This is a genomic window from Bordetella genomosp. 5 (assembly GCF_002261315.1).
GTDB lineage: Bacteria > Pseudomonadota > Gammaproteobacteria > Burkholderiales > Burkholderiaceae_B > Bordetella.
The window spans coordinates 736,893-793,293 of the sequence record NZ_NEVP01000001.1; the positions used below are offsets into that span (position 1 = coordinate 736,893).

General features: G+C 67.9%; 50 protein-coding genes (1 of these 50 running past the window's edge). 35 read left to right on the forward strand and 15 right to left on the reverse strand.

Annotated elements, in window-relative coordinates:
- Positions 1 to 134: 134 nt before the first annotated feature.
- The 3 genes from cheD to CAL25_RS03420 form a co-directional block, all read right to left on the reverse strand.
- Positions 135 to 818, reverse strand: coding sequence for a chemoreceptor glutamine deamidase CheD (gene cheD, locus CAL25_RS03410; RefSeq protein ID WP_094798510.1), 684 nt, complete (start codon positions 816 to 818; stop codon positions 135 to 137).
- Positions 819 to 1,067: 249 nt separating this feature from the next.
- On the reverse strand, positions 1,068 to 1,976 hold the full coding sequence (locus CAL25_RS03415; protein ID WP_094798511.1) for a cell division protein FtsX: 909 nt from the start codon (positions 1,974 to 1,976) through the stop codon (positions 1,068 to 1,070).
- Positions 1,973 to 2,653, reverse strand: a complete 681-nt coding sequence (locus CAL25_RS03420) for a cell division ATP-binding protein FtsE (RefSeq protein ID WP_094798742.1) — start codon at positions 2,651 to 2,653, stop codon at positions 1,973 to 1,975. The genes CAL25_RS03415 and CAL25_RS03420 overlap by 4 nt, the downstream gene beginning before the upstream one ends.
- A 286-nt stretch (positions 2,654 to 2,939) precedes the next feature.
- On the opposite strand from CAL25_RS03420, the gene CAL25_RS03425 reads away from it, so the two are divergent.
- The 6 genes from CAL25_RS03425 (at position 2,940) to CAL25_RS03450 (ending at position 8,899) form a co-directional block, all read left to right on the forward strand.
- A complete protein-coding gene (locus tag CAL25_RS03425) occupies positions 2,940 to 3,956 on the forward strand; it encodes an amino acid ABC transporter substrate-binding protein (protein ID WP_094798512.1) in 1,017 nt (338 codons plus the stop codon).
- Between the two features lie 128 nt (positions 3,957 to 4,084).
- The gene (locus CAL25_RS03430) at positions 4,085 to 5,275 is read left to right on the forward strand and encodes an amino acid ABC transporter permease (protein ID WP_094798513.1); all 1,191 of its coding nucleotides are present in this window, start codon (positions 4,085 to 4,087) and stop codon (positions 5,273 to 5,275) included.
- Between the two features lies 1 nt (position 5,276).
- Complete coding sequence (locus CAL25_RS03435) at positions 5,277 to 6,380, forward strand: amino acid ABC transporter permease (protein WP_094798514.1); 1,104 nt, start codon at positions 5,277 to 5,279, stop codon at positions 6,378 to 6,380.
- 57 nt (positions 6,381 to 6,437) lie between these two features.
- On the forward strand, positions 6,438 to 7,178 hold the full coding sequence (locus tag CAL25_RS03440; protein ID WP_094798515.1) for an amino acid ABC transporter ATP-binding protein: 741 nt from the start codon (positions 6,438 to 6,440) through the stop codon (positions 7,176 to 7,178).
- A 214-nt stretch (positions 7,179 to 7,392) separates the two neighbouring features.
- Positions 7,393 to 8,409, forward strand: a complete 1,017-nt coding sequence (locus CAL25_RS03445; RefSeq protein ID WP_094798516.1) for a Bug family tripartite tricarboxylate transporter substrate binding protein — start codon at positions 7,393 to 7,395, stop codon at positions 8,407 to 8,409.
- Positions 8,410 to 8,473: 64 nt separating this feature from the next.
- Positions 8,474 to 8,899 carry a CopD family protein gene (locus CAL25_RS03450; protein WP_249278949.1) on the forward strand — a complete coding sequence of 142 codons (426 nt, stop codon included), beginning with the start codon at positions 8,474 to 8,476 and terminating at the stop codon, positions 8,897 to 8,899.
- An 89-nt stretch (positions 8,900 to 8,988) separates the two neighbouring features.
- Here the strand turns inward: CAL25_RS03450 and glpK are convergent, their stop codons facing one another.
- Both glpK and CAL25_RS03460 read right to left on the reverse strand, forming a co-directional pair.
- Complete coding sequence (gene glpK / locus CAL25_RS03455; RefSeq protein ID WP_094798518.1) at positions 8,989 to 10,512, reverse strand: glycerol kinase GlpK; 1,524 nt, start codon at positions 10,510 to 10,512, stop codon at positions 8,989 to 8,991.
- The gene (locus CAL25_RS03460; protein WP_094798519.1) at positions 10,502 to 11,959 is read right to left on the reverse strand and encodes a DHA2 family efflux MFS transporter permease subunit; all 1,458 of its coding nucleotides are present in this window, start codon (positions 11,957 to 11,959) and stop codon (positions 10,502 to 10,504) included. The genes glpK and CAL25_RS03460 overlap by 11 nt, the downstream gene beginning before the upstream one ends.
- A gap of 206 nt (positions 11,960 to 12,165) precedes the next feature.
- Here CAL25_RS03460 and CAL25_RS03465 point away from each other — a divergent pair, with 206 nt between their 5' ends.
- From CAL25_RS03465 to CAL25_RS03480, 4 genes are all read left to right on the forward strand, one after another.
- Entirely contained in the window at positions 12,166 to 12,354 is a 189-nt protein-coding gene (locus CAL25_RS03465; protein ID WP_094798520.1) for a DUF3460 family protein, read from the forward strand.
- A 31-nt stretch (positions 12,355 to 12,385) separates the two neighbouring features.
- Entirely contained in the window at positions 12,386 to 13,276 is an 891-nt protein-coding gene (locus CAL25_RS03470) for a segregation and condensation protein A (protein ID WP_094798521.1), read from the forward strand.
- Between the two features lie 103 nt (positions 13,277 to 13,379).
- Complete coding sequence (panC, locus tag CAL25_RS03475) at positions 13,380 to 14,222, forward strand: pantoate--beta-alanine ligase (RefSeq protein WP_094798522.1); 843 nt, start codon at positions 13,380 to 13,382, stop codon at positions 14,220 to 14,222.
- A 120-nt stretch (positions 14,223 to 14,342) separates the two neighbouring features.
- A complete protein-coding gene (locus CAL25_RS03480; protein ID WP_249278929.1) occupies positions 14,343 to 14,765 on the forward strand; it encodes a response regulator transcription factor in 423 nt (140 codons plus the stop codon).
- A gap of 59 nt (positions 14,766 to 14,824) precedes the next feature.
- Here CAL25_RS03480 and CAL25_RS03485 read toward each other — a convergent pair whose 3' ends face one another.
- Positions 14,825 to 15,577 (reverse strand): copper resistance protein NlpE N-terminal domain-containing protein, encoded by a 753-nt coding sequence (locus CAL25_RS03485; protein ID WP_141217881.1) that lies wholly within the window; start codon positions 15,575 to 15,577, stop codon positions 14,825 to 14,827.
- Positions 15,578 to 15,764: 187 nt separating this feature from the next.
- Here CAL25_RS03485 and CAL25_RS03490 point away from each other — a divergent pair, with 187 nt between their 5' ends.
- The 7 genes from CAL25_RS03490 to CAL25_RS03520 all read left to right on the forward strand — a co-directional run bounded on the left by CAL25_RS03490 (position 15,765) and on the right by CAL25_RS03520 (position 27,629).
- Entirely contained in the window at positions 15,765 to 16,568 is an 804-nt protein-coding gene (locus CAL25_RS03490; protein ID WP_094798523.1) for a prepilin peptidase, read from the forward strand.
- Between the two features lie 25 nt (positions 16,569 to 16,593).
- On the forward strand, positions 16,594 to 17,244 hold the full coding sequence (gene coaE / locus CAL25_RS03495; protein ID WP_094798524.1) for a dephospho-CoA kinase: 651 nt from the start codon (positions 16,594 to 16,596) through the stop codon (positions 17,242 to 17,244).
- A gap of 76 nt (positions 17,245 to 17,320) precedes the next feature.
- Complete coding sequence (gene zapD / locus CAL25_RS03500; protein ID WP_094798525.1) at positions 17,321 to 18,073, forward strand: cell division protein ZapD; 753 nt, start codon at positions 17,321 to 17,323, stop codon at positions 18,071 to 18,073.
- 462 nt (positions 18,074 to 18,535) lie between these two features.
- Entirely contained in the window at positions 18,536 to 19,822 is a 1,287-nt protein-coding gene (locus tag CAL25_RS03505; protein ID WP_094798526.1) for an MdtA/MuxA family multidrug efflux RND transporter periplasmic adaptor subunit, read from the forward strand.
- Between the two features lie 6 nt (positions 19,823 to 19,828).
- A complete protein-coding gene (locus CAL25_RS03510) occupies positions 19,829 to 22,936 on the forward strand; it encodes an MdtB/MuxB family multidrug efflux RND transporter permease subunit (RefSeq protein WP_094798527.1) in 3,108 nt (1,035 codons plus the stop codon).
- Complete coding sequence (locus tag CAL25_RS03515) at positions 22,933 to 26,091, forward strand: multidrug efflux RND transporter permease subunit (protein WP_094798528.1); 3,159 nt, start codon at positions 22,933 to 22,935, stop codon at positions 26,089 to 26,091. The genes CAL25_RS03510 and CAL25_RS03515 overlap by 4 nt, the downstream gene beginning before the upstream one ends.
- The gene (locus tag CAL25_RS03520) at positions 26,088 to 27,629 is read left to right on the forward strand and encodes an efflux transporter outer membrane subunit (RefSeq protein WP_094798529.1); all 1,542 of its coding nucleotides are present in this window, start codon (positions 26,088 to 26,090) and stop codon (positions 27,627 to 27,629) included. Before CAL25_RS03515 ends, CAL25_RS03520 begins: the two co-directional genes overlap by 4 nt.
- A gap of 115 nt (positions 27,630 to 27,744) precedes the next feature.
- Here the strand turns inward: CAL25_RS03520 and CAL25_RS03525 are convergent, their stop codons facing one another.
- The 6 genes from CAL25_RS03525 to CAL25_RS03550 form a co-directional block, all read right to left on the reverse strand.
- Entirely contained in the window at positions 27,745 to 28,707 is a 963-nt protein-coding gene (locus CAL25_RS03525) for a Nudix family hydrolase (RefSeq protein ID WP_094798530.1), read from the reverse strand.
- On the reverse strand, positions 28,700 to 29,566 hold the full coding sequence (locus tag CAL25_RS03530; protein WP_094798531.1) for an ATP-binding protein: 867 nt from the start codon (positions 29,564 to 29,566) through the stop codon (positions 28,700 to 28,702). Before CAL25_RS03530 ends, CAL25_RS03525 begins: the two co-directional genes overlap by 8 nt.
- A gap of 221 nt (positions 29,567 to 29,787) precedes the next feature.
- The gene (gene argJ, locus CAL25_RS03535) at positions 29,788 to 31,014 is read right to left on the reverse strand and encodes a bifunctional glutamate N-acetyltransferase/amino-acid acetyltransferase ArgJ (RefSeq protein ID WP_094798532.1); all 1,227 of its coding nucleotides are present in this window, start codon (positions 31,012 to 31,014) and stop codon (positions 29,788 to 29,790) included.
- Between the two features lie 106 nt (positions 31,015 to 31,120).
- A complete protein-coding gene (locus CAL25_RS03540) occupies positions 31,121 to 32,125 on the reverse strand; it encodes a hypothetical protein (protein WP_094798533.1) in 1,005 nt (334 codons plus the stop codon).
- A gap of 54 nt (positions 32,126 to 32,179) precedes the next feature.
- Positions 32,180 to 32,668 (reverse strand): MarR family winged helix-turn-helix transcriptional regulator, encoded by a 489-nt coding sequence (locus CAL25_RS03545; protein ID WP_094798534.1) that lies wholly within the window; start codon positions 32,666 to 32,668, stop codon positions 32,180 to 32,182.
- A complete protein-coding gene (locus CAL25_RS03550) occupies positions 32,665 to 33,591 on the reverse strand; it encodes an alpha/beta hydrolase (protein WP_094798535.1) in 927 nt (308 codons plus the stop codon). Before CAL25_RS03550 ends, CAL25_RS03545 begins: the two co-directional genes overlap by 4 nt.
- A gap of 267 nt (positions 33,592 to 33,858) precedes the next feature.
- Here CAL25_RS03550 and CAL25_RS03555 point away from each other — a divergent pair, with 267 nt between their 5' ends.
- The 12 genes from CAL25_RS03555 to CAL25_RS03610 all read left to right on the forward strand — a co-directional run bounded on the left by CAL25_RS03555 (position 33,859) and on the right by CAL25_RS03610 (position 46,648).
- Positions 33,859 to 35,022 (forward strand): ABC transporter substrate-binding protein, encoded by a 1,164-nt coding sequence (locus CAL25_RS03555; RefSeq protein ID WP_094798536.1) that lies wholly within the window; start codon positions 33,859 to 33,861, stop codon positions 35,020 to 35,022.
- Between the two features lie 119 nt (positions 35,023 to 35,141).
- Positions 35,142 to 36,062 carry a branched-chain amino acid ABC transporter permease gene (locus tag CAL25_RS03560; RefSeq protein ID WP_094798537.1) on the forward strand — a complete coding sequence of 307 codons (921 nt, stop codon included), beginning with the start codon at positions 35,142 to 35,144 and terminating at the stop codon, positions 36,060 to 36,062.
- A gap of 3 nt (positions 36,063 to 36,065) precedes the next feature.
- Entirely contained in the window at positions 36,066 to 37,040 is a 975-nt protein-coding gene (locus tag CAL25_RS03565; protein WP_094798538.1) for a branched-chain amino acid ABC transporter permease, read from the forward strand.
- Positions 37,040 to 37,819, forward strand: a complete 780-nt coding sequence (locus CAL25_RS03570) for an ABC transporter ATP-binding protein (RefSeq protein ID WP_094798539.1) — start codon at positions 37,040 to 37,042, stop codon at positions 37,817 to 37,819. The genes CAL25_RS03565 and CAL25_RS03570 overlap by 1 nt, the downstream gene beginning before the upstream one ends.
- The gene (locus tag CAL25_RS03575; protein ID WP_094798540.1) at positions 37,813 to 38,517 is read left to right on the forward strand and encodes an ABC transporter ATP-binding protein; all 705 of its coding nucleotides are present in this window, start codon (positions 37,813 to 37,815) and stop codon (positions 38,515 to 38,517) included. Before CAL25_RS03570 ends, CAL25_RS03575 begins: the two co-directional genes overlap by 7 nt.
- Positions 38,518 to 38,834: 317 nt before the next feature.
- Entirely contained in the window at positions 38,835 to 41,186 is a 2,352-nt protein-coding gene (locus tag CAL25_RS03580; RefSeq protein WP_094798541.1) for a bifunctional salicylyl-CoA 5-hydroxylase/oxidoreductase, read from the forward strand.
- Positions 41,183 to 41,968, forward strand: a complete 786-nt coding sequence (locus tag CAL25_RS03585) for an SDR family NAD(P)-dependent oxidoreductase (RefSeq protein ID WP_094798542.1) — start codon at positions 41,183 to 41,185, stop codon at positions 41,966 to 41,968. The genes CAL25_RS03580 and CAL25_RS03585 overlap by 4 nt, the downstream gene beginning before the upstream one ends.
- A gap of 46 nt (positions 41,969 to 42,014) precedes the next feature.
- Positions 42,015 to 42,869 (forward strand): enoyl-CoA hydratase family protein, encoded by an 855-nt coding sequence (locus tag CAL25_RS03590; RefSeq protein ID WP_094798543.1) that lies wholly within the window; start codon positions 42,015 to 42,017, stop codon positions 42,867 to 42,869.
- A 6-nt stretch (positions 42,870 to 42,875) separates the two neighbouring features.
- The gene (locus CAL25_RS03595; RefSeq protein ID WP_094798745.1) at positions 42,876 to 44,045 is read left to right on the forward strand and encodes an acyl-CoA dehydrogenase family protein; all 1,170 of its coding nucleotides are present in this window, start codon (positions 42,876 to 42,878) and stop codon (positions 44,043 to 44,045) included.
- 58 nt (positions 44,046 to 44,103) lie between these two features.
- Entirely contained in the window at positions 44,104 to 45,756 is a 1,653-nt protein-coding gene (locus tag CAL25_RS03600; RefSeq protein ID WP_094798544.1) for an AMP-binding protein, read from the forward strand.
- Complete coding sequence (locus CAL25_RS03605) at positions 45,756 to 46,196, forward strand: acyl-CoA thioesterase (RefSeq protein ID WP_094798545.1); 441 nt, start codon at positions 45,756 to 45,758, stop codon at positions 46,194 to 46,196. Before CAL25_RS03600 ends, CAL25_RS03605 begins: the two co-directional genes overlap by 1 nt.
- Positions 46,197 to 46,240: 44 nt before the next feature.
- The gene (locus tag CAL25_RS03610) at positions 46,241 to 46,648 is read left to right on the forward strand and encodes a RidA family protein (RefSeq protein ID WP_094798546.1); all 408 of its coding nucleotides are present in this window, start codon (positions 46,241 to 46,243) and stop codon (positions 46,646 to 46,648) included.
- A gap of 12 nt (positions 46,649 to 46,660) precedes the next feature.
- Here the strand turns inward: CAL25_RS03610 and CAL25_RS03615 are convergent, their stop codons facing one another.
- A complete protein-coding gene (locus CAL25_RS03615) occupies positions 46,661 to 47,653 on the reverse strand; it encodes a helix-turn-helix domain-containing protein (RefSeq protein WP_094798547.1) in 993 nt (330 codons plus the stop codon).
- Positions 47,654 to 47,846: 193 nt separating this feature from the next.
- On the opposite strand from CAL25_RS03615, the gene CAL25_RS03620 reads away from it, so the two are divergent.
- The 6 genes from CAL25_RS03620 (at position 47,847) to CAL25_RS03645 (ending at position 53,737) form a co-directional block, all read left to right on the forward strand.
- Positions 47,847 to 49,058, forward strand: coding sequence for an ABC transporter substrate-binding protein (locus CAL25_RS03620; protein WP_094798548.1), 1,212 nt, complete (start codon positions 47,847 to 47,849; stop codon positions 49,056 to 49,058).
- Between the two features lie 43 nt (positions 49,059 to 49,101).
- Complete coding sequence (locus CAL25_RS03625; RefSeq protein WP_094798549.1) at positions 49,102 to 50,349, forward strand: dienelactone hydrolase family protein; 1,248 nt, start codon at positions 49,102 to 49,104, stop codon at positions 50,347 to 50,349.
- 79 nt (positions 50,350 to 50,428) lie between these two features.
- Complete coding sequence (locus CAL25_RS03630; protein WP_094798550.1) at positions 50,429 to 51,775, forward strand: aromatic ring-hydroxylating dioxygenase subunit alpha; 1,347 nt, start codon at positions 50,429 to 50,431, stop codon at positions 51,773 to 51,775.
- Positions 51,766 to 52,299: an aromatic-ring-hydroxylating dioxygenase subunit beta gene (locus tag CAL25_RS03635; protein ID WP_094798551.1), complete on the forward strand. Its 534-nt coding sequence runs from the start codon at positions 51,766 to 51,768 to the stop codon at positions 52,297 to 52,299. Before CAL25_RS03630 ends, CAL25_RS03635 begins: the two co-directional genes overlap by 10 nt.
- Positions 52,296 to 52,922 carry a cysteine hydrolase family protein gene (locus CAL25_RS03640; protein WP_094798552.1) on the forward strand — a complete coding sequence of 209 codons (627 nt, stop codon included), beginning with the start codon at positions 52,296 to 52,298 and terminating at the stop codon, positions 52,920 to 52,922. Before CAL25_RS03635 ends, CAL25_RS03640 begins: the two co-directional genes overlap by 4 nt.
- The gene (locus CAL25_RS03645) at positions 52,919 to 53,737 is read left to right on the forward strand and encodes an SDR family oxidoreductase (protein ID WP_212590864.1); all 819 of its coding nucleotides are present in this window, start codon (positions 52,919 to 52,921) and stop codon (positions 53,735 to 53,737) included. The genes CAL25_RS03640 and CAL25_RS03645 overlap by 4 nt, the downstream gene beginning before the upstream one ends.
- Positions 53,738 to 53,846: 109 nt before the next feature.
- Here CAL25_RS03645 and CAL25_RS03650 read toward each other — a convergent pair whose 3' ends face one another.
- Both CAL25_RS03650 and hemL read right to left on the reverse strand, forming a co-directional pair.
- Positions 53,847 to 55,511 carry a DUF342 domain-containing protein gene (locus CAL25_RS03650; RefSeq protein ID WP_094798554.1) on the reverse strand — a complete coding sequence of 555 codons (1,665 nt, stop codon included), beginning with the start codon at positions 55,509 to 55,511 and terminating at the stop codon, positions 53,847 to 53,849.
- Between the two features lie 355 nt (positions 55,512 to 55,866).
- A protein-coding gene (gene hemL, locus CAL25_RS03655; protein WP_094798555.1) for a glutamate-1-semialdehyde 2,1-aminomutase crosses the window boundary here: on the reverse strand, positions 55,867 to 56,401 show its 3' end. The gene runs 749 nt beyond the window's last position; only the last 535 of its 1,284 coding nucleotides appear in the window; its start codon lies beyond the right edge, outside the window — the gene reads right to left on this strand; the stop codon is at positions 55,867 to 55,869.

Consider the following 56,401-nt stretch of genomic DNA (forward strand, 5'->3'; position numbering starts at 1 on the left):
CGGCCGGCGAGGTGCGGCCGGCGAGGTGCGGCCGGCATGGGCGTGGCCTGAGCAGGGCACGCCCGGTGCCGGTCCGGTCGTGACAGGCTCGGTCGTTGCAAAAAGGCCACCCGCGAGGGTGGCCTTTCTGTTGCTCAGGCGCTCTCGGTCGGGCGCCGGCGCACCGGGCGGTTGAACATCTCGACCTTCATCTTGCCGGGCTGCGTGAAACGCTCCACGCGCGGGGCCGAGCGGCTCTCGGCCTGGATTTCCTTGGCGGCCTCCTGCTCGCGGCGGGCGATGACTTCTTCCGCCTTTGCATGGTGGGGCGCCATCTTGCGCACCATTACGCGGCCGTCGCGCGGGAAGTAATGGATGCGGCGGGCGTGGATGTCGCCCAGATCCTGGGCACGTACCGGAATGCCTTCGGTCTTGAGATAGCTCAGCACGAATTGCGCATTGCGTTCGCCGATGTTCATCTGCTGCATCGCGCTCAGCACGGCGCCGCCGCCGAACACCTTGGCCTCGAGCCGTTCGCGCACCGCGCCGGCCTTGAGCAGCTCGTTGATCAGAACTTCCATCGCGAACGCGCCGTAGCGCATGGTGGCGGAAGCGGGCGACGAAGCATCACCTTCGGGCAGCATGAAGTGGTTCATGCCGCCGATGCCGTTGTGGGGGTCGCGTACACACGCGGCCACGCAAGAGCCCAACACCGTCGAGATCATGATGTCCTCGCCGGACGTGACGTAATACTCGTTCGGCAGCACTTTGACGGCTGGAGAACTGAACGCACTATCGAAATAGTGGCGCGTGGCGCGCGCGTCGGTTCGGGAGGACATACTTTCCTGGGGGCGCTCGCACACCTCACGGTGTGGAGTCAAAATTTCTTAAAAGATTTCAAATTGTGATTATTCAACGCAAGATTCGGTAATACAAGTGAATCTTGCGCGAGTGTTCACGGAATCGACGGCAACGCAGGCGGAATCAATCGCGATCTAATGTGTCCCCAGATATAATCGCGCCCCGGCATTGTGCCTTGTCGACACTCTACCCGGGGCGCTTGGCGGGCGTTCTGTGGATTAACGCACTTAAAAGCGCGTACTGCGGGTCACTGACCACCGGGCCGATAGGGCGCCGAGCGCGCCGGCGCCCAGAACGGCGGCCAGCAGAATGCCCGCGCTGGGCAGGTGCAGCGCGAATTCGGCGCCGTAGCTGCGCGCCAGACCGAGCACCGCGTGGTTGAGCGGCACCAGGGCGCCCGCCGCCGCGCCGACGGCGATCAGTGCCGCCAGGGCGCCCGTGAGCGCGCCCTGATACAGGAAGGGGCGGCGCACGAACGATTCGGTCGCGCCCACCAGGCGCGCCACCGCGATCTCCTCGCGCTGCGTGAGCGCCTGCATCCGCACCGTGTTGAACACGGTGGCCAGCACGACCACGGCCACGCACACCGCCAGGAATCCCAGGCCGATGCGGGCAAAGCGCAGGATGGCCTCGAGACGCTGCACCCAGGCACTGTCGAGCTGCACCTGATCCACGTTGTCCCATTGCCGCCATTGCGTGGCGAGACGGTCGGCCCGCGCGGCGAGGTCATCGCCCGGCGCCAGCGTGATCACGACCGCGTCAGGCAGCGGATTGCCGGGCAGCACGGCCAGCGCCTGTTCCCAGGCGGGGTTCTGGCGCAGATTGGCGAGCGCCTGATCGCGCGGAACCACGCGCACCGCGCCCGCCTCGTTGCCGAAGTCGGTGCGCACGCGGTTGGCCACGGTGTCGGCACTGCCCGCGGGGGCGTTCTGTTTCAGATAGATGGTGAGCTCTGGCGTGACCGAGATCTGCCGTGCCACGGGTTGCACCGACACCAGGATGGCGCTGCCCAGCAGGGGCAGTGCCAGCGCCAGGGCCATCACGAGCAGGTTGGCGAGCGACGAGAACGGCTGCTTGGCCAGACGGCGCAGCGTGATCGACAGGGCGTAGCGATGTTGACGCAGCCAGGACTTCATTCGGCCGCTCCGGTGGGGTTGTGCGAGTCGCTGAACTTGCCGTGGTCGATACGCAACATGCGATTGGCGAACCGGCTCATCAATTGTTGGTCGTGCGACGCGATCAGTGTGGTGACGCCGACACGGTTGAAGTCGCGGAAGACGTTCATGATGCGCTGGGCGTTGTCGTCATCGAGGTTGGCCGTCGGCTCGTCGGCGATCAGGATGGCCGGCCGATTCACGATGGCGCGCGCGATGGCGAGCCGCTGTTGCTCGCCGCCCGACAGCTCGACCGGATTGAGTTCTTCCTTGCCCGCCAGCCCGACCTTGTCGAGCGCGGCGCGGGCCCGCGCGGCGGCGGCAGTGGGCGCCTGTCCTAAAACAGCGAGCGGCAGCATCACATTGGCCAGGGCCGTGCGGTCGTAAAGCAGGTGGGTGTCCTGCAGAATCACGCCCACCGCCCGCCGCAGATACGGGCGCGCCCGGGCGGGCAGGCGGTCGAGACGCTGGCCGTTGACCTGGATCGAGCCGCGCGACGGCGGCTCGAGGCCGCCGATCAGCTTGAGCAGCGTGGATTTACCAGCGCCCGACGGACCGGAGACGAAAATGAATTCGCCGGGCTGCACCTGGAAGTTGATATCGGCCAGGATGTTGCGGCCGCGTCCGTAGGATTTGAAGACGTGCTGGAATTCAATCATGGCGACGTGGGAGTTGAAGCTGCAATAGTAACGCCCGCCGTTGCTTTTCCGCACTGCGACATTCAAGCAGGCATGTCAAGACGGTACGAATGCGAGTTTCCGCCAATTGTGGGACGTTAGAGGGCGATACGCGACTGTTCGGTGCACTTTGTCCCTTTATTAGGGATGGGTATAGGAAGGGATTGCCCCAATGTCCCCTAATTTCCACAGCCGCTACGATCCGCCCAAGCATCTCAACCCATACCTGGGGTCGAGCAGCGCTGTGGTCCTAAACAGGAGATCAACAATGAAAGTTCTGAAGCTCGCGGCTGTCGGTGCCGCGCTGTTCGCCGCGTCGACGGCTGCACATGCCGGTGCCACCTTCGACAACGTCAAGAAGAAGGGCTTCGTCCAGTGTGGCGTGTCGACCGGTATCGCCGGCTTCTCGATCGCCGACAGCAAAGGCGAATGGCAAGGTATCGACGTCGAAATGTGCCGCGCGGTCGCGGCGACGATGTTCGGTGATGCCAAGAAGATCAAGGTCACGCCGCTGAATACGCAGCAGCGTTTCACCGCCCTGCAATCGGGCGAAGTGGACGTGCTGACCCGCAACACCACCGTCACGCTGACGCGTGACACCACCCTGGGCCTGATCGGCGCCGGCGTCAACTACTACGACAGCCAGGGCGTGATGGTCAAAAAGGACCTGGGCGTCAAGAGCGCCAAGGAACTCGGCGGCGCCACCGTCTGCGTGCAGCCGGGCACCACCACCGAGCTGAACCTGGCCGACTGGTTCCGTGCCAACAAGATCGATTTCAAGCCGGTCGTGATCGACAAGTTCGACGAAATCGTGCGTGCGTTCTCCGCCGGTCGTTGCGACGCGTTCACCACCGACAAGTCGCAGCTCGCCTCCGTGCGTACCACGCTCGAGAACCCCGACAACTACGTGATCCTGCCGGAAGACTTCTCGAAGGAACCGCTGGGCCCGATGGTTCGCCAGGGCGACGAGCAATGGTTCAACGTCGTGCGCTGGAGCCTGAACGCGATGCTCGAGGCCGAGGAATACGGCATCACCTCGAAGAACGTCGACGAAATGACCAAGAGCTCCAACCCCAACATTCAGCGCATCCTCGGCGTGACGCCGGGCATGGGCAAGAACCTGGGTGTGGACGACAAGTGGGCGTACAACATCATCAAGCAGATCGGCAACTACGGCGAAAGCTTCGAACGCACGCTCGGCAAGGGCGGCCCGATGAAGCTGGAGCGCGGTCTGAACGCCTCCTACAAGCAGGGCGGCATCATGTACGGCTGGCCGGTGCGCTAAGTTCGGCTTCTTCCGCTGGCGCCTGATGGCGCCGGCCCCGCCGCGGTCCTGTCAGACCGCGGCGTGGGAAGCAGCAGTGACGGCGGGCCTGGCCCGCCGTTTGTAGTCTGACATCGGTAGATTTATTCATGACGACACAACAGAAAAACGCCCCGCTTCCGGCACCGCGACGTCGTCTCTCCTGGAATGATCCTGGCGTGCGCGCCGTGGTCTATCAGGTCGTCGCGCTGGTGGCTGTGGCGCTGGTCGCGTGGTTCCTGGTATCGAACACCCTGCATAACCTGTCTGTGCGAAACATCGCCACCGGGTTCGGGTTCCTGGACCGCGAGGCTGGCTTTGCGATCGGCGAAACCGCCGTCGCCTACCAACCCTCCGACACGTATGGGCGCGCCATCTGGGTGGGCCTGCTCAACACGCTGCGCGTGGCGGTGATCGGCATCGTGCTCGCCACGATTCTCGGCACCCTCATCGGTATCGGCCGTCTCTCGAAGAACTTTCTGGTTTCGCGCCTGACCTCGATGTACGTCGAAGTCATGCGCAACGTGCCGCTGCTGCTGCAGCTGTTCTTCTGGTACGCCCTGATCACGGAAAACATGCCCGGCCCGCGCCAGGCGCACAATCCGTTGCCCGGCGTGTTCATCTCCAACCGCGGCCTCAAGGTGCCGGGCATCGAGGGCAATTCGCTCGACTGGATGCTCGGCGGTCTCGCGCTCGCCATCGTCGGCATCATCGTGCTGGGTCACTGGGCTCGCAAGAACCAGGAACGCACCGGCCGCATGTTCCCGCTCGGCCGTGCCGCGCTGGGCCTGTTGATCGGCCTGCCGATCCTGGGCTGGCTCGTGAGCGGCGCGTCGCTGTCGCTCGACATGCCGGCGCTCAAGGGCTTCAACTTCCAGGGCGGCCTGACGCTCTCGCCTGAATTCGCCGCGCTGCTGGCGGGTCTGGTGATCTACACCTCGGCCTTCGTGGCCGAAGTGGTGCGCTCGGGCATCCAGGCGGTGAATCAGGGCCAGTGGGAGGCGTCCGAGTCGCTCGGTCTGCGCCGCTCGCAGGTGCTGCGCCTGGTGGTGCTGCCGCAAGCGCTGCGCGTGATCATCCCCCCGATGACCAGCCAGTATCTCAACCTCACCAAGAACAGCTCGCTCGCGGTGGCGATCGGCTATCCGGACATCGTGTCGGTGGTCAACACGACACTGAACCAGACCGGCCAGGCGATCGAGGGCATCCTGATCATCATGGGCGCGTACCTCACGGTCAGCCTGTCGATCTCGATCTTCATGAACTGGTACAACAAGCGCATCGCGCTGGTGGAGCGTTGATATGAGCAGCACTACGCAAACCACGCCGAGCCAGGGCCTGCCGCCGCCGTCCAATCAGGTCGGGGTCTGGCCGTGGATCAAGACGCGCCTGTTCTCCTCGCCGCTGTCGATCCTCGCGACGGTGCTGCTGGCCTGGCTGCTCCTGATGGCCGTGCCGGCCGTCATCGAGTGGGCCTTCATCCAGGCCAACTTCACGGCCACGACGGCCCAGGAATGCCGCGCGAGCGCGGGCGCCTGCTGGGCGTTCATCCGTGAAAAGCACCGCCTGATCCTGTTCGGCACGTATCCGTACGACGAGCAATGGCGTCCGCTGATCGCGACCATCATCCTGATCGCCGTGATCATCATGAGCGGCATGCGCCGCTTCTGGAACCTGGCCCTGCCCGTGATCTGGGTGGTCGGCCTGACGGCGGTCGCGGTCCTGATGTGGGGCGGCGTCTTCGGCCTGACCTACGTCGAGAACGCACGGTGGGGCGGTCTGCCCCTGACCCTGATCCTGGCCACGTTCGGCATCGCGTTCGCGTTCCCGATCGGCGTGCTGCTGGCCCTGGGCCGGCGCTCGCGCATGCCCGCGATCAAAGCCCTGTGCGTCGTGTACATCGAGCTGATCCGTGGCGTGCCGCTGATCAGCCTGCTGTTCATGTCCTCGGTGATGCTGCCGTTGTTCCTGCCCGAAGGCTTCTCGATCGACAAGCTGTTGCGGGCGCAGATCGCCATCATCATGTTCGCGGCGGCTTATATCGCCGAGACCGTGCGTGGCGGCCTGCAGGCCATTCCCAAGGGCCAGTACGAAGGCGCCGACTCGCTCGGTCTCTCGTATTGGCAATCCATGCGCAAGGTCGTCCTGCCGCAGGCGCTGAAGGTGGTGATTCCGCCGCTGGTGAGCATCTTCATCGCCCTGTTCAAGGACACTTCGCTCGTTGTCATCATCGGCATCTTCGACCTGACGCTCGCGGCCAAGGCCGCACTGTCGGACGCCGCGTGGCGCGGATTCGGAATCGAGGCGTATGTCTTCATCGCGCTCATCTATTTCGTGTTCTGCTACTCGATGTCCAAATACAGCCAGCGCCTCGAAAAGCGCCTGGCGACAGGTCATAAACGATAGAACCCAGTCCGCGACTCACATTGCATCGGGTCGCGGGCATTTTTCGGGAGTAAAGGCGTGACGGATGCCATTATTCGCTTGCAGGACGTGAACAAGTGGTACGGCCAGTTCCACGTGCTGCGCAACATCAATCTGGACGTGGCGCAGGGTGAACGGATCGTGATTTGCGGACCTTCGGGTTCCGGCAAATCCACCATGATCCGCTGCATCAACCGGCTCGAAGAGCACCAGCAAGGGCAGATCATTGTCGACGGCACCGAGCTCACCAACGATCTGAAGCAGATCGAGACGATCCGCAAGGACGTGGGCATGGTGTTCCAGCACTTCAATCTGTTCCCGCACCTGACCGTGCTGGAAAACCTGACGCTGGGCCCGACCTGGGTGCTCAAGAAGCCCAAGGCCGAAGCCGAAGCCACGGCCATGAAGTATCTGGAGCGCGTGCGCATTCCGGATCAGGCCAACAAGTATCCGGGCCAGCTCTCGGGCGGCCAGCAGCAGCGCGTGGCGATCGCCCGCTCGCTGTGCATGCACCCCAAGATCATGCTGTTCGATGAGCCGACCTCGGCCCTCGATCCGGAAATGGTCAAGGAAGTGCTGGACGTGATGGTGACCCTGGCCCAGGAAAGCGGCATGACCATGCTGTGCGTGACCCACGAAATGGGCTTCGCGCGCAAGGTGGCCAACCGCGTGATCTTCATGGACCGCGGCGAGATCATCGAGCAGAACACGCCCGACGAGTTCTTCGATAATCCGCAGAACGAGCGCACCAAGCTGTTCCTGAGCCAGATCCTGCACTGAGCAGACTGGCCCGCTCCCGGCCTTCGGCCGGGCAGGGCGGCGCGGTTCCCGGCAACGCCGCGGACCCGCGCCGCTTTTTATTTGCGGCGCTCGCGCCTGTGGGGCAAAGGGCAGAGGACGGGGCAGCCCAGCCGGGTTTTCACCGATTGGGTAACAGAGCGGTGGGGTATGCTACGTGCCGCACAGAAGTACAGACCTCCGGAGACTCACAAAAATGAAGCCCATTTCCGTCGTATCCACCACGCGCCGTGCGCTCGTGGGCGGCGCGCTGGCCCTGGCCGCGCTCGTATCCGTATCCGCCCCGGCCTACGCGGCCGACGACTACCCGAACAAGCCGCTGCGCTTCGTCGTGCCCTATCCCCCCGGTGGTCCGCTGGACACCATGGCCCGTCTGCTGGCCGAAAAGGTGCGCGCTTCGCTGGGCCAGCCCGTCATCGTGGAAAACCGCGGCGGCGCGGGTGGCAACATCGGCGCCGATCTGGCGGCCAAGGCGCAGCCCGACGGCTACACGCTGGTGATGGGCGCGGTCGCCACGCACGCGATCAACCCGTTCCTGTTCGCCAACCTGCCCTACGACCCGGTCAAGGACTTCGCGCCCGTCACCATCGTGGCCTCGGTGCCGAACGTGCTCGTGATGAACAACGACTTCGCCACGAAGAACAACATCAAGAGCGTGGCCGACCTGATCGAATACGCCAAGGCCAACCCGGGCCGCCTGAACTACGGCTCCGGCGGCAACGGCAGCGCGGGCCATCTGGCCGGCGAACTGCTCAAGGCCCGTGCCGGCATCTCGGTCGAGCACATTCCCTACCAGGGCGCCGCCCCGGCCCAGCTCGCGCTGCTGTCGGGTCAATCCGACTTCATGTTCGACAACCTCGCGTCGTCCGCGCCTCTCATCAAGGACGGCAAGGTCAAGGCGCTGGCGGTCACGACCGCGAAGCGCTCGTCGCTGCTGTCGGACGTGCCCACGATCGAAGAAGCCGGCGTGAAGGGCTTCGACCTCGGCACCTGGTTCGGCGTGTTCACGACCGGCGGCACGCCCGCGCCGGTGGTGGAGAAGCTGAACAAGGCCTACGTCGACGCGCTGCGCCAGCCCGACGTGCGCCAGCGCCTGCTCACCATGGGTTCGGAAGCCGAGCCGATGACCTCGGCCGAGTTCAGCAACTTCGTGAAGACCGAGAAGGACAAGTACCAGGAGATCGTGAAGATCTCGGGTGCCAGCCTGAACTGATCGGGTTCTTTTCGGGGGGCGTCGTGCCAGACCTGCGGGTCCGGGGCGGCGCCCCTTGTCCATCATGACCTACATGTTCATCAAGATGGCGCACGGCGCCGCGCTGGCCGTCTGGCTCGGCGGACTGTTGCTGCTTTCCACGGTGCTGTCGTTTCCGGCCGCGCGAGCCGAGGGCGAGGCCCCCGGGCGCTTCCTGGAAGGGCTGGCGCGCTGGAATCTGGGCGTCACGGTGCCCGCCATGGTGCTGACCTGGATGCTCGGCATCACGCTCGCGCTGATGGTCGGCTGGTTCGGCCACCGCTGGCTGGACGTCAAGCTCGCCATCGTGGCGATGCTGACCCTGCTGCAGGCGCTGCAGACGCTGTGGCTGGCGCGGCTGCTGCGACCGGCGCCGATCATGCCGCCCGCCTGGGCGGCGCTGGGCGCCGTGCTGGTGTTTCTGGGCGCCAGCGGCGCCATCCTGCTGGCGCTCGCCAAGCCGTTCTATTGATGTGACGGGGGCGGGCCGCGTAGGCCGGGCCGGGCCGCGTAGGCCGCGCAGGCCGCGCAGGCCGCGCGCCGGCCAGGTGCCTGGCGCCGTCAGCCGCGCGGTGCGTCCGACGCCCACCCCTTGGAGAGCGCCACCGCCTGGCGCCAGCGCGCCATGCGGGCTTCGCGCAGCTCGGCGGGCCAGCTCGGCTCGAAGGTGCGTTCGGCTTCCCACTGCCCGGCGAACTCGTCGAGCGATTTCCAGAACCCCACGGCCAGACCCGCGAGCCCGGCCGCGCCGCGCGCGGTGGACTCGGCCACGCGCGGGCGCACCACCGGTACGCCGAGCAGGTCGGCCTGCATCTGCATCAACAGGTCGTTGCGCGAGGCGCCACCGTCCACGCGCAACTCCGACAGCGCGATGCCGCTGTCGGCGTTCATGCAGGTGAGCAGCTCCGCGCTTTGCAGCGCGATCGATTCGAGCGTGGCGCGCGCGATATGGGCGCGCGTGGTGCCGCGCGTCAGGCCGATCAGCGTGCCGCGCGCGTAAGGGTCCCAGTAGGGGGCGCCGAGACCGGCGAAAGCCGGCACCATGAACACGTCATCGGTGTCGGCCACGCTCGCGGCCAGCGGCTCGACGTCTTCGGAGTGCTGGATGATGCCCAGGCCGTCGCGCAGCCACTGCACCGCCGCGCCCGCCTGAAATACACCGCCCTCGAGCATGTAGGTGGAGCGCCAGTCGGCGCCGCCGTCGGTCAGGCCCCAGCCCACCGTGGACAGCAGGTTGTTGGCCGAACGGACCGGTTCGCCGCCCACATTCATCAGCATGAAGCAGCCGGTGCCGTAGGTGTTCTTGGCCATGCCCGGCTTGAAGCACGCCTGGCCGAAGGTGGCGGCCTGCTGATCGCCCGCCACGCCGGCGATGGGAATGGCGCCGCCGAGCAGCTCGGGCAGCGACCGTCCCACCTCGCCGCTGCTCGGCGCGATGGTGGGCAGGATGCCGCGCGGGATGTTCAGCAGCTCGAGGATCTCGTCGCTCCAGTCCTGGCGGCGGATGTCGTAGAGCATGGTGCGCGAGGCGTTGCTCGGGTCGGTGCTGTGCACCGCGCCGCCGGTCAGTTGCCAGATCAGCCAGGTGTCGATCGTGCCGAAGGCGAGTTCGCCGCGTTCGGCCATCTGGCGTGCCTTGGGCACGTGATCGAGCAGCCAGGCAAGCTTGGTGCCCGAAAAATACGCGTCGACCACCAGGCCGGTGCGCTCCTGCAGAAACTCGCCGTGACCATCGGCCTGCAATTGCTCGCACAGCGGCGCGGTGCGGCGGTCCTGCCAGACGATCGCGCGGGCGAGCGGGCGGCCGGTGGCGCGCTCCCAGATGAGGGTGGTTTCGCGCTGGTTGGTGATGCCGATCGCGGCGATGTCGGCCGCGCTCGCGCCGGCGTTGCGCAGCGCCTCGCGGGCGACGTCGAGCTGGCTGTGCCAGATTTCGGTGGCGTCGTGTTCGACCCAGCCCGGACGCGGATAATGCTGGCGAAACTCGCGCTGGCCCAGGCCGCGCACGGTGCCGGCGCGGTCGAACACGATGGCGCGGGAGCTGGTGGTGCCCTGGTCGAGGGCGAGCACGAATTCAGTCGTCATTGCGTGAAGCCTTGGCGGAGTTGAGTTGGTCGCCCGCGCCCGGCGCAAGCCGGCGGAACGAGAGCATCGAAGCCGTGCACAGCAGGCCGATCACCACGAACGCCACGACCACGTCGCCGATGGCCAGGGTGCTGGCGCCGCGCACGGTCATGCTGACGTTGATCGCGACGGCCGCCACGCCCACCCCGAGGCTGATGCCCAGTTGCTGGGCCATGGCCGCGAAGCTGCTCGCGCTGCTCATTTTTTCGGGCGGAATGTCGGCATAGGTTAGCGTATTTACCGCGGTGAACTGCAGCGAGCGGAAGAAGCCGCCGACCAGCAGCACGGCGATCATCAGCCACACCGGCGTGTTGGGCGTGAAGGCGCCGTTGAACACGATGAAGACGCCGGTCAGCACGGCGTTGACCGTGAGCACGCGGCGAAAGCCGTAGTAGGTGACGATGCGCGCGGCCACGAATTTCATGAGCAGCGCGCCGGCGGCGCTGGCGAAGGTGATCATCCCCGCTTCGAACGGCGACAGGCCGAATCCCACCTGCAACAGCATGGCCAGCAGGAAGGGCACGGCGCCGACCGCGAAGCGGCACAGATTGCCGCCCAGCGCCGAGATCGCGAAGGTGGGAATGCGCAGCAGCGACAGGTCGATGATCGGATGCGCCACCCGGCGCGAGTGCCATACGTAAAGCACGCCGCACAGCAGCCCGCCGCCCAGCAGCGCGCCCAGGGTGAGCGGCGAGACCAGGCCGTGACCGAGCGCCTCGAAGCCGCTCACCAGCGCGGCCAGCGCGATGCCGCTGAGAAGAAAGCCGATGAAGTCGAGCCGGTGCGTGTCTTTCTCGCGCACGTCCTGCACGTAGCGCAACACCAGGGCGATGCCCAGGATGCCGATCGGAATGTTGATCAGGAAGATCCAGTGCCACGACATGTAGGTCACCATGAAGCCGCCCAGGGGCGGTCCGATGACCGGGCCGAGCAGCGCCGGGATCGAGAGAAACGACATGGCCCGCAGCAGGTCTTCCTTGGGCACCGTGCGCAGCAGGATGATGCGTCCCACCGGGACCATCATCGCGCCCGCCATGCCCTGCACGATGCGGGCCGCCACCAGTTCGGTCAGGTCGCGCGACAGGGCACAGGCGATGGAGCTGAACGTGAACAGCGCGATCGCCGCGATGAACACCCGCCGCGCGCCGAAGCGGTCGGCCGCCCAGCCGCTGATCGGCACGAACACCGCCACGGCCAGCAGGTACGAAGTGATCGCCACGTTCAGGCGCACCGGCGTCGAATTGAGCGCCGCCGCCATCGCCGGCAGGGCGGTCGCCACGACCGTGGAGTCCAGCATCTGCATGAACAGCGCACAGCCGACGATGAATGGAATCATCCTGGCCGCCCGGGCGGCCTCCGGGTCTCGGGGACGGGAGGGCAGGGCGGCGGAAGATGGGTCGGCGGGCATGTGGCGGGGTGCTAGCGGGTTTGCCGTGTGGCGGCATGCATGCGGGGCCGCGGGCCCCGGGGCAGAGCTGACGATTGTAACGCCGGGCGGCTGACGCCGAGGCGTCGTCCGAACCCTGCGGGGCGGGGGGCGGCGGCCTGGTCCCGCCGGCTACAGTAAACTATGATGCATTCCCCCACTAACCCTCTGGTCATAGCGGTTGCACCATGGCGAAGAATTACGAATCCGAAATCACCCAATTCCTCAAAGAGTACAAGGCCGCTCATCCTGACGTCGAACAGCGTCAGCGCGAAGGCCGTGGCCGTCTCTGGGACAAGCCCCAGGACACCGAGCTGCTCGAGGGTTTCCGTGCCGGCCGCGTGCCGCAACGGCCCTACGTCTACGCGGCCGACTGAGTCACGGCGCCGGTAACGCGAGCACGGCTACATGTCTCATCCGAACGGCTCCATTTCCGGCGACGATCTGGCCGCGCTGGTGCAACCGCAGGTCGACACCACGCCCGATACCATCGATAGCGTGGCGTTCGCGCGCCTGTACGGCGAGCCGTTGTTCCAGCTGCCCAACGATCTCTACATCCCGCCGGATGCGCTCGAGATCTTTCTCGAGGCGTTCGAAGGGCCGCTCGACCTTCTGCTCTACCTGATCCGCAAACAGAACTTCAACGTGCTGGACATCCCGATGGCGGATGTCACGCGTCAGTACCTGTCGTACGTGGATCAGATCCGGGTGCACAACCTCGAGCTCGCCGCCGAGTATCTGCTCATGGCGGCCATGCTGATCGAGATCAAGTCGCGCATGCTGCTGCCGGTGCGCAAGTCGGATACCGGCGAAGAGCCCGAGGATCCGCGTGCCGAGCTGGTGCGCCGCCTGCTCGAATACGAGCAGATGAAGCTCGCGGCCCAGCGCCTCGACAAAATCCCGCAGATCGGCCGCGACTTTCATGGATCGCAGGCCGTGGCCGAGATCAGCGTCGAGCGGGCGTTGCCCGACGTGAGCGTCGATGATCTGCGGGCCGCCTGGGCCGACATCATGAAGCGGGCCAAGCTCAACCAGCACCACCACATCACGCGTGAGCAGTTGTCGGTGCGTGACCACATGACCCATATCCTGAGGCGCCTGAACGACGTGCGCTTCATGGAGTTCGGCGAGCTCTTCCTGGAGCGCATCCGCGAAGGCGCGCCGACGGCCGTGGTGGTCGTGCATTTCATCGCCATGCTCGAACTGGCCCGCGAATCTCTGCTCGAGATCACGCAGGCCGAACCCTACGCGCCGATCTACGTGCGCCTGGCCTACACCAGCGTGGCCGCCGCCGCCTGACGGCAGCCCCGGCCGGCCCGCCGCACCGGGTCAGCCACGGCGGCTGCCGCGTCCGGCCCGTGTCCCGCTGCTGACGCCCGTTGTCAGAAACCGGAGAGTTTCCTTGAAAGTCGTACACACCATTCAAGACCTGCGCGACCACCTGCGCGGGCAAAACCGCGTGGCCTTCGTGCCGACCATGGGCAACCTCCACGAGGGGCACCTGGCACTCATGAAACTGGCGCGGCAGCACGGCGATCCGGTCGTCACCAGCATCTTCGTCAACCGCCTGCAGTTCGGTCCCAACGAGGATTTCGATCGCTACCCGCGCACGCTGCAGGCCGACGTCGAGAAAATGGACCGCGACCGCGACGTGTACATGGTCTTCGCGCCCGACGAGCGCGAGATGTACCCCGAGCCGCAAAGCTACCGCGTGCAGCCGCCCGACGATCTGGGCGACATTCTCGAAGGCGAGTTCCGTCCGGGCTTTTTTGCCGGCGTGTGCACGGTCGTGCTCAAGCTGTTTTCGTGCGTGCAGCCGCGCGTCGCCGTCTTTGGCAAAAAGGATTATCAGCAGCTCATGATCGTGCGCAGCATGGTGCGCCAGTTCCAGCTGCCGCTGGAGATCATCGCCCACGAAACGGTGCGCGCGCCCGATGGCCTCGCGCTGTCGTCGCGCAATCGTTACCTCACGGCGCAGGAGCGCAGCGAAGCGCCCGAGCTTTACGCCACCCTTTCGCACGTGCGCCAGCAGGTGCTGGATGGCGGCCGCGACGTGCCCGCGCTCGAGGCGGCCGCGCGCGAACGCCTCGCGGCGCGTGGCTGGCAGGTCGATTACGTGGCGGTGCGCCGCCAGCGCGACCTGAAGGCGCCCGAGCGGGCCGAGATGGAAGCCGGCGAGCCGCTGGTGGTGCTCGCCGCCGCCAAGCTGGGCGCCACCCGCCTGATCGACAACCTCGAAGTCTGAGCGCTGCCGGGCCGGCCTCGGCCGCCCGGATCATCGCGTCACACCTGTCAGTTGCCGCAGTTCCGCGGGCGCGTGCTCATTGCGCACACTCTCTGCAATCGCTCATTGCAGAGAGACGCCATGTGGAACATCCCGCCCGCAGCCCCGACGCTCTCGCCGGCCCCGGCCCCGGCCGCGGCCCCGCCTCGTCATATCGCGCTTGCCCTGCCCACGCCGCGGCCCCTGCGCGATGGCGCCGGCATGTCGCCGCAGGCTCCGCCGGGCCCATTGCGGGAGCCCCCCGCCTGCTACGCGCCGCTCACCCCGCGCGAACGCCAGGTGCTGGTTTATCTCAGTGCGGGCCAGTCCAACAAAGTGATCGCCATCGATCTGGGGATCTCCATGCGCACGGCCGAGGCGCACCGCGCGCGCATCCTGCGCAAGATGGGGGTGCGCACCGCGCAGCAGCTCGGCTGCCTCACGTGTCCCTATCGTTTGGGCGTACTGCCCGGATCGGCTGATGCCGCGCCCATGAAAACGGGCCCCGCTCAGGGGGCCCGTTGATCGGCGTGTGCGCGCCGCGGCCGAGGGGTGAACCCCCCGGCGCGGGGCTCAGCGCCGCATTAACCCGGGCACTGGGTCTCGGCCTGCTTGAGCTCGGCGATCGGGTCGAGGTCGGGCTGGCGCGTGAGGGTGTACGCGAGATTGGGGGTGTGGCCGTTGACCGAGCGCACGCGCAGCGTGTTGTAGAGCGGCATGCTCAGGTCGGCGCGCATATTGCCGGCGCCGTCGAGCAGCAGCACGCGCGGCGGGCGTTCCTGGGTGGCATCCCAGCAGCCTTGCTCGTACGACGGCGCGGTCTTGCCGGGCGTGTTTTCGAGGTAGGTGAGGCGCGCGCGCCAGCGGCCGTTGGGCGCCAGCGTGAGCGTGACGCGCTGGGCTTCGCAATTGAGCGCGGTCGCGAAGCAGGGCAGGGTGCCCTGGAAGGTCTGTGCCTGCGGGATCAGCTCGGCATTGGCCGAACGCGGCGTGCCGGCGGCCACGGCGGCGCTACCGCCGCCCGAGCCCTCGCCCTGCGGGATGGCCTGGCCGTCTTCGGCGACCGGGCCGTTGGCCGGGTTCTGCTGTTGTTGTTGCGGATTGGGCTGGCGCGGCTTGAGCTCGATCTGCAACTGCGACGGCGCGTGCACGACCGTGCGGTAGCCGGCGGCCTGGCCCTGGTACTGGGCGTCGGTGATGGTGCTTTCACCGGGCGGGTTGTAATAGCCTTCGGTGCGCTGTTGGGCGCAGCCCGCCAGAACGGCGATGGCGGCGAGGGCGGCATACGGGGCCAGCGTGCGGCCGGTGGAGCGATGGGCGGGAGGCTGGGCAGGCATGGCGCACGTCCGGAAGGTTCTTGGTCTGTCGCTAATTCTACGCATATCTGCGCATATCCGATACGCTGGCCCGGCCGGCGCCGCGCCGCCGGCCGGGCCCCGCGTTTGATGATTTTTGCGCCTGACGGAATAATGCCGCGTGGGGTCTGCGCCGGGTGGCGCAACAACCCACCCACTGGACGATCCGATGATCTGGCATGAGCTGCAATGGAATCCGGTCTGGGCTGCCGCGCTGGCTGCATTGCTGGGCCTGGCCGTCGGCGGGATCCTGACCCTGGTGGTGTACCGCCTGCCGGTGGCGCTGCGGCGCGCATGGCGCGGCGGGCTGGCGACGCCGCGCCCGCTGCGCGGCGAGCGGCTGCGTGCTTGGCCGCTGGCCGGGTGGTGGCTCGCGCGCGCCGGGCATATCGGCCGGCGCGCCCGGGCCGGGCGCCAGGGCTTCGGCCCGGGCTGGGCGCTGCCCCTCATGGAGTGCGCGTGCGCGGCGCTATTTGTCGCCTGCCTGTGGCGCTTCGGCGTGAGCCTGGCCGCCCTGGCCGCGATGGCCCTGTGCGCGGCGCTGCTCACGCTGGCCTGGATCGACCTGCGCGTGGGCCTGCTGCCCGACGTGCTCACGCTGCCGCTGGCCTGGGCCGGGCTGCTCGTGAATCTGCACCACGGCTTCGTGCCGCTGCCGCAGGCCGTGCTCGGCGCCGTCGCGGGGTACCTGTTCCTCTGGCTGGTGTTTCACGTGTTTCGCCTGTGCACCGGTCGCGACGGCATGGGTTATGGTGATTTCAAATTAAGTGCGGCGCTGGGGGCCTGGCTCGGCCTGGGCGCGTTGCCCGGCGTGCTGCTGGTGGCGTCGCTTTCGGGGGTGCTGGTGGGCTGGATGCTGCGCCGGGCCGGCCGGGTCGAGCGCGGTCAGCCGCTGCCTTTCGCGCCTTTTCTTGCCGGCGCGGGCCTGCTGGAGCTGTTCATGCACGACCGCGGCCTGCCGCTGATAGGCTGAGTTTTTTCTTTTGGATGCACTTGATATGTACAGCATCGGTTTGACGGGGGGGATCGGCTCGGGCAAGACCCGCGTGGCGGACCTGCTCGCCGAATGGGGCGCCGCCGTCATCGACACCGACGACATCTCGCGCGGCCTCACCGCGGCGGGCGGCGGCGCGATGGCCGCGATCGTGGCCGGCTTTGGCCCGGTGGCCGCCGACCCGTCCGGCGCACTGGACCGCGCCTGGATGCGCGAGCTGGTGTTCCGCGACCCCGAGGCCCGCGGCCGTCTCGAGGCCATCCTGCATCCGCTCATTACCGCGGCGACCGTGCGCGCCTCGGAAGCCGCCGCCGGCGCGCCCTACCAGGTCTTCGTGGTGCCGCTGCTGGTCGAGTCCGGGCGCTGGCGCGAGCGGGTCGACCGCATCTGCGTGGTCGACTGCGATCCCGATACCCAGGTCGAGCGGGTGGGGCGGCGCAGCGGGCTGACGCCGGAGGCCATCCGTCGTATCATGGCGGTGCAAGTGCCGCGCGCCACCCGGCTCGCCGCCGCCGATGATGTCATCGTCAACGACGGCGCGACCACCCCGCTTCAGCTGATGGAACGGGCGCGCGCGCTGCATGACCGCTGGCTCGAGCTGGCGGGCGCCAAGGACCGGGCCGTGCACGTCGGGCAACAGGCACCGCGACCCTGAGCATCTGGCTTGCGGGCCCCGTGTCCGCACGCCGCCCTACAAGACTCATCGTTAGCGTCAATAGGCTCAGATCAGCGTGATTCTTTTTGAATATCCCTTCAACGAGCGTATTCGCGCTTATCTGCGGCTGGAGTATCTGTTCGACAGATTGGCGTTCTTCGCTGGCGAGGGAGACGCGCGGATGCACCAGATCGCCGTCGCCACGTTGTTCGACATTCTCGAGGCCGGCGAACGCACCGACATGAAGAGCGCCGTGCTCCAGGATCTGGAGCGCCAGCGCACCAGCCTGGTCGCGCTGCGCGACCACCCCGGCGTGGCCCAGGATGCGCTCGAGATCATGCTCTCCGACATGGAGCGCGTGGTCGGGGCACTGCAGGCCCAGGGCAAGACCGGCCAATCCCTGCGCGAAAACGAATGGCTCGTGAGCCTGCGCGGCCGTCTGGCCGTGCCGGGCGGCGCCACGCAGGTCGACATGCCGTCGTATCACGCCTGGCAACACAAACCGGAGGCCGCGCGCCGTGCCGACCTCCAGGCCTGGATCGCACCGCTGATGCCGCTGGCCGAGGGCCTCGCCATGGCCTTGCGGCTGCTGCGCGAATCGGGACGCCGCGCCGACATCGCCGCCGAACAGGGCGCCTACCAGCAGATGCTGGCCGGCAAGACCTTCCAGCTGCTGCGCGTCTGGGTGGATCCGGAGCAAGGCGTGTTTCCGGAAATCAGCGCCAACAAGTACATGGTCTGGATCCGCTTTTCCGTCCAGGATGGCGGCGTCAAGCCGCAACAGGTGGGTCGCGACGTGCCGTTCCAGATGTCGCTGTGCACCGCCTGAGCGCCTTCCTCTTCCTTCCCCTTTTGCACAATCCCGTCCGGCGGCGCGCGTCGCGCCTCGCCACCCGCGCCTGTACGCCCTAGGCCCGGACCGGGCGCGCGGCTTGCCTCGGGGGGCGCACGCTCGGCCTCTCGGGTCGGCTGCGCGTGCCCGGTTCTGGCCGGCCGCACCCCGGCTCGGACGGCCGCACTCAGGTCAGGCCGCGCGTGTCCTTCTCCGGCGCGGCGGCGCCCGGCGCAGCGGCGCCCGGCGCGGCGCCTCGTCCAGCCCGCTCATCGTGAGGGCGCGACGCGGCCACACCCCGGGAATGCCGCCTGCTAAGGCCCGCCGGATCGCCCAGGGCGGCCCGATCGGCTGACAACCTGTTGCGGGCGATTTCATTTCACCGCGATCGCCCGCTATTTTTCATCTCTCTGGGGGACAATAGGCGATTCTTATTGTGCCCTCGCGTCCGGAAGCCTCATGTCTGAACTCTCGCCCGCCCCGTCGTCGTCCCGCAGGAAGCGCATCATCGGGATCGTCGTCGTGCTGCTGCTGGTCGCGCTGGCCGCCTGGCTGATCTGGCGACCGGCCGCCGACGAGACCCAGCGAGGCCGCCGCGGCGCCATGTCGGGTGGGCCGGCGGGCATGATGAACATGGCCGTGCCGGTCAAGGTGAGCGCGGCGCGTTCTCAGGATTTCGACATCGTGCTGCGGGCGCTGGGCACCGTAACGGCCTACAACACCGTCACCGTGCGCAGCCGCGTCGAGGGCGAGCTGGTCAAAGTGAATTTCCAGGAAGGCCAGTTCGTGAACGAAGGCGAGGTGCTGGCCCAGGTCGACCCGCGGCCCTACGAAGTGGCGCTCGCCCAGGCGCAGGGCACTCAGATGCAGAACCGCGCGCAGCTCGAAAACGCCCGGCGCGATCTCACGCGCTACCAGACGCTCTTCAAGCAGGATTCGATCGCGCGCCAGCAGCTCGACACGCAGGCCGCGCTGGTGCGCCAGTACGAGGGCACGGTCAAGAGCGATCAGGCCGCGGTGGACAACGCCAAGCTGCAGTTGGCCTACTCCCGCATCACCGCGCCGATCTCCGGTCGCCTGGGCCTGCGTCAGGTCGATCAGGGCAACCTGATCTCCAGTGGCGACACGAATGGTCTGGTGGTCATCACCCAGACCGATCCCATCGCCGTGATCTTCACCCTGCCCGAGACCCAGCTGCCGGATGTGCTGGCGCAGCTGCGCGAGGGGCGCAAGCTGCAGGTCCAGGCCTACGATCGCGCCGACACCCGCATGATCGCCACGGGCGAACTCGAGACGGTGGACAACCAGATCGACGTCGCGACCGGCACCGTCAAGCTCAAAGCGCGCTTCGCCAATGCCGGGCAGACGCTGTTCCCCAATCAATTCGTCAACATCCGTCTGCTGGTCGAACGCCGCGCCAACGTGACCGCGATCCCGACGGTCGCCGTGCAGCAGGGGTCGGTCGGCTCGTTCGTCTTCCTGGTGCAGGCCGACAAGACCGCGGCCGTGCGGCCGGTCAAGCTGGGCACCATCGACCAGGGCTGGGTCGCCGTCAACGAAGGCCTGGCGCCGGGCGATCAGGTCGTGATCGAAGGCACCGACCGCCTGCGCACCGGCAGCAAGGTCGATGTGGTGGCGGGCGCCGACGCCAACGTCCCGGCCCTGCCGGGCGCATCGCTCGGCGCGGGCGCGCCGGCCGGCACCAATCCGTCCACGATCAAGCGGCCCGCCGGCGCGGGCAGGTAGACCGTCGTGAACCCATCGCGCCTGTTTATCCTGCGGCCGGTGGCCACCACCCTGGCGATGGTGGCCATTCTGATCGCCGGTCTGATCGCCTACCGCCTGTTGCCCGTCTCGGCCCTGCCCGAGGTCGACTATCCCACCATCCAGGTCGTCACGCTCTATCCCGGCGCGAGCCCGGACGTGATGACCTCCCTGGTGACCTCGCCGCTCGAACGGCAGTTCGGGCAGATGCCCGGGCTCAACCAGATGTCGTCGTCCAGCTCGGGCGGCGCTTCGGTCATCACCATGCAGTTCAGCCTGGACCTCTCGCTCGACGTGGCCGAGCAGCAGGTCCAGGCGGCGATCAACGCCGCATCCAATCTGCTGCCCAGCGATCTGCCTGTGCCGCCGACCTATAACAAGGTGAACCCGGCCGACGCGGCCGTGCTGACGCTCGCCATCACCTCGCCCACGATGCCCCTGCCGCAGGTGCGCGATCTGGTCGACACCCGGATGGCGCAGAAGCTCTCGCAGATCCCGGGCGTGGGCCTGGTCAGCGTGGCGGGCGGGCAGCGGCCCGCCGTGCGGGTGCAGGTCAATCCGAAGGCGCTGGCCTCGGCCGGCCTGGCGCTGTCCGATCTGCGCACGGCCGTGGTCGGCGCCAACGTCAATCAGCCCAAGGGCAACCTCGACGGGCCGTTGCGCTCGACCACGATCGACGCCAACAGCCAGCTCAAGACGCCCACCGATTACAACGACCTCATCATCGCCTATCGCAACAACGCGCCGCTGCGGCTGTCGGACGTGGCGCGGGCGGTCGAGGGCGCCGAGGACACGCGGCAGGCGGCCTGGGCCGGCGACAAACCCGCCATCCTGCTCAACATCCAGCGTCAGCCCGGCGCCAACGTGATCGACGTGGTCGATCGCATCTACACGCTGATCCCGCAGCTGCGCTCGGCGATGCCGGCCACGCTGGACCTGACGGTGGTGTCCGACCGCACCCAGACCATCCGTGACTCGATCAAGAGCGTGCAGCACGAGATGCTGCTTGCGGTCGGCCTCGTGGTGCTGGTGACCTTCGTGTTTCTGCGCAGCGCCACGGCCACGTTCATCCCGAGCGTGGTGGTGCCGCTGTCGCTGATCGGCACCTTCGGGATCATGTATCTCGCGGGGTTTTCGCTCAACAACCTCACCTTGATGGCCCTGACCATCGCCACCGGCTTCGTGGTCGACGACGCCATCGTGATGATCGAGAACATCGCGCGGCATATCGAGGAGGGCGAGAGCCCGTTGCACGCGGCGCTCAAGGGCGCCGCGCAGATCGGCTTCACGCTGATCTCGCTCACGCTGTCGCTGATCGCGGTGCTGATACCGCTGCTCTTCATGACCGAGGTCGTGGGTCGGCTGTTCCGCGAGTTCGCCGTCACGCTCGCGGTGGCGATCATGATCTCGCTGCTGATCTCGCTCACGCTCACGCCGATGATGTGCGCCCGTCTGCTCAAGCCCGAATCGCAGATGCAGTATGGCCGCTTCCATCGGACCACCGGCGCCTTCATCGACCGCGTGATCGCCCGCTACGACGCGATGCTGAAGGTGGTGCTCAACCACCAGGTGGCGACGCTGCTGGTGGCCGTGGCCACCTTCGCGATCACGGTGCTGCTGTACATCATGATCCCCAAGGGCTTTTTCCCGCAGCAGGACACCGGGCTGCTGCAGGCCATCACGCAGGGGCCGCAATCCACCTCGTTCGCGGCGATGTCGCAACGCCAGCAGCAGGCCGCAGCCCGCATCATGCAGGATCCCGCCGTGGCGGCGGTGTCGTCGTTCATCGGGGTCGACGGCAGCAATGCCACGCTGAACGCCGGCCGCATGCAGATCGCGCTCAAGCCGCAAGGCGAGCGGGACGGGCTGGCCGTGGTCACGCGGCGGCTGCAGGACGCCGTGCATGGCCTGAACAACGGCATCACCTTGTACGTGCAGCCGGTGCAGGATCTCACCATCGAAGATCGCGTGGCGCGCACGCAGTATCAGATGACGCTCTCCAACCCCGATCTCTCGGTGTTGAGCGAATGGGCGCCCAAGCTGGTCGAGAAGCTGCGCACCGTGCCCTTGCTGGCCGATGTGACGCACGACCTCCAGGACGAGGGCCTGCAGACCTGGGTGCAGATCGATCGCGACGCGGCCTCGCGGCTGGGCATCACGGCGGCCACCATCGACGAGGCGCTCTACGACGCCTTCGGCCAGCGGCTGATCACGACCATCTTCACGCAGTCGAATCAATACCGCGTGGTGCTCGAGGTGGAGCCGCAGTTCCGCGCGTCGGCCGCCGCGCTGGATCAGATCCGCGTGCCGACCTCTTCGGGCGGGCAGGTGCCGCTGTCGTCGGTCGCGCACGTGACCGAAGGCCGGACGGTGCTGGCGGTCAACCGGCTCAATCAATTTCCGATGACCACGCTGTCGTTCAATCTGGCGCCCGGCGCGTCGCTGTCCGATGCCGTGCAGGCCATCGTGGCCGCCGAGCACGAGATCGGCATGCCGGACGGCGTGGAGACGCGCTTTCAGGGCGCGGCGCTGGCGTTCCAGAGTTCGCTGTCGAGCACGCTATGGCTGATCCTGGCGGCCATCGTCACGATGTACATCGTGCTGGGCGTGCTCTACGAGAGCTATATCCATCCGATCACGATTCTGTCGACCTTGCCGTCCGCCGGCGTGGGGGCCCTGCTCGCCCTCATGCTCAGCGGCACCGACCTCGACATGATCGGCATCATCGGCATCATCCTGCTGATCGGCATCGTAAAGAAAAACGCGATCATGATGATCGACTTCGCCCTCGATGCCGAGCGCAAGCGCGGGCTGGCGCCGCGTGAGGCGATCCACGAGGCGGCGCTGCTGCGCTTCCGCCCCATCCTCATGACCACGCTCGCGGCGCTGTTCGGTGCGTTGCCGCTGATGCTGTCGACGGGCACCGGCGCCGAGCTGCGCCAGCCGCTGGGTCTGGTCATGGTCGGCGGCCTGCTGGTGAGTCAGGTGCTCACGCTCTTCACCACGCCGGTGATCTATCTGATGTTCGATCGCATGGCGCAACGCTGGCGCGGCGGCCAACCCGAGCGCGCGACGCGCGAACCGGCGCGGCCATGAACCTCTCGGCGCCCTTCATCGTCCGGCCGGTCGCCACCACGCTGCTGTGCCTGGGGCTGGTGCTGGCGGGCATCCTGGCGTTTCGCCTGTTGCCGGTGGCGCCGCTGCCGCAGGTGGATATCCCGACGATTTCGGTGAGCGCGAGCCTGCCGGGGGCGAGCCCGGAGACGATGGCCTCGAGCGTGGCCACGCCGCTCGAGCGTTCGCTGGGCAGCATCGCGGGCGTGACCGAAATGACGTCGCGCAGTTCGCAGGGCTCGACCCGCATCACGCTTCAGTTCGATCTGTCGCGCGATATCGACGGCGCCGCCCGCGACGTACAGGCCGCGATCAACGCGGCGCGTTCGCTGCTGCCGACCAGCCTGCGCAGCAACCCGACCTATCACAAGGCGAACCCCTCGGCCGCGCCCATCATGACGCTGGCGATGACCTCCGAGACGCTCACCCAGGGGCAGCTCTACGATCTGGCCTCGACCATCGTGGCGCAGAAGCTCGCGCAGATCAAAGGCGTGGGCGAGGTGACGGTGGGCGGCAGCTCGCTGCCGGCGGTGCGCGTGAGCCTGATTCCTGGCGCGCTCGCCAACCGCGGGGTGGCGCTCGACGAGGTCCGGCAGGCCCTGTCCAGCGCCAATGCCAACCGGCCCAAGGGCTTTCTGGAAAACGACGAGTATCACTGGCAGATCATGGCCAGCGACCAGCTCAACAAGGCCGAAGACTACCGCCCGCTGATCGTCGCGTGGCGTGATGGCGCGGCCGTGCGGCTGTCGGACGTGGCCACGGTCGAAGATTCGGTCGAGGATCTCTTCCAGACCGGCTTCTACAACGATCGCAACGCCATCATTCTGATCGTGCGGCGTCAGGCCGATGCCAACATCATCGAGACGGTCGACGAGGTGTATGCCCAGTTGCCGCAGCTCAGCGCGTTTCTGCCCGGCGACGTGAACATGGTGGTGGCGCAGGATCGCACGCCCAGCATCCGCGCCTCGCTGCACGAGGCCGAGCTGACCCTCGCGATCGCCGTCGGGCTGGTGGTGCTGGTGGTGCTGCTGTTCCTGCGGCGCTGGCGCGCGGCCATCATCCCGTCGGTGGCCGTGCCGGTGTCGCTGGTCGGCACCTTCTGCATCATGCATCTGTGCGGCTACACCCTGAACACGATTTCGCTGATGGCGCTGATCGTGGCCACCGGTTTCGTGGTCGACGACGCCATCGTGGTCCTCGAGAACATCATGCGCCACATCGAGCGGGGCATGAGCCCGATGCGGGCCGCGCTGCGGGGCTCGCGCGAGGTGGGCTTCACGGTGCTCTCCATGAGCCTGTCGCTGGTCGCGGTGTTCATCCCCATCTTGCTGATGGGCGGCATCATCGGGCGGCTGTTCCGCGAATTCGCCGTGACGCTGTCGGCGGCCATCCTGGTGTCGCTGGTGGTGTCGCTGACGCTCACGCCGATGATGTGCGCGCGGCTGCTGCGCGCCGAGCCCAAGCCGGGCCCCGAGCCGGACGCCGCGGCCGACGCGCCGCCGCGCCGATCGCGCTGGCGCGCCACGCGTGACGCCATCGGGCGCGGCTTCACCCGATTCTTCGACGGCATGGGCGCCGGTTATGCCCGCTCGCTGTCGTGGGCGCTCGCGCACGGCCGGCTGATGTTGCTGATCCTGGCCGGCACGATCGCGCTGAACGTCTACCTCTACAGCGCCGTGCCCAAGGGCTTCCTGCCGCAGCAGGACACCGGGCAGCTGCTGGGATTCTTCCGCGTCGACCAGGGCACCTCGTTTTCGGCCACCGTGCCCAAGCTCGAGTATTTCCGCAAGGTGATCCAGGCCGATCCGGCGGTGCAGAGCATCACGGCCTATGCCGGCGGGCGCGGCGGCAGCAACACCAGCTTTCTGCAGATCCAGCTCAAACCCCTGGCCGAGCGCGGCGTGAGCGCCGACACGGTGATCAATCGCCTGCGCGGCCGGCTGATGCGCGAGCCCGGCGCGCAGCTGTTCCTGGTGGCGCAGCAGGACATCCGCATCGGCGGCCGCCAAAGCACGGGCTCGTACGACTACACGCTGATGTCGGGCGACCTGCAGTTGCTGCGGACCTGGATGCCACGCGTGCAGCGCGCCATGAGCGAGCTGCCCGAGCTCGTCGACGTGGACGCCGATGTCGAGGACAAGGGCCGGCAGATCAACCTCGTGATCGATCGCGAGGCCGCGACGCGGCTGGGCATCGATATGTCGGCGATCGCGGCAGTGCTGAACAACTCGTACAGCCAGCGCCAGGTGTCGGTGATGTACGGCCCGCTGAACCAGTATCACGTGGTGATGGGCGTCGATCAGCGCTTCGCCGAAGACGCCGACTCGCTCAAGCAGCTTAATGTGGTGACGGCCGACGGCAGCCGCGTGCCGCTGTCGTCGTTCGCGCGCCTCGAGGTCGGCAATGCGCCGCTGTCGGTGAGCCATCAGGGGCTGTTCGTGGCCGATACGATTTCGTTCGGCACGGCGCCGGGCGTGTCGCTCGAGCAGGCCACGGCCGCGATCGACGCCGCGGTGGCCCGCATCGGCCTGCCGTCCGACCAGATCCAGGCGGGCTTCCAGGGCACCGCGGCCGAGCTTCAAAAAACGCTCGCGCGCCAACCCTGGCTGATTCTGGCGGCGCTGGTGGCGATGTATATCGTGCTGGGCATGCTGTACGAGAGCTTCGTGCACCCGCTCACGATTCTGTCGACGCTGCCCTCGGCCGGCATCGGCGCGCTGCTGGCGCTGATGCTGCTCAATACCGAGTTCACCCTGATCGCCTTGATCGGCGTGTTTCTTCTGATCGGCATCGTGAAGAAGAACGCCATCATGATGGTGGACTTCGCGCTCGACGCCGAGCGGCGCGAGGCCATGGCGCCGCGCGACGCGATCTACCAGGCCTGCCTCACGCGGTTTCGCCCGATCATGATGACCACGCTGGCGGCCATCTTCGGTGCGTTGCCGCTGATGCTCGCCACCGGCGCGGGCGTGGAAATGCGCCGGCCGCTGGGCATCACCATCGTGGGCGGTCTGGTACTGTCCCAGATCCTTACGCTCTACACCACGCCGGTGGTGTATCTCTATCTCGATCGTCTTCGTCTCTGGGCCGCCCGCCGCCGCGCCGGCACGGCCACTGTCCCGACCCCGCATCCATGACCCGACTTCACGCTTTCGCTTCCGTCCTCACGCCGCGCCTCGCGCCGCTGGCTTTGTGCGCGCTTCTGGCCGGTTGTGCGGTGGGCCCGGATTACCAGCGCCCGGCGATCGACGTGGGCACGGGTTTCAAAGAAGGCGAGGGCGTGGTGCCGGGCTGGAAGCCGGCGCAACCCGCCGATCAGGCCGATCGCGGACAGTGGTGGCGCGTGTATGGCGATGCCACGCTCGACGGCCTGATGGCCGACCTCGCGGCGTCCAACCAGAGCATCGTGCAGGCCGAGGCCAACTTCCGCCAGGCGCAGGCGCTGGTCGGCACGGCCCGCGCCAACTTCTTCCCCATCGTGGGCGCCAATGCCGGCGCCACGCGCTCGGGCAGCAGCGCGGGTTCGCAGTCGACCAGTGTCGGCTCCAATGTGGCGAACCAGTATTCGCTGAGCGGCAGCGTCAGCTGGGAACTCGACGTGTGGGGCCGCATCCGGCGCGAGGTCGAGGCGAGCCGCGCAACCGCGGCCGCCAGCGGCGCCGACCTTGCCGCCACGCGGCTGAGCGCGCAATCGGCATTGGTACAGAACTATCTCCAGCTGCGCATCCTGGACGAACAGAAGCGCCTGCTCGACGCGACCGTCGCGGCCTATGAGCGCTCGCTGCAGCTCACGCGCAACCGCTATGAGGCGGGTGTGGTGGGCAAGGCCGACGTGGCCGTCGCCGAGACGCAGCTCGAAAACACGCGCGCCCAGTCGATCGATCTGGACTGGCAGCGCGGGCAGTTCGAGCACGCCATCGCGGTGCTCGTGGGCCTGGCGCCGTCGCGCTTTGCGTTGCCGCCCGCCCCGTTCACGCAGCAGTTGCCCGAGATTCCGGTGGCGCTGCCCGCCACGCTGCTCGAACGCCGTCCCGACGTGGCAGCCGCCGAGCGCCGCGCGGCCGCCGCCAACGCGCAGATCGGCGTGGCCGTGTCGGCGTGGTTCCCGGAGCTGACGCTGTCGGCCTCGGGCGGTTTCCGCAGCGGCCAGTTCGCCGACCTGCTGACGGCGCCCGCGCGCTTCTGGTCGCTCGGCCCCGCACTGGCCATGACGATCTTCGACGGCGGCGCGCGCGAATCGCAGATCGCGGCCGCCCGCGCCGGCTACGATGCCCAGGCGGCCGCCTATCGGCAGAGCGTGCTGGTGGCGCTGCGCGAGGTCGAAGACTATCTGGTGCAGTTGCGTGTGATGGCGCAGGAGCAGGAGGTGCAGCGTCGCGCGCTCACGTCGGCCCGCGAATCCCTGCGGCTCACGCGCAATCAATACGAGGCCGGGCTGGTCGACTATCTGAGCGTGGCCGTGGTCGAGGCCACCGCGCTCAATGCCGAGCGCAATGCTTTGTCGCTGCTGGGCAACCGGCTCAACGCCAGCGTGCAGCTGATCGCCGCGCTGGGCGGCGGTTGGGAAGGTCTGCCGGAGGCCGACCGCTCGCCGCTGCCCACGCAGCCGGCGCCGCCGGTCGGCGCCGGGGCGCCGACACCGCCGACACCGACACCCGCCGCCGCACCGCGTTAAGGCGTTGCGGCATCGGCCGCCGCGGCGGCTGATGCCGCAACGGCCGTCGCGCGGCTGCTCCGTGCGGCTGCCTGGCGCGGCACCGGCACCGACGTCATTGCGCCGGCGCCAAGCGTCAGATCAGCCCGCGGATCCCCGCGATGCCATGTGCGCCATGCTGCTGCGCGTCGCGCAGCGTGGCGGCGCCTTGGCCGCCCAGCGCATAGACCGGCAGCCCCGCGTCGCGATTGTGCTGCACGAATCCGTCCCAGCCGATCGCCGGCTGACCGGGATGGCTAGCGGTGGGCAGTACGGGGCCCAGCACGGCGAAATCCGCGCCGAGGGTGCGCGCATGCACCACCTCGGCATTGTCGTGCGCGGAAACGCCGACGAGCGCGCCGTCGCCGAGCGCCGGGCGTTCGGACAGTGCCGCCGCATCGGCGGCGCGCAGATGCACGCCGTCGGCCTCGATCCACCAGGCCCGCGGATGCATGCTATTGACCAGGACGCGCGCGCCGGCCGCGCGGCAACGCTTGAGCGTGAGCTGAAGCGCCGCGTGCAGCGACGCCGCGTCGGCGCCTTCGGGCCAGCCGGGCTCGCGCCACTGCACGAGCTTGAGGCCGTCCGCGAGCGCGCGGTCCAGGCGTTCGAGCCAGGCCGGCAGCGCCTCGGGCGTGCCGATGGCGCTGATGCCGTAACGGGTGGGTAGCTGGAGCCAGCGCAGCGGCGGCAGCGTGGCCGGAAGCAGGTCGCCGACCTCGCCCGCGTGGGCCGGATCGACCCAGCGCAGGCTTTGGTTCTCGAGACCCGTCGGCTCGCCCTCCCAGCCCGTGACGTGGCAGAAGGCCAGGCGCACGGTGGTGTGGGGATAGGCGTGCACGTAGGTCACCCACGGCCGCGCCTCGGTCACGCGGATGCCCAGCTCTTCCTGCAACTCACGCGCGAGCGCCTGCAGCACCGTTTCGCCGGGCTCGAGCTTGCCGCCGGGGAGTTCCCACCAGCCCGACCACGGTTTGCCCTCGGGCCGCTGGCCGAGCAGCAACTGGCCGTCGGGCCGCAGGATCAGGCCCGCGGCGACATCGATGATCTTGTCAGACATGGCGGGCCGCCCAGTCACGCGCGAACTGATAGGCCACGCGGCCCGAACGCGAGCCGCGCTCGAGCGCCCACTGCAGGGCCTCGGTGCGGCTGGCTTCGATCTGCTCCGACGGGCAGCCGAGCTCGCGCAGCCAGTGATAGACGATGTCGAGGTAGTCGTCCTGGCGGAACGGATGGAACGACAGCCACAGCCCGAAGCGCTCGGACAGCGAGATCTTTTCTTCGACGGTCTCGCCGGGATGGATCTCGCCATCGGCCTGGTGGCGGGCCTGGAGGTTTTCGCTCATGTACTCGGGCATGAGATGACGCCGGTTGGAGGTGGCGTAGATCAGCACGTTGTCGCCGGAGGCCGACACCGAGCCGTCGAGCACCGACTTCAGGGCCTTGTAGCCGGCTTCTCCTTCCTCGAACGACAGGTCGTCGCAGAACACGATGTAGCGTTCGGCGCGCGGCGCGACCAGCTCGACGATATCGGGCAGGTCGCCGAGGTCGGCCTTGTCGACCTCGATCAGGCGCAGGCCGGCGTCGCCGTGCTCGGCCAGCATGGCCTTGACCAGCGAGCTCTTGCCGGTGCCGCGCGCGCCGGTCATCAGCACGTTGTTGGCGGGCTTGCCGGCGAGGAACTGGCGCGTGTTGCGTTCGATGATCTCTTTCTGGCGCTCGATGTGTTGCAGATCGCCGGTCTGGATGCGCGAGACATGGCGCACGGCATCGAGCCAGCCGCGCGCGCCGCGCTTGCGCCAGCGGTACGCATGGGCGGACCAGTCGATCTCGGGCGGGGCGGCGGGAAGCCAGGCCTCGAGCTGGGCGAGCACGCGCTCGGCGCGGGCCAGCAATTGGGTGAAGTCGGATGTGCTCACTGCGGAATTCCTGGTGGGGCGGCTCGAAGGGCACGCCGGCGGTTACGGACGGTCGTCTGCGCGGCCACGCAGGGGATGGGGTGGCAGGCGGACGGAACGCGCCGGCGGGGTACTGCGACGCGCTGCAAGCAGGGCCGGCGGGGGAGCCACGGATGGCTGGCTCTCCCGCCGGGGCGCGCCCTCACGACGGGCGCGGCATTCAGGGCCCCGGAGGGCGGCGATCAGGAACGGTAGTCGGCGTTGATGCTGACGTACTCGTGCGAGAAGTCGCAGGTGTAGACGGTCTCGGTGTGCTTGCCGCGGCCCAGCGAGATGCGCACCGCGATCTCGGCCTGCTTCATGACACGTTGGCCGTCGGCCTCCTGGTAGTCGGGATTGCGGCCACCGTCGAGCGCCACCAGCACGTCGTCGAGCCACAGGCGGATCTTGCTGACGTCGAGGTCGTCGATGCCGGCGTAGCCGATGGCGGCGAGGATGCGGCCCAGGTTGGGGTCGGAGGCGAAGAAGGCGGTCTTGACGAGCGGCGAGTGGGCCACGGCGTAAGCGACCTTGAGGGCCTCTTCGGCGTTGCCGGCGTCTTCGACGCGGATCGTCATGAACTTGGTGGCGCCTTCGGCGTCACGCACGATCTTCTGGGCCAGGTCGGTGGCGGCTTCGGCCAGCGCGGCGCGCAGCGCCGGGTAGTTGGCGTCGGATTCGCTCTCGACGGTCAGGCCGCTGGCCCCGGTGGCCATCACGATGAATGAGTCGTTGGTGGAGGTGTCGCCGTCGACCGTGATGCGGTTGAACGAGACATCGGCGATCTCGAGCGCCAGCTTGGACAGCAGCGGCTGGGCGATGCCGGCGTCGGTGGCCAGGTAGCTCAGCATGGTGGCCATGTTGGGGCGGATCATGCCGGCGCCCTTGCTGATGCCGGTGAGCGTGATGGTCTTGCCGCCGATAACGACGCGGCGCGAGTAGATCTTGGGCAGCGTGTCGGTGGTCATGATGCCGTGCGCGGCATTGAACCATTCGTTGGTGCCGAGCTTGGCGATCGCGCCCGGCAGGCCGGCCACCAGGCGGTCGAGCGGCAGCGGCTCGAGAATCACGCCGGTGGAGAAGGGCAGCACTTCGGCGGCCGACACGCCCAGCAGCTTGGCCAGCTCGGCGCAGGTGGCGCGGGCGTTGGCCAGGCCGGGCTCGCCCGTGCCGGCGTTGGCATTGCCGGTGTTGATGACCAGCGCGCGGATCGGGCCGCCGGCCGCGAGGTGGGCCTGGCAGACCTGCACCGGCGCGGCGCAGAAGCGGTTGCGGGTGAAGACGCCGGCCACGGTGGTGCCGGGCGCGAGGCGGAAGACGGTGAGGTCGCGGCGGTTGGCCTTGCGGATACCGGCCTCGGTGACGCCGATTTCAACGCCGGCAACGGAGTGGATGTCGGACTCGGAAGGAATCTGAAGATTAACGGCCATGTATCGTCTCGATGGGCTGGGCGATGAAAAAGCCGCGCCAGGGGCTGCGGCGGAGAATCTGTCTATTATCCCACCGCTGGCGCGACGGGCGTATGGCAGGGCAGGGTCAGGGGCCCAGGCGCACCGACGCGACGTCGAGAACGCCCGCCTCGCGGTTGGACAGGACGGCGCGCACCTCGCCGCCGGCGGCCTGCAGGACCGATTTGCCGGACGGGATGTCGGTGCCACCGGCGCGGCGCGCGCTGCGACCGCGCGAGGGCGAGAAGAGCAGGTCGCCGGGCTGGGCGCCGGGCACCTTGGGGCCGGCGCTGGCCACCCGCGTGCCGGCGGGATAGGTGACCTCGCCCAGCGTGGCCTCGCCCGCCAGCAGCCCTTCGAACGACAGGCGGCGGCGCTCCGGCGAGAGCCGCAGCTCGACCTTCAGGAGGGGCAATTGATCCACGCCGACCGCCTCGCTGCCATCCGTGCGCACCAGCCAGCCGGGCTCGTTGGCGCGGCTGGCGAGCCAGGCGCCGGCCGGCAGCGGTTTGGCCTCGACCTGGTTGCCGGCCGCGAGGTGGCAGCTCGCGAAGCGCGGCTGGCCATCCTGGATGCGGAACTCGAGCGGGTGGGTGTCCATGCAGGTCCAGCCTTCGATGCGCTGGTCGGTCGCCGTGGTGAGCGACCAGGTGTGGGCCGCGCCGGGCGCGGCGCCCTGATAGCGCGTCAGCGTGATGGCATCGACGCCCGCGACGCGCGTGGGCGCGGGAAAACGCGCCGAAATGAAGGTGTCGGGCTGCCCCGCGGTGCCGAGCCGCAGCTCGGTGCCGGCCGGCATGCGCACGCCGGCCAGCTCGGTGGCGGCGTCGAGCGTGAGGCGGCGCGCCGCCTCGGCGCGCGATTCGCGCTGCGCCTGCATCCAGGCGCTGATGTGCTGGACCGGAAATACGCCGCCCGCCAGCGCCAGCAGCGCCATGAGCGTGGGGCCGAGACGGCGGTGCTCGGCCAGCCAGAGGCGGCTGTCGGGATTGCGGACGAGCGACACGCACCACGTCAGCAGGGTGCTCAGGCAGATCAGCGAGATCGCCATGGCGACGTAGTGATTACCGCCAGGAATCGAGATGGGAACCATGGCGGATATTATGCGCCAATCGCGGCCCGGCACGCCGGCCCGCGAGGCGCGGCGTCACTCCGATTCGGCGCGGTGCGCCACCACCTGCAGCTTGAGCTCGCCCAGCGCCTTGAAGAGCGCATTGCGGCTTGCCTCGGGCAGGTCGCCGAACATGCCCTTGACCCACGACTCGTGGGCGCGCGCCATCTTGGAGAAGGCCTTCTTGCCCTGCGGGGTGAGCTTGAGCAGCGAGCTGCGGCGGTCGGACTCCACCTTGGTGCGCACCACCAGCCCTTCTTTTTCGAGCTGGTCGGTGATGCCGGTGATGTTGCCGTTGGTGACCATCATGTGGCGCGAGAGCTCGCCCATCTTCATGCCCTTGGGCGCGCGCTGCAGCTGCGCCATGAGGTCGAAGCGGGGCAGCGTGGTGTCGAATTCGGTGCGCAGGCGGCTGCGAATCTCGGATTCGATCAGGTTGCAGCAGGTGAGCATGCGCAACCACAGGCGCAGCGCGTGATGATCGTCGGGCGCGGCCCGCGTTTCCAGGTCGGGAGTATCGATCATGAAGATTGGTCTCGTTGCTGCGTGGAGGATGAGTCGGGAGGCGTGAGCCCCATCTGGGACAGCAGCGCGCGCGTGTAAGGCGCCGCGGGATCGTTGAGGCTCAACACGATATCGAAATGATTGGTGCCCGGCATGGGCACGTAGCTGCCCGCGAATCCGGCCGCCTGCCACGCCTCGAGGTAGGCGTGACTCTGGCGCTTGAACTCGTCGGTCTCGCTCTCGCCGTAGGTGACCAGCAGGGGGCAGCCGCCGGCGCGCGGCAGATGCAGCAGCGGGCTGTTGCGCTCGGCGTCGGCCGGGCTCAGATGCATCCATTCGTTGATATGGGTGTGCACGAGCGGACGCAGATCGAACAGGCCCGACATGGGCGCGGCGCCGCGCAGCACGGTCGGGGGCACGCCGTAGGCCGCGTGCCAGCCCTCGGCCAGCAGGGCGCCCACCAGATGGCCGCCCGCCGAGCTGCCGCAGGCGTGCAGGCGAGCGGGGTCGCCGCCCAGGCGGCCGATATGACGGTGCACCCACGCCAGCGCGCGGCGGTTCTGGTCGACGATGCGATCGAGGGTGACGGCGGGCGCGAGCGAATAATTCACGGCCACCACGATGGCGCCGGCCTGCGTGAAGAGCGGCGCCATGCTGCTCGAATCGCTCTTGGAAAGCAGGCGCCAGTAGCCGCCATGGATGAACAGCAGCACGGGCGCGCGGGCCGTCATCGTGGCGGGCAGGAAGATGTCGAGTGTCTCGTCGGGATGCTCGCCGTAGGCCACGTCGAGCTCGCAGCGCAGGGTCTCGCGCGCGATGCGGCTGTCGTCGGCGTAGCGCTTGAGTATCGGGTGGATGTCGGGTACTGTCGCGCGAGCGTTGTACTGCACATCCAGTGCCGCGCGGTCGTATTCGCGATACAGGGGGCGGGCGGAATCGGCCATGGCTTTCCGTGTAAACCGGTTTATTGGGATAAACCCTTTGGGGCAAACCCTAGACTTGTTTTGCTGAATACTTTAAACCTAAACTATGGCGCACGCCAGTTTCTTTTGTCCCGCGCGCATTGCCGGCGCGGTGGACAAGGTCAGGCCGGATCGCGGGGTTCCTCGAGGGCTCGCCGGCCGTTCTCCTTCGATGCTGGCGCGGGAAGCATCCATCTCCAAAAAAGGCCGTAATAAAAACCTGCCGCGCCCTGCGCAAGGAGCTCCACCATGCGTTTGATTCCTTCCCTCCTGGTTGCCGCGGCGTTGCTGCCCGGCGTGGCCAGCGCCGATGCCATCAAAGTGGGCATCGCCAACGACATCTCCGGTCCGTTCGCCGCGCTGGGCGCCGAAGCCCGCGACGGGTTCAACCTCGCCATCAAACAACTGGGCGGCAAGCTCGGCGGCCAGGAAGCCGAGTTCATCCAGACCGACATGGGCGGCAACCCCGACCAGGCCCGTCAGCTGGTCACGCGTTATATCCAGCGCGAAAAGATCGATTTCTTCACCGGCCCCATCGGCTCGAACGTGGCGCTGGCCGTCGGCCCGGCCCTGTTCGCGGCCAAGGTGCCGTTCCTGTCCAATAACCCCGGCCCCAGCCAGTATGCGGGCGCCCAGTGCAATAAGTTCTGGTTCGGCCTGTCTTATCAGAACGACGCCTTCCACGAAGCGGCCGGCAAGGTCGCGGCCGATCGCGGCTTCAAGAAGGTCTTCATCCTGGCCCCCGACTATCCGGCCGGCAAGGACGCACTCACCGGCTTCAAGCGCGGCTACAAAACGCCCGTCACCGAAGAGCTCTACACCAAGCTGGGCCAGATCGACTACGCCGCCGAGCTGGCGCAGATCCGCGCCGCCAAGCCCGACGCCGTCTACATCTTCCTGCCGGGCGGCATGGGCATCAACTTCGTCAAGCAGTTCGTCGCGGCCGGCCTGAACAAAGGCACCGCGCTCGTGGGCCCCGGTTTTTCGGCCGACGAAGACGTGATCCAGGCCGTGGGCGAGCCCATGATCGGCATGTACAACACCGCGCAGTGGGCGCACGACCTCGACGTGCCGCAGAACAAGCAGTTCGTCGAAGCGTTCCGCAAGGAATACAACAACCGCTACCCCTCGGTGTATGCCGCCCAGGCCTACGACGTGATCATGGCGATCGACGCCGCGGTCAAGCAGAGCGGCGGCAAGGCCAGCGATCGCGACGCCATCGTCGCCGCGCTCGCCAAGGCCGACTTCTCCTCGGTGCGCGGTCCGTTCACCTACGGCAAGAACCACTACCCGATCCAGCCTTACTACGTGCGCGTGGTCGACAAGGACGCCAACGGCAAGATCACCAACAAGCTGGTCGGCAAGGTGTTCGACAAGTACCAGGACGTGTACGTAGGCGAGTGCAAGCTGTGATGTCCGGCGCGCGCCGCTAGGGCGCGCACGGACGATCGCGCCGCCCGCCACGCGGGACGGGCGGCGCATCGACACGACACGCGGGCGCATCGACCGCCCGTGGCTTCGGGGGAAGTTTCATGACGTTCACGCTGGTCATCGAGCAACTGCTCAATGGACTGCAATTCGGCCTGATGTTGTTCCTGATCGCCGCCGGGCTCACGCTCGTCTTCGGCATCATGGACATCATGAATCTGGCCCACGGATCGCTCTACATGGCGGGCGCGTATGTCGCGGCCGAGACCATGCAGCGCACCGGATCCTTCGTGGCGGCCGTGCTGGTCGCCGCCATCGCCACCGGCCTGGTGGGCGCGATACTCGAATTGTTGCTGATCCGCCGCCTGGCGCTGCGGGATCACCTGGCGCAGGTGCTGGGCAGCTACGCCATCATCCTGATCGCCAACGACGTGATCAAGATGATCTGGGGCCCCGCCCCGATGATGCTGAACATGCCGTCCGAGCTGGCCGGCCCGGTGCGGCTGTTGCCCGACCTGCTTTATCCGGCCTATCGCCTGATGATCATCGTGTTCGGCCTGATGGCGGCCGCGGGCCTCTACTGGTTCGTCACGCGGACCCGCGCCGGCGTGCTGGTGCGCGCGGGCGCCTCCAATCGCCAGATGGCCACGCTCATGGGCGTGCGCGTGCCGATTCTGTTCCTCGGCGTGTTCGTGCTGGGTGCCATGCTGGCGGCCGTGGCGGGCGCCTTGCTCGGGCCGGTCACCGCGGTGCAGATCGGCATGGGCGAAGAAATCCTGATCCTGGTGCTGGTCTGCATCGTGATCGGCGGGATCGGCTCGATACGCGGCGCCTTCGTGGGCGCCTTGCTGGTCGGGATGGTCGACACCGCCGGCCGCGCGTTTCTGCCGATGCTGCTGCGTCAGGTGTTCTCGCCGGCGGTGGCGTCCAGCGTGGGCCCCACGCTGGCGGCCATCCTGATTTATGTGTTGATGGCCGGGATCCTCGTATTCCGTCCGTCGGGTCTGTTTCCGGCGCGCGGGTGAAGCATGCGTAGATCTCTGTACTGGACTCTCGCCCTGCTGGTGGCGCTCGCGGTGTTTCCGCTGGTGGCGCCGGCGCTGGGCCTCGATTTCTATATTTCGTTCGTGCGGCGCGTGCTCATCTACGCGCTGGCCGCGACCAGCCTGAACCTGATCCTGGGCTATGGCGGCATGGTGGCGCTGGGGCATGCGGCGTTCTTCGGCGCGGGCGCCTATGCCGTGGGCATCCTGCAGTCGATGGGCGTCAACAGCGCGCTGATCGTCTGGCCCGCGGCCATGCTGCTGGCCGGCGTGCTGGCCTGGATCACCGGCGCCATCTCGCTGCGCACGCGGGGCGTCTACTTCATCATGATCACGCTGGCCTTCGCCCAGATGGTCTATTACATCTTCATCTCGTTGCGCCAGTACGGCGGCGAAGACGGCCTGAACCTGTCCGGCTACTCTCAACTGCCGCTGCTCGATCTCTCCAGCGACGTCACGTTCTACTACGTGGTGCTGGTACTGTTCGCGCTGCTGCTGTTCGTGTTCAACCGGCTGGTCGACGCGCGCTACGGCGCCGCGCTGCAGGGCATCCGCGAAAACGAATCGCGCATGGAGTCGCTGGGCTATCCGGTCTACCGCATGAAGCTCACGGCCTTCGTGATCAGCGGCGCGGTCGCGGGCCTGGCGGGTGCGCTGCTGGCCAATCACAACCTCTTCATCTCGCCCAGCCTCATGCACTGGACCCAATCGGCCAATCTGCTGATCATGGTGCTGGTGGGTGGCATCGGCCTGCGCTATGGCGGCGTGGCCGGCGCGGCCGTGATGCTGACGCTCGAAGAGGTGCTGCGGCTCTGGACCGAATACTGGCACCTGCCCCTGGGCCTGCTGTTGCTCGGCGTGGTGCTGGGTGCGCCGCGCGGCCTGGCCGGCCTGGTCGGCCCCTGGTTCGCCGGCCGTGCGCCGGTGGCCGGCGCCTCTCAACCCGCTAGGAGAGCGTGATGACGACTTCCCCCGCCACGCCCGCCCTGCGGGCCACCGGGCTGGTGCGCCGCTTCGGCGCGCTGCTGGCCACGGATCAGGTGTCGCTGGAGCTCGCGCCCGGTGAGATCCATGCGCTGATCGGCCCCAATGGCGCCGGCAAATCCACGCTGATTCACTTGTTGTCCGGCACGCTCGAAGCCGATGCCGGCACGCTGCATCTGGGCTCCACCGACGTGTCCGCCATGACCGCGCACGAACGCGTCGAGGCTGGACTGTCGCGCTCGTATCAGATCACGAACATCTTCCGCACCTTCAGCGTGCTCGATAACCTTCTGCTCGCGGTGCAGGCGCATGCCGGCAGCAGCTTCCGCTTCTGGCGGCCGCGCGCCTCCGAGACGGCGCTGCACGACGCGGCACACGAGCTCGCGCGTGAATGCTGCATCGATGCCGCGCTGTTCGACCGTCCGGCCGGCACGCTGCCGCACGGCGAGCAGCGCAAGCTCGAGTTCGCGCTGGCGCTCGCCGCGCGGCCGAGCGTGCTGTTGCTCGACGAGCCGATGGCCGGCATGGGCCCCGACGAAACGCTGCGGCTCACCGAGCTCATCGAAAGCATGCGCGGCCGCGCCGCCATGCTGCTGGTCGAGCACGACATGCAGGCGGTGTTCCGCCTGGCCGACCGCATTTCCGTGCTGGTCTATGGCCGCGTGATCGCCACCGGCACCCCGGACGAGATCCGGACCAATCCCGACGTGCGCCAGGCCTACCTCGGCGATGATGAAACGGAGGCCGTATGCTGAAGATCCAGGCCGCCGAGAGCGGCTACGGCGCCAGCCAGGTGTTGTTCGGCGTCGACCTCGAGATCGGCGCGGGCCAGGTCGTGACGCTGCTCGGGCGCAACGGCATGGGCAAGACCACGCTGCTGCGCACCCTGTTCGGCCAGCTGCCGCTGCGAGCCGGCGACATTCATTTTGGCGGGCAGAAGCTCAACGGCTGGCAGCCCGACCGCATCGCGCGGGCCGGCATCGCGCTGGTGCCCGAAGGGCGGCAGTGCTTCCCCAATCTGAGCGTGCGCGAGCACCTCACCGCGTTCGTCGCCGCCCGCAATCCCGATATCCGCGAGCCCTGGACACCCGAACGCGTGTTCGAGCTGTTTCCGCGCCTGGGCGAACGGGCGCGCAACATGGGCAACCAGCTGTCGGGCGGCGAGCAGCAGATGCTTGCCATCGGACGCGCGCTGGTGACCAATCCGCGCCTGCTCATTCTCGACGAGGCCACCGAGGGCCTGGCGCCGCGCATCCGCGAGGAAATCTGGGCCTGCCTGGGCCGGCTGCGCGCTGCGGGCCAGACCATTCTGGTGATCGACAAGTATGTGGAGCGGCTGCTCAAGCTGGCCGACCGGCACGTGATTCTCGAACGCGGCAAGGTGGTATGGACCGGCGACTCGGCCGCGCTCGACGCGGACCGCTCGCTGTGGGAGCGTTATCTCGGGGTGTGAGTCCTGACCCGGGCGCGATCGCCCACAAGCTGTCCCTGTTTGTCCCGCCGGCCCGGCGCGGCAGTCCGAGCGCCCCGGTGCCTCGGGCGGCCGCGCCGGGCCGGTGTCATTCGGGCCCGCGCTGCACGCGCCGCGGGCCCGGCGAGGCCCCGATTCAGAGGCGCGTGGCGGGGCGGCGCGGCGCTGCGCGGCCACCGGGTGGATACCCGTCTTGCGCCCCGTTCGCACCGGGTATATATTTCAAGCCTAAAATATCAAAGGTTCAAAATCAACGGCGGTCGATCGAGGCGTGCCGCCGCTGCCACGGAGCTGTACACATGAAGATAGTCTGCCAAGGCGGTGGCCCCGCCGGCCTGTACTTCGGCCTGTTGATGAAGCTGCAGAATCCGGCCAACGAGGTCACGGTGGTCGAGCGCAATCGGCCCTACGACACGTTCGGCTGGGGTGTGGTGTTCTCCGATGCCACGATGGAAAACCTGCGCGAAGCCGACCCCGTGTCGGCGCGCACCATCGGCGATGCGTTCAATCACTGGGACGACATCGACATTCATTTCAAGGGCCGCACGATACGCACCGGCGGCCACGGCTTCATCGGCATCGGCCGCAAGCACCTGCTGAACATCCTTCAGGCGCGCTGCGAGGAAGTCGGCGTGAAGCTGGTGTTCGAAACCTTCGTGCAGGACGATCAGGCCCTGGCGCGCGAATACGACGCCGACCTGGTGATCGCCGCCGACGGCCTGAACAGCGTGGTCCGCACGCGCTACGCCGACACCTTCAAGCCCGATATCGACACGCGTCGCTGCCGCTTCGTGTGGCTGGGCACGACCAAGGTGTTCGACGCGTTCACCTTCGCCTTCGTGCAGACCGAGCACGGCTGGTTCCAGGCCCACGCCTATCGCTTCGAAGACGGCCTGTCGACGTTCATCGTCGAGACGCCCGAAGAAACCTGGCAGGCGGCCGGCATCGAGCAGATGAGCCAGGAAGACGCCATCGCCTACTGCGAGAAGCTCTTCGCGCCCTGGCTCGACGGCCATCGCCTCATGAGCAACGCATCTCACCTGCGCGGCTCGGCCATCTGGATCCGCTTCCCGCGCGTGATCTGCAACGGCTGGGTCCACTGGAATCATCTCGACACCCCGCGCGGCGAACGCGACGTGCCGGTGGTGCTGATGGGCGATGCGGCGCATACCGCGCACTTCTCGATCGGCTCGGGCACCAAGCTCGCGCTCGAAGACAGCATCGAGCTGGCCCGCTGCCTGCAGGACCAGCCCGATCTGCGCGCCGCGCTCAAGCATTACGAAGAGGTGCGCAGCGTCGAGGTGCTCAAGATTCAGAATGCCGCGCGCAATTCCACCGAGTGGTTCGAGAATGTCGAGCGCTACGCCGACCTCGAGCCGGAGCAATTTGCCTACTCGCTGCTGACGCGCTCGCAGCGCATCTCGCACGAGAACCTGCGCCTGCGTGATCCGGCCTGGGTCGAGAGCTACGAACGCTGGATCGCGGCGCATGCCGGCGAGCCCGCGCCGGCCAAGCCCGGCCGCGCACCGCTGCCCATGTTCACGCCCTATCAGGCGCGCGGTGTGCGCCTGCCCAACCGTGTCGTGGTCTCGCCGATGGCGATGTACTCGTGCGTGGACGGCGTGCCGGGCGACTTCCATCTGGTGCACCTGGGCGCACGTGCGCTCGGCGGCGCGGGTCTGGTGATGGTCGAAATGACCTGCCCCTCGCCCGACGCCCGCATCACCCCGGGCTGCCCCGGCCTCTGGACGGACGAGCAGGGCGCCGCGTTCAAGCGCATCGTCGACTTCGTGCATGCCAACAGCCCCGCGAAGATCGGCATGCAGCTGGGTCACGCCGGCCGCAAGGGCTCGACCCAGGTCGGCTGGCAGCGCATGGACTATCCCTTGCCCGAGGGCAACTGGCCGCTGGTGTCGGCCTCGCCCCTGCCGTATCTGCCGGGCGTGTCCCAGACCCCCGCGGCGCTCGACCGTGCCGGTATGGATCGGATCCGCGACGAGTTCGTGGCCGCGGCCCGCCGCGCCGCCGATGCCGGCTTCGACTGGCTCGAGCTGCATTGCGCCCACGGCTATCTGCTGTCGAGCTTCATTTCGCCGATCGCCAACCAGCGTACCGACGAATATGGCGGCAGCCTCGAGAACCGCCTGCGCTATCCGCTCGAGGTGTTCCGCGCGGTGCGCGCGGTCTGGCCCGAGGACAAGCCCATGTCGGTGCGGATCTCCGCCCACGACTGGGTCGAGGGCGGGATCGACGCCGACGCCGCGGTCGAGATCGCGCGTGCCTTCAAGGCGGCCGGCGCCGACATGATCGATTGCTCGTCGGGTCAGGTGAGCCCGGACCAGCGCCCGGTGTATGGCCGCATGTACCAGACCCCGTTCGCCGACCGCGTGCGCAACGAAGCTGGCATTCCCACGATCGCCGTGGGCGCCATCTTCGAGGCCGACCACGCCAACGGCATCATCGCCTCCGGCCGCGCCGACCTGTGCGCGCTGGCCCGGCCGCATCTTGCCGATGCTTCGTGGACGCTGCGCGAGGCCGCGCGCGTGGGCTACCCCGACACGCAGTGGCCGCAGCAATACGTGGCTGGCAAGCGCCAGCTCGAGACCAACTTCGAACGTGCCGCCTCGCTGGCGCAACAGGAGTCCAAATGAGCGCGGCCCTTCCTCTCGACGGCCTTCATGCGCTGGTAACCGGCGGCGCGCGTGGCATCGGTCTGGCCTGCGCCCGTGCGCTGCTGGCACAGGGCGCCCGGGTCACGCTGCTCGGCCGCGACGAGCAGTCGCTCGTTAAAGCGGTACTGACGCTGGGCGGCGAGGGCGTGGGTGGCGTGAGTGCCGACATCACCTCGGCCGAATCGGTCAAGGCGGCGTTCGCCGCGGCCGAGCAGGCGCGGGGCCCCGTCGACATCCTGGTGAACAATGCCGGCCAGGCCGAGAGCGAGCGCTTCGACCGCACCGATACCGCGCTGTGGCAGCGCATGCTCGACGTCAATCTCACCGGCACCTTTCATTGCACGCAGGCGGCGCTGCCCGCGATGCTGAAGCGCAACCAAGGCCGCATCATCAACGTGGCCAGCACCGCCGGGCTGATCGGCTACGCCTATGTCGCCGCCTACTGCGCCGCCAAGCACGGCGTGATCGGTCTGACGCGTGCGCTGGCGCTCGAAGTGGCACGCAAGGGCGTCACCGTGAATGCCGTGTGCCCGGGCTACACCGAGACCGACATCGTTCGCGACGCCGTGGCCAATATCGTCGGCAAGACCGGGCTGGACGAGGAGGGCGCGCGTGCCAAGCTGGCCGAGCGCAATCCGCAGGGCCGGCTCGTCACGCCCGAGCAGGTCGCGGCCACCGTGGCATGGCTCGCGCTGCCCGGTAGCGGCGCCGTCAATGGCCAGGCCATTTCGGTGGACGGCGGCGAGGTCATGCCGGGTTGAATTTCGTGGCGCGCCCTGCGCGCGCCGCAACCAGACAGGAGACATCATGAGCGCTAACGAAGAACACACGATGAAGCATCACAAGCGGCCTTTCGCCACTTATGCGCCGCGCACGTTCCTGTGGGACGTGAGCGCCGACGGCAAGGTCGCCACCATCACGCTCAACCGCCCCGAACGCAAGAACCCGCTCACGTTCGATTCCTACGCCGAGCTGCGCGACCTGTTCCGCGGCCTGGTCTACGCCACCGACATCAAGGTGATCGTGGTGACCGGCTCGGGCGGCAACTTCTGCTCGGGCGGCGATGTGCACGAGATCATCGGGCCGCTCACGCGCATGACCATGCCGGAGCTGCTCGACTTCACCCGTATGACGGGCGACCTCGTCAAGGCCATGCGCGCCTGCCCGCAACCCATCATCGCGGCGGTCGATGGCGTGTGCGCCGGCGCGGGCGCGATGGTGGCCCTGGCCTCGGATCTGCGCGTCGGCACACCCGCCGCGCGCACGGCATTCCTCTTCACGCGCGTGGGCCTGGCCGGCGCCGATATGGGCGCGTGCACGCTGCTGCCGCGCATGATCGGCCAGGGGCGGGCGAGCGAGCTGCTGTACACCGGCCGCGCCATGCGCGCCGACGAAGGGCTGGCCTGGGGCTTTTTCAACAGCCTGCACGAGCCCGAGGCGCTGGCCGGCGCCGCGGCCGAGCTCGCGGCCCAGCTCGCCGCCGGACCGACCTTCGCCCATGGCGTGACCAAGAAATTGCTGCACCAGGAATGGAACATGGGCGTGGACGAGGCCATCGAGGCCGAGGCCGAGGCGCAGGCCATCTGCATGCAGACGCGCGACTTCCGCCGCGCCTACGACGCGTTCGTGGCGAAGCAGAAGCCCGTGTTCGAAGGAGACTGAGCCATGATGCGCGATAGCAGCTGGCTGGACTGGCCGTTCTTCGAAGACCATCACCGCACGCTTGCCCACTCGCTGGATGCCTGGTGCGACGAAAACCTCGGCCACGTCGACCATCACGACGCCGATGCCGCCTGCCGCAAGCTGGTGGCGGCGCTCGGCAAGGCGGGCTGGCTGCGCTATTGCGTGCCGGCCGGGCCGGACGGCGCCTGGGGCGGCAGCCTGCCGCAGGTGGATTCGCGCGCCGTGTGCATCCTGCGCGAAACGCTCGCGCGGCACGAAGGTCTGGCCGACTTCGCGCTGGCCATGCAGGGCCTGGGCAGCGGCGCGATCTCGTTGATGGGCTCCGACGCGCTGCGCGCCCGCTACCTGCCGCGCGTGGCGCGCGGCGAGGCCATCGCGGCCTTCGCGTTGTCCGAGCCCGATGCCGGTTCGGACGTGGCCGCCATGAGCTGCGCCGCCCGGCTCGACGGCGACAGCTACGTGCTCGATGGCGCCAAGACCTGGATCTCCAACGCCGGCATCGCCGACTTCTACGTGGTGTTCGCCCGCACCGGCGAGGCGCCGGGCGCACGCGGGATCAGCGCCTTCGTGGTCGATGCCGATACGCCGGGCTTCAGCGTGAGCGAGCGCATCGACCTGATCGCCCCGCATCCGCTGGGCACCCTGACGTTCGACGAATGCCGCGTCCCGGTGGCGAACCGTCTGGGCGATGCCGGGCAAGGTTTCAAGCTGGCCATGATGACGCTGGATATCTTCCGCGCGTCCGTGGCCGCCGCCGCGCTGGGCTTCGCCCGGCGCGCGCTCGACGAGGGCCTGGCGCGCGCCAAGAGCCGCAAGATGTTCGGCCAGACCCTGGCCGACCTGCAGCTCACGCAGGCCGCGCTGGGTGACATGGCCACGGCGATCGATTCGTCGGCGCTGCTGACGTATCGCGCCGCCTGGATGCGTGACGTGCGCGGCGAGCGCACGACGCGCGAGGCGGCCATGGCCAAGATGACGGCGACCGAGTCGGCCCAGCAAGTCATTGATCGCGCGCTGCAGATGTTCGGCGGCGCGGGCGTGGTGAGTGGCATGGCGGTGGAGAAGATGTACCGAGAAATCAGAGCGCTGCGTATCTACGAAGGCGCCACCGAAGTGCAGAAACTGATCATTGCCCGGGAGCTGTTGAAGTCCTGAGTCCAGGACGTGCGTACCACGGGCAAGACACCATACCGATAGCGACAAGGGGAAATCCATGGAAGTATCCGCGCACACCGACACCTTCGCCCGCGACAACCTGCCGCCGGAAGACCTCTGGCCCGAGTTGTTGCTCGACGGGCCGGACGTGGCCTATCCGGCCCGGCTCAATTGCGCCGTCGAACTCGTCGACCGTCATGTGGCCGAGGGCCGCGGCGAACGTATCGCGCTGCGCTGGCGCGAGGGCGAAGGCCAGCGCACCATGAGCTACGCCGAGCTGCAGGGGCTGACCAATCAGGTCGCGCAGGTGCTGATCCAGGACATGGGGCTGGTGCCGGGCAACCGCCTGCTGCTGCGTGGCCCCAACAACGCGATGATGGCGGCCGCCTGGCTGGGCGCCATCAAGGCCGGGCTGGTCACGGTGCCCACCATGCCGCTTCTGCGCGCCAAAGAGCTCAAGCAGGTGATCGACAAGGCGCAGGTCCAGGCGATGCTGTGCGACGTGCGGCTGGCCGACGAGGCGCTCGCCTGCATGCGCCAGGGTGGCGACTACTACTGCCCCGACCTCAAGCAGATCAAGATGTTCAACGACGCGGGCAGCGACTCGCTCGATACGCTGGCCGCGAGCAAGCCGGCCGAGTTTCAGGCTTGCGACACCGCGGCCGACGACGTCTGCCTGATCGCGTTCACGAGCGGCACCACCGGTGCGCCCAAAGGCTGCATGCATTTTCATCGCGACGTGCTCGCGATGTGCGATCTCTTTCCGCGCCACGTCATCCGGCCCGCGGCCGACGACATCTTCTGCGGCACGCCGCCCCTGGCCTTCACGTTCGGCCTGGGCGGCCTGCTGTGCTTCCCGCTGCGGGTGGGCGCCAGCACGGTGCTGGCCGAGAAGCTCAGCCCCGAATCGCTGCTGCAGCTGATCCAGGATTTCCGCGCGACCATCTGCTTCACGGCGCCCACGTTCTATCGTCAGATGGCGCCGCTGGTGCCGCGCTTCGATATCGGCTCGCTGCAAAAGACCGTGTCGGCCGGCGAAGCGCTGCCGGATGCCACGCGCCAGCTCTGGAAAGAGGCCTCGGGCATCGAGATGATCGACGGCATCGGCGGTACCGAGATGATTCACGTGTTCGTGTCCAGCCCGCCCGAGGCCGTGCGCCGTGGCGCGATCGGCAAGGTGGTGCCGGGCTACGTGGCCATGGTGGTCGACGAAGACATGCAACCGGTGCCGGCCGGCACCACGGGGCGTCTGGCGATCAAGGGTCCCACCGGCTGCCGCTACCTGGCCGACGAGCGCCAGCGCCGCTTCGTGCAGAACGGCTGGAACCTCCCCGGCGACACCTTCATGCAGGACGCCGACGGTTATCTGTACTATCAGGCCCGCAACGACGACATGATTATTTCGGCCGGCTACAACATCGCCGGCCCCGAGGTCGAGGACGCGCTGCTGCGCCACGAGGCCGTGGCCGAATGCGGGGTGGTGGGCATGCCCGACGACGAGCGTGGCCAGCTGGTGGCCGCCTACGTGGTGCTCAAGCCGGGCTTCGACGGCACGCCCGAGCTCTCCACGGCCTTGCAGACCTACGTGAAGAACAACATCGCGCCCTACAAGTATCCGCGCGTGATCAATTTCGTGACCGCGCTGCCGCGCACCGAAACCGGCAAGCTGCAGCGTTTCGCGCTGCGCAAGCAGGCCGCCGGAGACAAGTGATGGGTACGCCGTTCGAAGCGGAGATCGAGGTCCGGTTCCGGCATTGCGACCCGGCCGGCATCGTGTTCTACCCGCGCTATTTCGAGATGATCAACGACTTCGTCGAGCACTGGTTCGACCGGGGCATGGATCTGCCGTTCCATACGCTGCACGTCGAGCGCCATATCGGCACGCCGCTGGCGTCGGTGCAATGCGACTTCTCGGCGCCCAGCCGCTGGCACGAGCGCCTGCGTCAGGTGCTCACGGTGCGCCGCATCGGTGGCGCATCGTTTCGCGCCGATGTGCGCTTCGAGGGCCAGGACGGTCAGCTGCGGCTGGCGGCCAGCCTGACGATCGTGACGGTCGATCTGCGCACCATGAAAGCCACGCCGCTGCCCGACGACCTGCGTGCCCGCATGCAGGCGTTCGTGGTCGACGATACCCCGGCGTCCGCGCCCTGAGATTCGATTCGCAATACCCAATAGACCGATAAGAGGATGAGGCTATGAAAATTCTGCAACCGCCCGATTGGCTCGCGCCGCGCGGCTATTCCAACGGCATGATGACCGAGATGCAGGTGGGTTCGCGCCTGCTGTTCGTGGGCGGCCAGATCGGCTGGAACGGTCAGCAGCAGTTCGAGACCGATGATTTCGCGCTGCAGGTGCGCCAGACGCTGGCGAACATCGTGGCCATCCTGGCCGAGGGTGGCGCCACGCCGGCCCACATCGTGCGCATGACCTGGTACGTGAAGAACAAGCAGGAGTATGTGGCGGCCTATCCCGAGATCGGCAAGCACTATCGCGAGCTGATCGGCCGGCACTTCCCGGCCATGACCGCGGTCGAGGTCGCCGACCTCGTCGAAGACCGCGCCAAGGTCGAGATCGAGGTGACGGCGGTGGTGACGCCGGCCTGACGCCGCGCGGTATCAGTTTGCCCGTGCCCGGCGCCGCAGGGTGGCGCTGGGCAGTTCGCCGTGGCGCTCGCGGTAATACTCCGAGAAGCGCCCCAGATGGCCGAAGCCGACCGCCAGCGCGGCGTCGGTCACGCCGTGCGCGCCACTCAGAAGATGGTCGCGCGCGCTGTCCAGGCGCAACGTGCGCAGCGCCGACATCGGCGTCGTGCCGCGGTGCGCGTGAAACAGCCGTGCCAGCTGGCTGGCGCTGACGCCCGCGTGGCGGGCGATGTCGGCCGCACAGATCGGCGCGGCCAGATGCGCGTGCATGTAAGCCTCGGCCTGGGCCAGATGACGTGGCACCGCGTGCGCGCCATCGCGCCAGGTATTGGGCTGGTGCCAGAGCAGGTGCAGTACCAGCATCTCCTGCATTCGTAGTGTCCAGATGTCGGCGGGCACCGTGCCCACCGGCGCGGCCTGTGCCAGCAGCGGCAGGGTATGCAGCAGCCCCGCCACCAGCGCCCGCCAGGTGGACCCCGTCGGCGTGTCGAGCGCCAGCGACGGCGCGAAGTCGAGCGGCCGCCGCGCCGCGGCGCCGAAAGCCTGCTGGCCGACCTGGTCGAGCAGGCCGCGCGGAATCTTGAGCATCAGCTGTTCGCAGCCGCTTTCCCAGTGCAGGGCCAGCGGGCGGTCGGGTGCGATCACCGCCGCCCGCCGCGTACAGGTCTCGACGATGTCGGCGCCGCACTGGACGCGGGCCCGTCCGACGAGCGGCACCTGCACCAGCATGAAATCGCGCAGGCGGCCGGGATCGATCCGGACCTCCGGGCCATAACGCAAGGTACAGATCGTGAGCGCACCCACCTGCGCGCGCGACAGCCGCGCGTCCACCGGCCCGGCCTGCCAGCTCAGGTGGTGATCCTTGAGCGCCTCGGAGACGCGGTTGCGGGTCTCGTCGCGCTCGCGCGAGCGGAACACCCGCCGGGCCACCAGCGGGGCCAGTTCACTGCGCGACCATCCTTGCATGCTGTTCTCCCCGGCTGTCCGGACGCGGCAAAGTCGATCGACTGTAGAGCAGGCTCCGGACGAACGGAATTAGGTGAATCGCGGATAAGGCTGGCGTAAAACGGATAGAGCGTTGTCCCGGCCCGGCGTATCGTGGGTGTCGAGCCTGTGCCGTGAGAGCCGGGCCGCCATTGCGAACTCAAGGGGAACACGCATGAACCTCGGCAATACATCCGTTGGTGTCGCCGCTGCGCGCCTGCGCGCTCGGGTCTGGTTGGCGGCGGCCTCCGCCGCCGTGTGCTGTACCGTCGCGGCCGCGCCGGCCAAGGAGGTGAAGGTCGGGCTGGTCACGACGCTGTCCGGTCCGGGCGCCGCGCTCGGCAACGAAATCCGCGACGGCTTCAATCTGGCGTTGCAGCACACCGGCGGCAAGCTGGGCGGCCTGCCGGCGCAGGTGCTCGTGGCCGACGACCAGCAAAAGGCCGATGCCGGCCGCCAGGCCGTCGAACGCCTGCTCAAGCGCGACAAGGTCGACATCATGACCGGCATGGTGTTCTCCAACGTGCTGCTGCCCGTCATGCCCGCCATTCTGCAGGCCGACACCATCTATCTCAGCACCAATACCGGCCCCGAGAACTACGCGGGTGCGGGCTGCCATCCCAATTTCTTCGCCGTGGCCTGGCAAAACGAAGACATTCCCGCGGCCATGGGCAAGTACGCCACCGACAAGGGCTACAAGCGGGTGGCGCTGATCGCGCCCGACTATCCCGGCGGCCGCGAGTCGCTCAAGGGCTTCAAGCGGCTCTACAAGGGCGGCGTGGCCGACGAGGTCTATACCCAGATGGGCCAGCTCGACTATGGCGTCGAGATCTCGCAGCTGCGTGCCAGTCAGCCCGACGCCGTGTTCTTCTTCCTGCCCGGCGGCATGGGGGTGAACTTCATCAAGCAGTTCCACAGCGCCGGGCTGACCGGCCGGATCGCGTTGCTGGCCCCGGGCTTTTCGGGCGACCAGGACACCATCGCCGCGGTGGGCGCGCCGATCGAGGGATTGTTCAACACCGCGCAGTGGGCAGCCGATCTCGACAACGCGGCGAATCAGCGCTTCGTGACCGATTTCAAGGCGAAGTACGGCCGCACGCCTTCGCTCTACGCCTCGCAAGGCTACGACGCCGCCATGCTGCTCGACAGCGCGGTGCGCCACACCAAGGGCGATCTTTCCACGCCCGCGCTGCGTGCGGCGCTCAAGCGGGCCGACTTCACGTCGGTGCGCGGCAGCTTCGCCTTCAACCAGAACCAATACCCCATCCAGGATTACTACCTGCGGCAGGTGGTCAAGCAGCCCGACGGCACGCTGACCAACCGGCGCGTCGCGACCGTGCTCACGCAATACCAGGACCCGTTCGCCGCCGCCTGCAAGATGCAATGACCCCGGCCGCGTCCTCCGGACGCGTGCCGCACAAGGAGACCCCATGACTTCCACCGTACAGACCCGCAACGTGCGCATCGAGGCGCAGGACGGCGGCACTTTCGACGCCTACCTCGCCGTCCCGGCGTCGGGTTCGGGCCCCGGCCTGGTGCTCTGCCAGGAGATCTTCGGCGTCAACGACTTCATGCGCCGCACCGCGCAGCTGCTGGCCGAAGAGGGCTACGTGGTGCTGGTGCCCGATCTGTTCTGGCGCCAGCAGCCCGGCATCCAGCTCACCGACGGCCCCTCCGACATGCCCAAGGCGTTCGCGCTGTATCAGGGCTTCGACGAAAACCTGGGCGTGGCCGACATCGGCGCCACGGTCGCCAAGCTGCGCACGCTGCCCGAATGCGAGGGCGGCGTGGGCGCCCTGGGCTATTGCCTGGGCGGCAAGCTCGCCTATCTGGCGGCCTGCCGCACCGATGTCGACGTGGCCGTGGGTTACTACGGCGTGGGCATCGAAAACAGCCTCGACGAAATCCAGAACCTGCGCGGCAGCCTGGTGCTGCATATCGCCGAGCAGGACGACTTCTGTCCGCCGCCCGCGCGCGCGCAGATCCTCGAAGCGCTGTCGGGGCGCAAGGGCGTCGAGCTCTACGTCTATCCGGACGTGGACCACGCCTTTGCGCGTACCGGCGGCGATCACTACGACAAGCCGTCGGCGCTGATGGCGCACCAGCGCAGCATCGCCGCGCTCAAGCGCGCCATCGGCCCGCATTACGACTTCTCCTATCTGTGGGACAAGCACTGCGAATACGAATTCGGCACGCGCGATGTCGCGGCCACGATGGCCACGATGGTGGCCGAACCCTACGTCAATCACATTCCCACCATGACGGGCGGCGTGGGCCACAAGGAGCTGTCGCGCTTCTACCAGCACCACTTCGTCAACAACAATCCGCCCGACACCCGGCTGATTCCGTTGTCGCGCACCGTGGGCGCCACGCAGATCGTCGACGAGATGCTGTTCTGCTTCACGCACACCACCGAGATCGACTGGATGCTGCCCGGCGTGGCGCCCACCGGTAAAGCCGTGGAAGTGCCGCTCATCGCGATCGTGAAATTCCGCGGCGACAAGCTCTATCACGAGCACATCTACTGGGACCAGGCCAGCGTGCTGGTGCAGATCGGCCTGCTCGATCCGGAGGGCCTGCCGGTGGCGGGCGTCGAGACCGCGCGCAAGCTGCTCGACGAAACACTGCCCTCCAACACGCTGATGGCGCGCTGGCAGGACAGCGCCCGTCACGGCTGAACCCGATGGGGCGCCGGTGCGCGCCGCATCGCTGCAGACTCGCGGGGCGCCGGCCGGCGCCCCTTGCTGGAGATAGATCATGGCTTATACCGAAGCGCAGTTGGCCGCGCTGGTGCGCGGCGACAGCGTCCACAAAACCGTCTACACCGATCCCGAGATCTATGCCCTGGAGATGCGCCGCATCTACGGCCGCGCCTGGATCTACGTGGGCCACGAAAGCCAGGTGCCCGGCACCGGCGATTACCATACGACGCGGCTGGGCGACCAGGACGTGATGATGGTGCGCGCCGCCGATGGCCGCGTGCATGTGCTGTACAACCGCTGTCCGCACAAGGGCGCCAAGGTGGTGGCCGATGGCGATGGTTGCGCCGGCAAGTTCTTTCGCTGCCCGTATCACGCCTGGACCTTCAAGCTCGACGGTTCGCATCTGGGCGTGCCGCTCAAGCAGGGCCTCGAAGACACCAACTACGATCCCAAGAGCCCCGAGTTCTCGATGCGGCGCGTGGCGCGGGTGCAGAGTTATCGCGGCTTCGTGTTCGCCAGCCAGAGCGCCGACGGTCCCGAGCTCGAGGCGTTCCTGGGCGGCGTGCGCTCGTCGATCGACAACCTCTGCGATCGCTCGCCCACGGGCGAGGTCGAAGTGGCCGGCGGCATCTTCCGCGTGATGCAGCGCTCCAACTGGAAGGTGTTCTACGAAAACCTGCACGACACCATGCATGCCCGCGTCACGCACGAATCGTCGTTTCAGGCGGCGCGCGACGAGGCCCAGGAGCTCGGCGAAATGCCGTTCGAGCTGCACATCATGGACGGCAATGGCGAGCCCTACGAGTTCTGGGAAAAGCTGGAGCTGCGCGCCTACCCCAACGGCCACGGCTACATGGAAGGCATTTTCAATCCGGGCGCGGCCGAACGCGATCCGGTGTCGCGCGCGCATTTCGAGGTGCTCACGCAGGCCTACGGTGAAGATCGCGCCCGCGAGATCCTGGGCATGAATCGCCACAACACCGTGATCTATGGCAGCGGATCGCCGCACACGGTGTTCCAGCAGTTTCGCGTGATCCGCCCGGTGGCCGTCGATCGCACGCTGATCGAGATCCAGACCTTCCGCTGCAAGGGCGCGCCCGACAGCGTGTTCCGCCGCGCGATGCTGTATGCGAACGTGATCAATTCCCCCTCGTCGAACGTCATGCCCGACGACATCGAACTCTACAGCCGCTGCCAGGAAGGCAACGCCACGCAGGGGGGAGAGTGGGTCAGCATGCATCGCTATCACGGCACCGATCGCAGCGATGAACAAGGCCTGGTGTCCACCAACGGCACCAGCGAACTGCCGATGCGCAATCAATTCCAGGCCTGGCGCGACTACATGACGCAGCCCGTGGCGGTGCCCGTCGCGATGCCGCAGAAGGAGCAAGCATGCTGCTAGAAATCGACTTCGACGTCGGCACCGCCGACCTGGCGCCGGCGCAGGTGCCGGCCGACACTTATCACGCGCTGTGCCAGTTCCTGTACCGCGAGGCGCGGCTGCTGGACATGCGGCAATACGACGCGTGGCAGTCGCTCTGGACCGACGACGGCATGTACTGGATGCCGCATCACGCCGACCAGGCCAGCCCCTACGATCACGTCTCGCTGTTCTGGGAAGACAAGATGCTGCGCGACGTGCGTATCCGCCGTCTGCAGCACCCGCGCAACTGGTCGCAGCAGCCGCCGACGCGCTGCGCCCGCATCGTCGGCAACATCACCGTCGACGGCGTCGATCAGGGCGGCAACCTGGTCGTGCGTTCGGCGTTCCAGCTGACCGAGTGGCGCAAACGCCAGCCGCGCCAGCTCGCGGGCCACTACACCCACAAGCTCGCGGCCGAGGGCGATGGCTGGCGCATCCGCATGAAGCGCGTGGATCTCGTCACCTGCGACGACGTGCACGACGCCTTCGAGGTCTACGTGTGAACGCGCGGCCCGACACGGCGGTGCTGGCGCTGCACTACCAGAACGACGTGCTGCATCCGGACGGTCGCATCCGCCTCGGCGTGGCGGGCGACGACGTGCTGCGCGGCCGGCTGGTGCGCGCGGCCTGGGATCTGCTCGGCGGGGCGCGGGCGCTCGACCTGACCGTCGTGCACGTGCGCGTGGCGTTCCAGCCGGGCTACGCCGATCTGATCCAGAATTGCACGATCTTTCGCAACGTGGCGGCCAGCGGCGCCGTGATCGATGGCGAGTGGGGCAGCGACTTCTATGCCGGCCTCGCGCCCGATCCGGGCCGGCCGCAGGAGCACGCGCTGCGCCACACGCGCATCAGTGCGTTCTACGGCACGGACCTCGACGAGCTGCTGCGCGCGCATGACGTGCGGCGCCTGATCGTGGGCGGCGTGGCCACCCACTCCGTGGTCGAGGGCACGGTGCGCCATGCCTCGGACATGGGCTATGAAGTCATGGTGGCCGAAGACGCCTGCGCGGCGGCCGATCCGGCCGCGCACGCGGCCGCGCTCGCCAGCATGAAGCTGATCGCCCGCATCGGCACCGTCGCCAGTGCGCTGCAATGGGCCGCGCACGCTCTCAAGGAACCCGCATGAACGCTAACAGGATGGGGCCCGACCTCTCGGGCAAGACCGCGATCGTGACCGGCAGTACGCAGGGCCTGGGCGCCGACATCGCGCGTGGGCTGGTCGCGGCGGGCGCCAGCGTGATGCTGGTCGGACGCAGCCGCGAGGCGGGGGAAGCGCTGGCGCGCGAGCTGGGCGAACGCGCCCGCTTCAGCGCCACGGATATCGGCCATGACGATCAGATCCAGGACTGCATCGCGCGCACGCGCGAGGCGTTCGGCGGGCTCGATATCCTCGTCAACAACGCGTGCCAGTATGCGGACCAGGGCCTGGCGTCGAGCCGGGAGCAATGGCATGCCACGCTCGATACCAATCTGATTTCGGCGGCGATGTTCACGCAGTTCGCCGCGCCCGTGTTGCCGCGCGGCGGCGTCGTGATCAACATGGGCAGCACCGGCGGCAAGTTCGGCGCCGCGGGCCGCGCGATCTATCCGGCGTCCAAGGCGGCGCTGCTGCAGATCACGCGCAACTTCGCGGTCGAGCTGGCGCCGGCGGGCATCCGTGTGCTGGCGGTCTCGCCGGCCTGGACCTGGTCGCCCTCGGTCGAGGGCCTGGCGCAGGGTGATCGCGCCGTCGCCGACGCCGTGGGCGCGCATTTCCACCCGCTCGGCCGGGTGGGCGGCGGCGAAGAAATCGCGGCGGTGGTGTGTTTTGCGTGTTCGCCGGCGGCCTCCTGGATGACCGGCGTGGACCTGCCGGTCGACGGCGGTTTTTCCGTTCTGGGCCCGGACCAGGGGATCTCGCCGCGCGCCTGGTTCGCGCGGCTGGCACAAGACAGCCGTTGAACCGTTGAACTGTTGCGCCGTGCAACGGGCGCCGTGCAACGGGCGCCGTGCAACGGCCACCCCGATGCGCCGCGCGGCGCGGGCCCTGGTGCGGCAGGGCCCACGCCGCTCAGCGCGTGCCGGCGGCCTTGATGACGAGCTGGCCTTCTTCGAGCATGGCCTTGCCGCCTACCGTGTCTTCGAACACTTCCTGCACCTTGTTGCCGATCTGCAGGTGCACGCCGCCGTGATAGCGGCGCGACGCCACGATGAACGCCGTCAGGAGCGGCTGCAGGTCCTTCTGCAGACGCTGTTCGTCCAGGTCGACCTGCGCCAGTTCGCCGGTGATGCGATTGTGCGTGGCGCGGGCCCGATCGCTCATGCCGTTCACGTTCTTGGCCGGGTTGTTGTGCAAGAAGACGATGAGCTTCTCGAGCTTGGCCTTTTCTTCGGTCAGGCCGGCGCGGCGGGCTTCGAGCGCGGCGCGGCGTGCCTCGGCGTGCGGGTGCAGGCCGACGCAGATCTGCGTCGGAACGGACGCCATCGAGCCCAGGCTGCCCGCGCTCACCGACTTGGTGGCATGGGCTTCGCCGCCCACGATCACGCCCATCTGCGAGCCCGGCGCGCCCACCGTGACGCTCTCGCCGGCATACACCCGGCTCGCGCGGATCTCGCGCTCGGCGGCGATGTTCTTGTCGGCGTTGACGTGGGCGTTCTCGATGAAGCGCGCCTTGACCGAGCCGCCGGCCGTGATCTGCGCCGTGCGGATGCTGGCGCCGGGCGTGGCGGCCGCGCCGCGCGCGTCCTTCACGATCTCGGCCAGGCCGATGATGCCGCCGTTCACGCTGACGTTGCCGCCCGCATGCACGAGGGCGGCTTCGATGGTGCCGTTGACGACCACATCGCCGGACACGCGGACTTCCATGCCGGAGGTGATGTCGCCGCGCACGCGCAGCGTGCCGTCGAAATTGATGTTGCCGGTGTTGAGATCGACCGCGTCGACCTCGACCAGCGAGTTGACCAGCACGCCCTGCGGCACCACCATCGGCGAGCCGGCATTGGCGGCGCGCAGCAGGTTGGGGTCTTCTTCGTCGAGCGCGACGCCGGTGAGGTTCGGCGCGAACGGTGTGTCGGCCATCTGCGGCGGCTCGACCGCTTCGCCCATGACGTTCAGGCCGGGCTTGCCCTGGACCGGCGGAATGCGGCGCATCAGCGGCGTGCCCGGCGCGACCAGCGTCAGGTTGCCGAGCTCGCGGTAATCGATCGGCGCGTTCTCGTCGTCTTCCTGTTCGCGCGTCTTGAGCGCGTCGAGCAGGCTTTCGAACCGCACCGGGGTGCCGGGCGTGAAGGGCGTGCCCTGTGCGACGACCGCGGTGGCGCGGGTGCCCAGTGCGAGGGCCTGGCGGATCGAGGCTTCGTGCACGCCGTAGACGATGCCGTGCTCGAGCAGCGCGGCCAGCACGTCCGCCTCGGCGATGACGTGGCCGCCCTTCGCGGGCGTCACCACCATCAGCACCGACATGTGATCGGGGGAGATTTCGAGCTCGAAGCGGCCGTGCTGAACCTCGCCGATCTTGCCCTGCACGGGTTCGGTCGCGGTGCGGCAGGATTCGATGAAGCTGATAGCGCTGAGCTGGTCCAGCACGTCGGCGTTCCAGCCCTGGTCCTGGACCGCCTGGGTCAAGGTCTCGAGCGTGGGAATGGACACCACGTCGCGGTCACCCGGTTCAAACACGGCCGACAGCACATGCGTCGTTTCGTCCAACTCAAGCCGGAATGCAGTATCGACAGGCATTTCTTCCCTCCGGGCACCGCCATCCTTGCTCCGGGACGGGGCGCCTACATATCGTTTTGTATCGGTCGCGCTAGGCAGCCGGGACTAGCACAGTGCGCACTCAGTTGCTAGAGTAATAACTCGAAATATCGAGACATATTAAGCGATATTCAAGCGTGTAGGCGAACGGAGTTGTAAGGGCCGGAGGGGCTATCTCACTGATTTTTGAGATAAAACAGGTCACGCGCGTGTCGTGCGCCGGGCTCACCCCGGCGAGTGCGGGGATCTGCCCTGCAATCCCCTGCTTCTGCGAGGATTGCGTCGTGAACATCGCGGCCTTCGTGCGAGGGCCGCGATGTTCACGTTCGTGCGGGGATCAGCCCTTCATGCGGGTAAACACCGACTCCGCGCGATCGAGGGTGGCGTCGATCACGCTGTCATCGTGGGTGGCCGACACGAAGCCGGCTTCGAAGGCCGACGGCGCGAAGTGCACGCCCGCGTCGAGCATGGCATGGAAGAAGGTCTTGAAGGCCTGGGTGTCGCAGGCCGAGACCTGCGCGAAGGTACCGGGCACCTCGTTGCTGAAATACAGACCGAACATGCCGCCGATCGCGTCGGCCGAGAAGGCCAGTCCGGCGGCGCGGGCGCGCTCCTGCAGGCCGTTGGCCAGACGCTGCGTCTGGGTGGCCAGGCGTTCGTAGAAGCCCGGCTGGCCGATCAGGCGCATCGTGGCCAGGCCCGCGGCCACGGCCACGGGATTGCCGGACAGCGTGCCGGCCTGGTAGACGCCACCCAGCGGCGCGATGTGCGCCATCAGGTCGGCGCGGCCGCCGAAGGCGCCGACCGGCATGCCGCCGCCGATCACCTTCGCCAGCGTCGTCAGATCGGGCGTGATGCCGGTCAGGCCTTGC

What these genes read in the sequence shown, in the direction of transcription:
- CAL25_RS03610 (WP_094798546.1), top strand. Translation starts at nt 46,241, where the DNA reads ATGAAAATTCTGCAACCGCCCGATTGGCTCGCGCCGCGCGGCTATTCC.
- CAL25_RS03450 (WP_249278949.1), top strand. Translation starts at nt 8,474, where the DNA reads ATGACCTACATGTTCATCAAGATGGCGCACGGCGCCGCGCTGGCCGTC.
- CAL25_RS03595 (WP_094798745.1), top strand. Translation starts at nt 42,876, where the DNA reads ATGCGCGATAGCAGCTGGCTGGACTGGCCGTTCTTCGAAGACCATCAC.
- CAL25_RS03645 (WP_212590864.1), top strand. Translation starts at nt 52,919, where the DNA reads ATGAACGCTAACAGGATGGGGCCCGACCTCTCGGGCAAGACCGCGATC.
- CAL25_RS03490 (WP_094798523.1), top strand. Translation starts at nt 15,765, where the DNA reads ATGATCTGGCATGAGCTGCAATGGAATCCGGTCTGGGCTGCCGCGCTG.
- CAL25_RS03425 (WP_094798512.1), top strand. Translation starts at nt 2,940, where the DNA reads ATGAAAGTTCTGAAGCTCGCGGCTGTCGGTGCCGCGCTGTTCGCCGCG.
- CAL25_RS03560 (WP_094798537.1), top strand. Translation starts at nt 35,142, where the DNA reads ATGACGTTCACGCTGGTCATCGAGCAACTGCTCAATGGACTGCAATTC.
- CAL25_RS03525 (WP_094798530.1), bottom strand. Translation starts at nt 28,707, where the DNA reads ATGTCTGACAAGATCATCGATGTCGCCGCGGGCCTGATCCTGCGGCCC.
- CAL25_RS03585 (WP_094798542.1), top strand. Translation starts at nt 41,183, where the DNA reads ATGAGCGCGGCCCTTCCTCTCGACGGCCTTCATGCGCTGGTAACCGGC.
- CAL25_RS03650 (WP_094798554.1), bottom strand. Translation starts at nt 55,511, where the DNA reads ATGCCTGTCGATACTGCATTCCGGCTTGAGTTGGACGAAACGACGCAT.
- CAL25_RS03445 (WP_094798516.1), top strand. Translation starts at nt 7,393, where the DNA reads ATGAAGCCCATTTCCGTCGTATCCACCACGCGCCGTGCGCTCGTGGGC.
- cheD (WP_094798510.1), bottom strand. Translation starts at nt 818, where the DNA reads ATGTCCTCCCGAACCGACGCGCGCGCCACGCGCCACTATTTCGATAGT.
- coaE (WP_094798524.1), top strand. Translation starts at nt 16,594, where the DNA reads ATGTACAGCATCGGTTTGACGGGGGGGATCGGCTCGGGCAAGACCCGC.
- CAL25_RS03545 (WP_094798534.1), bottom strand. Translation starts at nt 32,668, where the DNA reads ATGATCGATACTCCCGACCTGGAAACGCGGGCCGCGCCCGACGATCAT.
- CAL25_RS03570 (WP_094798539.1), top strand. Translation starts at nt 37,040, where the DNA reads ATGACGACTTCCCCCGCCACGCCCGCCCTGCGGGCCACCGGGCTGGTG.
- CAL25_RS03635 (WP_094798551.1), top strand. Translation starts at nt 51,766, where the DNA reads ATGCTGCTAGAAATCGACTTCGACGTCGGCACCGCCGACCTGGCGCCG.
- CAL25_RS03630 (WP_094798550.1), top strand. Translation starts at nt 50,429, where the DNA reads ATGGCTTATACCGAAGCGCAGTTGGCCGCGCTGGTGCGCGGCGACAGC.
- CAL25_RS03505 (WP_094798526.1), top strand. Translation starts at nt 18,536, where the DNA reads ATGTCTGAACTCTCGCCCGCCCCGTCGTCGTCCCGCAGGAAGCGCATC.
- CAL25_RS03460 (WP_094798519.1), bottom strand. Translation starts at nt 11,959, where the DNA reads ATGCCCGCCGACCCATCTTCCGCCGCCCTGCCCTCCCGTCCCCGAGAC.
- CAL25_RS03620 (WP_094798548.1), top strand. Translation starts at nt 47,847, where the DNA reads ATGAACCTCGGCAATACATCCGTTGGTGTCGCCGCTGCGCGCCTGCGC.
- glpK (WP_094798518.1), bottom strand. Translation starts at nt 10,512, where the DNA reads ATGACGACTGAATTCGTGCTCGCCCTCGACCAGGGCACCACCAGCTCC.
- CAL25_RS03600 (WP_094798544.1), top strand. Translation starts at nt 44,104, where the DNA reads ATGGAAGTATCCGCGCACACCGACACCTTCGCCCGCGACAACCTGCCG.
- CAL25_RS03565 (WP_094798538.1), top strand. Translation starts at nt 36,066, where the DNA reads ATGCGTAGATCTCTGTACTGGACTCTCGCCCTGCTGGTGGCGCTCGCG.
- CAL25_RS03540 (WP_094798533.1), bottom strand. Translation starts at nt 32,125, where the DNA reads ATGGTTCCCATCTCGATTCCTGGCGGTAATCACTACGTCGCCATGGCG.
- CAL25_RS03515 (WP_094798528.1), top strand. Translation starts at nt 22,933, where the DNA reads ATGAACCTCTCGGCGCCCTTCATCGTCCGGCCGGTCGCCACCACGCTG.
- CAL25_RS03590 (WP_094798543.1), top strand. Translation starts at nt 42,015, where the DNA reads ATGAGCGCTAACGAAGAACACACGATGAAGCATCACAAGCGGCCTTTC.
- CAL25_RS03625 (WP_094798549.1), top strand. Translation starts at nt 49,102, where the DNA reads ATGACTTCCACCGTACAGACCCGCAACGTGCGCATCGAGGCGCAGGAC.
- argJ (WP_094798532.1), bottom strand. Translation starts at nt 31,014, where the DNA reads ATGGCCGTTAATCTTCAGATTCCTTCCGAGTCCGACATCCACTCCGTT.
- CAL25_RS03605 (WP_094798545.1), top strand. Translation starts at nt 45,756, where the DNA reads ATGGGTACGCCGTTCGAAGCGGAGATCGAGGTCCGGTTCCGGCATTGC.
- CAL25_RS03520 (WP_094798529.1), top strand. Translation starts at nt 26,088, where the DNA reads ATGACCCGACTTCACGCTTTCGCTTCCGTCCTCACGCCGCGCCTCGCG.
- CAL25_RS03420 (WP_094798742.1), bottom strand. Translation starts at nt 2,653, where the DNA reads ATGATTGAATTCCAGCACGTCTTCAAATCCTACGGACGCGGCCGCAAC.
- CAL25_RS03550 (WP_094798535.1), bottom strand. Translation starts at nt 33,591, where the DNA reads ATGGCCGATTCCGCCCGCCCCCTGTATCGCGAATACGACCGCGCGGCA.
- CAL25_RS03430 (WP_094798513.1), top strand. Translation starts at nt 4,085, where the DNA reads ATGACGACACAACAGAAAAACGCCCCGCTTCCGGCACCGCGACGTCGT.
- CAL25_RS03555 (WP_094798536.1), top strand. Translation starts at nt 33,859, where the DNA reads ATGCGTTTGATTCCTTCCCTCCTGGTTGCCGCGGCGTTGCTGCCCGGC.
- CAL25_RS03485 (WP_141217881.1), bottom strand. Translation starts at nt 15,577, where the DNA reads ATGCCTGCCCAGCCTCCCGCCCATCGCTCCACCGGCCGCACGCTGGCC.
- CAL25_RS03480 (WP_249278929.1), top strand. Translation starts at nt 14,343, where the DNA reads ATGTGGAACATCCCGCCCGCAGCCCCGACGCTCTCGCCGGCCCCGGCC.
- CAL25_RS03580 (WP_094798541.1), top strand. Translation starts at nt 38,835, where the DNA reads ATGAAGATAGTCTGCCAAGGCGGTGGCCCCGCCGGCCTGTACTTCGGC.
- CAL25_RS03470 (WP_094798521.1), top strand. Translation starts at nt 12,386, where the DNA reads ATGTCTCATCCGAACGGCTCCATTTCCGGCGACGATCTGGCCGCGCTG.
- CAL25_RS03415 (WP_094798511.1), bottom strand. Translation starts at nt 1,976, where the DNA reads ATGAAGTCCTGGCTGCGTCAACATCGCTACGCCCTGTCGATCACGCTG.
- CAL25_RS03435 (WP_094798514.1), top strand. Translation starts at nt 5,277, where the DNA reads ATGAGCAGCACTACGCAAACCACGCCGAGCCAGGGCCTGCCGCCGCCG.
- CAL25_RS03575 (WP_094798540.1), top strand. Translation starts at nt 37,813, where the DNA reads ATGCTGAAGATCCAGGCCGCCGAGAGCGGCTACGGCGCCAGCCAGGTG.
- CAL25_RS03615 (WP_094798547.1), bottom strand. Translation starts at nt 47,653, where the DNA reads ATGCAAGGATGGTCGCGCAGTGAACTGGCCCCGCTGGTGGCCCGGCGG.
- CAL25_RS03465 (WP_094798520.1), top strand. Translation starts at nt 12,166, where the DNA reads ATGGCGAAGAATTACGAATCCGAAATCACCCAATTCCTCAAAGAGTAC.